49 protein-coding genes (1 of these 49 cut by a window edge) are annotated in these 57,671 nt (G+C 74.1%); 17 read left to right on the top strand and 32 right to left on the bottom strand.

The genetic code is table 11. From position 1 onward, the window contains the following. From BLT39_RS16280 to BLT39_RS16235, 10 genes are all read right to left on the bottom strand, one after another. A protein-coding gene (locus tag BLT39_RS16280) for a bifunctional metallophosphatase/5'-nucleotidase (protein WP_091065827.1) crosses the window boundary here: on the bottom strand, positions 1-308 show its 5' end (the start). Its footprint begins 1,903 nt before the window's first position; 308 of the gene's 2,211 nt are visible here — the first part of the coding sequence; its start codon is at positions 306-308; its stop codon lies beyond the left edge, outside the window. A gap of 293 nt (positions 309-601) precedes the next feature. Then, positions 602-1,693 (bottom strand): tRNA 2-thiouridine(34) synthase MnmA, encoded by a 1,092-nt coding sequence (gene mnmA / locus BLT39_RS16275; protein ID WP_091065824.1) that lies wholly within the window; start codon positions 1,691-1,693, stop codon positions 602-604. Then, entirely contained in the window at positions 1,690-2,886 is a 1,197-nt protein-coding gene (locus tag BLT39_RS16270) for a cysteine desulfurase family protein (RefSeq protein WP_091065820.1), read from the bottom strand. Before BLT39_RS16270 ends, mnmA begins: the two co-directional genes overlap by 4 nt. Beyond that, positions 2,883-4,259, bottom strand: coding sequence for an MFS transporter (locus tag BLT39_RS16265; protein WP_242658481.1), 1,377 nt, complete (start codon positions 4,257-4,259; stop codon positions 2,883-2,885). The genes BLT39_RS16270 and BLT39_RS16265 overlap by 4 nt, the downstream gene beginning before the upstream one ends. Then, positions 4,256-5,779, bottom strand: coding sequence for an ATP-dependent DNA ligase (locus BLT39_RS16260; RefSeq protein ID WP_091065817.1), 1,524 nt, complete (start codon positions 5,777-5,779; stop codon positions 4,256-4,258). Before BLT39_RS16260 ends, BLT39_RS16265 begins: the two co-directional genes overlap by 4 nt. Positions 5,780-5,896: 117 nt before the next feature. Continuing rightward, a complete protein-coding gene (locus tag BLT39_RS16255; protein ID WP_091065813.1) occupies positions 5,897-6,859 on the bottom strand; it encodes an electron transfer flavoprotein subunit alpha/FixB family protein in 963 nt (320 codons plus the stop codon). A 27-nt stretch (positions 6,860-6,886) separates the two neighbouring features. Next, positions 6,887-7,666, bottom strand: a complete 780-nt coding sequence (locus BLT39_RS16250) for an electron transfer flavoprotein subunit beta/FixA family protein (protein ID WP_091065809.1) — start codon at positions 7,664-7,666, stop codon at positions 6,887-6,889. 86 nt (positions 7,667-7,752) lie between these two features. Continuing rightward, on the bottom strand, positions 7,753-8,865 hold the full coding sequence (gene cds1 / locus BLT39_RS16245; protein ID WP_091065805.1) for an L-cysteine desulfhydrase Cds1: 1,113 nt from the start codon (positions 8,863-8,865) through the stop codon (positions 7,753-7,755). Beyond that, a complete protein-coding gene (locus tag BLT39_RS16240; RefSeq protein WP_091065802.1) occupies positions 8,862-9,647 on the bottom strand; it encodes an enoyl-CoA hydratase/isomerase family protein in 786 nt (261 codons plus the stop codon). The genes cds1 and BLT39_RS16240 overlap by 4 nt, the downstream gene beginning before the upstream one ends. A gap of 112 nt (positions 9,648-9,759) precedes the next feature. Next, on the bottom strand, positions 9,760-10,560 hold the full coding sequence (locus BLT39_RS16235; RefSeq protein WP_091065798.1) for an ABC transporter ATP-binding protein: 801 nt from the start codon (positions 10,558-10,560) through the stop codon (positions 9,760-9,762). A 61-nt stretch (positions 10,561-10,621) separates the two neighbouring features. Between BLT39_RS16235 and glgX the strand changes: the two genes are divergently transcribed. Next, a complete protein-coding gene (gene glgX / locus BLT39_RS16230) occupies positions 10,622-12,766 on the top strand; it encodes a glycogen debranching protein GlgX (RefSeq protein ID WP_242658480.1) in 2,145 nt (714 codons plus the stop codon). Here glgX and BLT39_RS16225 read toward each other — a convergent pair. The 4 genes from BLT39_RS16225 to glgP form a co-directional block, all read right to left on the bottom strand. Beyond that, a complete protein-coding gene (locus tag BLT39_RS16225; protein ID WP_091065790.1) occupies positions 12,763-12,942 on the bottom strand; it encodes a YbdD/YjiX family protein in 180 nt (59 codons plus the stop codon). The genes glgX and BLT39_RS16225 overlap by 4 nt on opposite strands. Beyond that, positions 12,939-15,146, bottom strand: a complete 2,208-nt coding sequence (locus BLT39_RS16220; protein WP_091065787.1) for a carbon starvation CstA family protein — start codon at positions 15,144-15,146, stop codon at positions 12,939-12,941. The genes BLT39_RS16225 and BLT39_RS16220 overlap by 4 nt, the downstream gene beginning before the upstream one ends. A gap of 43 nt (positions 15,147-15,189) precedes the next feature. Next, the gene (locus tag BLT39_RS16215; RefSeq protein ID WP_091066302.1) at positions 15,190-16,170 is read right to left on the bottom strand and encodes an FHA domain-containing protein; all 981 of its coding nucleotides are present in this window, start codon (positions 16,168-16,170) and stop codon (positions 15,190-15,192) included. A 209-nt stretch (positions 16,171-16,379) separates the two neighbouring features. Then, positions 16,380-18,929 carry an alpha-glucan family phosphorylase gene (gene glgP / locus BLT39_RS16210; protein ID WP_091065785.1) on the bottom strand — a complete coding sequence of 850 codons (2,550 nt, stop codon included), beginning with the start codon at positions 18,927-18,929 and terminating at the stop codon, positions 16,380-16,382. 108 nt (positions 18,930-19,037) lie between these two features. Here glgP and BLT39_RS16205 point away from each other — a divergent pair, with 108 nt between their 5' ends. The 5 genes from BLT39_RS16205 (at position 19,038) to BLT39_RS16185 (ending at position 28,506) form a co-directional block, all read left to right on the top strand. Continuing rightward, the gene (locus tag BLT39_RS16205) at positions 19,038-21,041 is read left to right on the top strand and encodes an alpha-1,4-glucan--maltose-1-phosphate maltosyltransferase (RefSeq protein ID WP_091065781.1); all 2,004 of its coding nucleotides are present in this window, start codon (positions 19,038-19,040) and stop codon (positions 21,039-21,041) included. Positions 21,042-21,086: 45 nt separating this feature from the next. Further along, positions 21,087-22,919, top strand: a complete 1,833-nt coding sequence (treS, locus tag BLT39_RS16200) for a maltose alpha-D-glucosyltransferase (RefSeq protein WP_091065778.1) — start codon at positions 21,087-21,089, stop codon at positions 22,917-22,919. Beyond that, positions 22,916-24,265, top strand: coding sequence for a maltokinase N-terminal cap-like domain-containing protein (locus BLT39_RS16195; protein ID WP_091065777.1), 1,350 nt, complete (start codon positions 22,916-22,918; stop codon positions 24,263-24,265). Before treS ends, BLT39_RS16195 begins: the two co-directional genes overlap by 4 nt. 26 nt (positions 24,266-24,291) lie before the next feature. Next, positions 24,292-26,964 (top strand): 1,4-alpha-glucan branching protein GlgB, encoded by a 2,673-nt coding sequence (gene glgB, locus BLT39_RS16190; protein WP_091065772.1) that lies wholly within the window; start codon positions 24,292-24,294, stop codon positions 26,962-26,964. Between the two features lie 126 nt (positions 26,965-27,090). Next, positions 27,091-28,506 (top strand): neutral zinc metallopeptidase, encoded by a 1,416-nt coding sequence (locus BLT39_RS16185; RefSeq protein ID WP_091065768.1) that lies wholly within the window; start codon positions 27,091-27,093, stop codon positions 28,504-28,506. Between the two features lie 7 nt (positions 28,507-28,513). Here BLT39_RS16185 and BLT39_RS16180 read toward each other — a convergent pair whose 3' ends face one another. Then, positions 28,514-29,491: a tetratricopeptide repeat protein gene (locus BLT39_RS16180; protein ID WP_091066297.1), complete on the bottom strand. Its 978-nt coding sequence runs from the start codon at positions 29,489-29,491 to the stop codon at positions 28,514-28,516. Positions 29,492-29,819: 328 nt separating this feature from the next. Here BLT39_RS16180 and BLT39_RS23095 point away from each other — a divergent pair, with 328 nt between their 5' ends. After that, positions 29,820-30,371 carry a C40 family peptidase gene (locus tag BLT39_RS23095; RefSeq protein WP_242658479.1) on the top strand — a complete coding sequence of 184 codons (552 nt, stop codon included), beginning with the start codon at positions 29,820-29,822 and terminating at the stop codon, positions 30,369-30,371. Positions 30,372-30,506: 135 nt separating this feature from the next. Here the strand turns inward: BLT39_RS23095 and BLT39_RS16170 are convergent, their stop codons facing one another. The 3 genes from BLT39_RS16170 to BLT39_RS16160 are packed head-to-tail and all read right to left on the bottom strand — an operon-like array spanning position 30,507 to position 34,159. After that, a complete protein-coding gene (locus BLT39_RS16170) occupies positions 30,507-31,979 on the bottom strand; it encodes a phytoene desaturase family protein (protein WP_091065763.1) in 1,473 nt (490 codons plus the stop codon). A gap of 24 nt (positions 31,980-32,003) precedes the next feature. Beyond that, positions 32,004-32,954: a methylmalonyl Co-A mutase-associated GTPase MeaB gene (meaB, locus tag BLT39_RS16165; protein WP_091065759.1), complete on the bottom strand. Its 951-nt coding sequence runs from the start codon at positions 32,952-32,954 to the stop codon at positions 32,004-32,006. Positions 32,955-32,956: 2 nt separating this feature from the next. Beyond that, positions 32,957-34,159: an acetyl-CoA C-acetyltransferase gene (locus BLT39_RS16160; protein ID WP_091065756.1), complete on the bottom strand. Its 1,203-nt coding sequence runs from the start codon at positions 34,157-34,159 to the stop codon at positions 32,957-32,959. Between the two features lie 161 nt (positions 34,160-34,320). Between BLT39_RS16160 and BLT39_RS16155 the strand changes: the two genes are divergently transcribed. From BLT39_RS16155 to BLT39_RS16125, 7 genes are all read left to right on the top strand, one after another. Continuing rightward, positions 34,321-35,157 carry an alpha/beta fold hydrolase gene (locus BLT39_RS16155; protein ID WP_091065753.1) on the top strand — a complete coding sequence of 279 codons (837 nt, stop codon included), beginning with the start codon at positions 34,321-34,323 and terminating at the stop codon, positions 35,155-35,157. Positions 35,158-35,258: 101 nt separating this feature from the next. After that, complete coding sequence (gene mce / locus BLT39_RS16150) at positions 35,259-35,708, top strand: methylmalonyl-CoA epimerase (RefSeq protein WP_091065749.1); 450 nt, start codon at positions 35,259-35,261, stop codon at positions 35,706-35,708. Positions 35,709-35,773: 65 nt separating this feature from the next. Next, positions 35,774-37,105 carry a crotonyl-CoA carboxylase/reductase gene (gene ccrA / locus BLT39_RS16145; RefSeq protein ID WP_091065746.1) on the top strand — a complete coding sequence of 444 codons (1,332 nt, stop codon included), beginning with the start codon at positions 35,774-35,776 and terminating at the stop codon, positions 37,103-37,105. An 87-nt stretch (positions 37,106-37,192) separates the two neighbouring features. Further along, on the top strand, positions 37,193-38,407 hold the full coding sequence (locus BLT39_RS16140) for a coiled-coil domain-containing protein (RefSeq protein WP_091065742.1): 1,215 nt from the start codon (positions 37,193-37,195) through the stop codon (positions 38,405-38,407). Between the two features lie 90 nt (positions 38,408-38,497). Next, entirely contained in the window at positions 38,498-40,219 is a 1,722-nt protein-coding gene (locus BLT39_RS16135; RefSeq protein ID WP_131801499.1) for a hypothetical protein, read from the top strand. Between the two features lie 82 nt (positions 40,220-40,301). Beyond that, positions 40,302-41,153, top strand: coding sequence for a DUF4397 domain-containing protein (locus BLT39_RS16130; protein ID WP_242658478.1), 852 nt, complete (start codon positions 40,302-40,304; stop codon positions 41,151-41,153). Between the two features lie 68 nt (positions 41,154-41,221). Further along, the gene (locus BLT39_RS16125) at positions 41,222-41,815 is read left to right on the top strand and encodes a class F sortase (protein ID WP_242658477.1); all 594 of its coding nucleotides are present in this window, start codon (positions 41,222-41,224) and stop codon (positions 41,813-41,815) included. Here the strand turns inward: BLT39_RS16125 and BLT39_RS16120 are convergent. From BLT39_RS16120 to BLT39_RS16105, 4 genes are all read right to left on the bottom strand, one after another. Further along, positions 41,809-42,108 (bottom strand): hypothetical protein, encoded by a 300-nt coding sequence (locus tag BLT39_RS16120; protein ID WP_091065736.1) that lies wholly within the window; start codon positions 42,106-42,108, stop codon positions 41,809-41,811. The two genes, BLT39_RS16125 and BLT39_RS16120, sit on opposite strands and share 7 nt — an antisense overlap. Positions 42,109-42,121: 13 nt before the next feature. Continuing rightward, the gene (locus tag BLT39_RS16115; protein WP_091065732.1) at positions 42,122-43,903 is read right to left on the bottom strand and encodes a 3-hydroxyacyl-CoA dehydrogenase family protein; all 1,782 of its coding nucleotides are present in this window, start codon (positions 43,901-43,903) and stop codon (positions 42,122-42,124) included. Positions 43,904-44,010: 107 nt separating this feature from the next. Next, complete coding sequence (gene nucS, locus BLT39_RS16110; protein ID WP_091065729.1) at positions 44,011-44,682, bottom strand: endonuclease NucS; 672 nt, start codon at positions 44,680-44,682, stop codon at positions 44,011-44,013. 37 nt (positions 44,683-44,719) lie between these two features. Beyond that, entirely contained in the window at positions 44,720-45,487 is a 768-nt protein-coding gene (locus BLT39_RS16105; RefSeq protein ID WP_091065725.1) for an enoyl-CoA hydratase-related protein, read from the bottom strand. A 64-nt stretch (positions 45,488-45,551) separates the two neighbouring features. Here BLT39_RS16105 and BLT39_RS16100 point away from each other — a divergent pair, with 64 nt between their 5' ends. Continuing rightward, the gene (locus tag BLT39_RS16100) at positions 45,552-46,277 is read left to right on the top strand and encodes a YqjF family protein (protein ID WP_207508057.1); all 726 of its coding nucleotides are present in this window, start codon (positions 45,552-45,554) and stop codon (positions 46,275-46,277) included. A 6-nt stretch (positions 46,278-46,283) separates the two neighbouring features. Here BLT39_RS16100 and BLT39_RS16095 read toward each other — a convergent pair whose 3' ends face one another. Beyond that, positions 46,284-48,293 (bottom strand): protein meaA, encoded by a 2,010-nt coding sequence (locus BLT39_RS16095; RefSeq protein ID WP_091065721.1) that lies wholly within the window; start codon positions 48,291-48,293, stop codon positions 46,284-46,286. Between the two features lie 98 nt (positions 48,294-48,391). Here BLT39_RS16095 and BLT39_RS16090 point away from each other — a divergent pair, with 98 nt between their 5' ends. After that, positions 48,392-48,715, top strand: coding sequence for a hypothetical protein (locus BLT39_RS16090; RefSeq protein WP_091065715.1), 324 nt, complete (start codon positions 48,392-48,394; stop codon positions 48,713-48,715). A 7-nt stretch (positions 48,716-48,722) separates the two neighbouring features. On the opposite strand, the gene murA is transcribed toward BLT39_RS16090, so the two are convergent. After that, on the bottom strand, positions 48,723-50,012 hold the full coding sequence (gene murA / locus BLT39_RS16085) for a UDP-N-acetylglucosamine 1-carboxyvinyltransferase (RefSeq protein ID WP_091065712.1): 1,290 nt from the start codon (positions 50,010-50,012) through the stop codon (positions 48,723-48,725). A gap of 39 nt (positions 50,013-50,051) precedes the next feature. Between murA and BLT39_RS16080 the strand changes: the two genes are divergently transcribed. Beyond that, entirely contained in the window at positions 50,052-50,663 is a 612-nt protein-coding gene (locus BLT39_RS16080) for a cob(I)yrinic acid a,c-diamide adenosyltransferase (protein WP_091065709.1), read from the top strand. On the opposite strand, the gene BLT39_RS16075 is transcribed toward BLT39_RS16080, so the two are convergent. The 8 genes from BLT39_RS16075 to BLT39_RS16040 all read right to left on the bottom strand — a co-directional run bounded on the left by BLT39_RS16075 (position 50,660) and on the right by BLT39_RS16040 (position 57,664). Continuing rightward, the gene (locus BLT39_RS16075; protein WP_091065705.1) at positions 50,660-51,064 is read right to left on the bottom strand and encodes a DUF2550 domain-containing protein; all 405 of its coding nucleotides are present in this window, start codon (positions 51,062-51,064) and stop codon (positions 50,660-50,662) included. The two genes, BLT39_RS16080 and BLT39_RS16075, sit on opposite strands and share 4 nt — an antisense overlap. A 34-nt stretch (positions 51,065-51,098) precedes the next feature. Next, a complete protein-coding gene (locus BLT39_RS16070) occupies positions 51,099-51,491 on the bottom strand; it encodes a F0F1 ATP synthase subunit epsilon (RefSeq protein ID WP_091065703.1) in 393 nt (130 codons plus the stop codon). Between the two features lie 89 nt (positions 51,492-51,580). Beyond that, positions 51,581-51,799, bottom strand: coding sequence for a hypothetical protein (locus tag BLT39_RS16065; RefSeq protein WP_131801498.1), 219 nt, complete (start codon positions 51,797-51,799; stop codon positions 51,581-51,583). 312 nt (positions 51,800-52,111) lie between these two features. Further along, on the bottom strand, positions 52,112-53,554 hold the full coding sequence (gene atpD, locus BLT39_RS16060) for a F0F1 ATP synthase subunit beta (protein WP_091065697.1): 1,443 nt from the start codon (positions 53,552-53,554) through the stop codon (positions 52,112-52,114). A gap of 34 nt (positions 53,555-53,588) precedes the next feature. After that, positions 53,589-54,551, bottom strand: a complete 963-nt coding sequence (locus tag BLT39_RS16055) for a F0F1 ATP synthase subunit gamma (RefSeq protein ID WP_091065695.1) — start codon at positions 54,549-54,551, stop codon at positions 53,589-53,591. Between the two features lies 1 nt (position 54,552). After that, the gene (atpA, locus tag BLT39_RS16050) at positions 54,553-56,190 is read right to left on the bottom strand and encodes a F0F1 ATP synthase subunit alpha (RefSeq protein WP_091065693.1); all 1,638 of its coding nucleotides are present in this window, start codon (positions 56,188-56,190) and stop codon (positions 54,553-54,555) included. A 50-nt stretch (positions 56,191-56,240) separates the two neighbouring features. Next, a complete protein-coding gene (locus tag BLT39_RS16045) occupies positions 56,241-57,074 on the bottom strand; it encodes a F0F1 ATP synthase subunit delta (protein ID WP_091065689.1) in 834 nt (277 codons plus the stop codon). After that, positions 57,074-57,664, bottom strand: a complete 591-nt coding sequence (locus BLT39_RS16040) for a F0F1 ATP synthase subunit B (protein WP_242658476.1) — start codon at positions 57,662-57,664, stop codon at positions 57,074-57,076. The genes BLT39_RS16045 and BLT39_RS16040 overlap by 1 nt, the downstream gene beginning before the upstream one ends. Between the last annotated feature and the right edge of the window lie 7 nt (positions 57,665-57,671).

The raw sequence follows: 57,671 nt of genomic DNA, 5'->3' as shown, positions 1-57,671 counted from the left end.
GTGCCGCCCTGCGCGAGGAACGCGGCCCGGGCCGACTGCACCGTGGTGGCGACGCTGGCGGACCCGCCGACGGTCGTGGTGACGTCGTCGGCCGTGCCGTAGGCACCGTCGGGGCCCGGGTCGGTCAGCAGCTGGCTGTCGGCGCCGGTCGTGTCGGAGATGCGGCCGTGGAAGTCGTTCATGCCCAGCAGCTGGACCGGGATGTCGGCAGGGGCCGCGGTCGGCGCGGCGGAGGCCATCGTCGGGAGCCCGACCAGGGCGGCCGAGGCCACCAGGGTCGCGGCGAGGGTGAGGCGCGTTCGGCGCAAGGGTCCTCCAGGAGCTGGCTCCGGCCGAACCGTGCGTGACGGAACGATCACAGAGCATGACTAAGTAGCGCGGCGAACCTTCTCGCCCCGGCGAACCTAGCCCGCACCCCTGGCGAAACCAAGACTCCGCTGAGAACCGACGCCGATCGTTCACCGCCCGGAAACGCGACCCGGGACCGCGGCCCGGGAACGCTCACCCGGGCAGGCAGGGGAAGCCCGGCACCCGGTGGACGGGCGCGGCGGTGGGCGCAGGGCCTCCCCTGCCCGGCACCCCGGGTGGGTGCCGCGACGGGTCAGGCGACGGGTGCGCGGCGGGCGGCACGGGCGACCGCGGCCTGGCCCAGCACCCGGTCCCCGCGCTCGGCGTCCGGCTCGTACAGCACCGCGGACTGCCCCGGGGCCACCCCGCGCTGCACCTCGTGCAGCGTGAGCACCAGGCCGCCGTCGCCGTCCCCGGTCACGCTGCACGGCACGGCCGCGCCGTGCGCGCGCAGCTGGACCGCGGCGTCGAACGGCAGCGCGGGCACCGCGCCCGTCCAGGTCGGCGCACCGGTGCCGACCTCGTCCACCCCGGCGAGGTCCGCCGTCCCCACCGTGACGGTGCGGCTGACCGGCTCGATGCCCAGCACGTAGCGCGGGCGCTGGTCACCGGTGGTGATGCCCAGTCCCTTGCGCTGGCCGACCGTGAAGCCGTGGGTGCCGCTGTGCTCCCCCACCACCGAGCCGGTCGCGGCGTCCACCACCGGCCCGGGCGCGGCGCCCAGCCGGCGGTCGAGGAACCCGCGGGTGTCCCCGTCGGGGATGAAGCAGATGTCGTGGCTGTCGGGCTTGGTGGCCACCGCGTAGCTGCGCTCGGCGGCGATGGCCCGGACCCGCTCCTTGGTCATCGACCCCAGCGGGAACACCGCGCCGGCCAGCTGCCGGGCGGTGAGCACACCCAGCACGTAGCTCTGGTCCTTGGCCACGTCGACCGACCGGCGCAGCTCGCCGTCGGCCAGCCGCGCGTGGTGGCCGGTGACGACGGCGTCGAAGCCGAGCGCCTGCGCGCGGTCCAGCACCGCGGCGAACTTGATCTTCTCGTTGCAGCGCAGGCAGGGGTTCGGCGTCCGGCCCGCGGCGTACTCGGCGACGAAGTCGTCGACGACGTCCTCGGCGAACCGGTCGGCCATGTCCCACACGTAGAACGGGATGCCCAGCTCGGCGGCGACCCGGCGGGCGTCGTCGGCGTCCTCGACGCTGCAGCACCCCCGCGACCCGCTGCGCAGCTGCTGCCGGTGCTGGGACAGCGCCAGGTGCACCCCGGTGACCTGGTGACCGGCCTCGACGGCGAGCGCGGCGGCGACGGCGGAGTCGACGCCACCGCTCATCGCGGCGACGACCCTCATGCCGACCGCCGGCCCAGGCCCGCCCGCCGGGCGCGCTCGACGACCGGGCCGATGACGTCGAGCACCGCGTCGACGTCGGCACCCGTGGAGGTGTGGCCCAGGCTGAACCGCAGCGAGCTGCGGGCCCGCTCGGGGTCGGCACCGGCGGCCAGCAGCACGTGGCTGGGCCGCGCGACCCCCGCGCTGCACGCCGACCCGGTGGAGCACTCGATGCCGTTGGCGTCCAGCAGCATGAGCAGCGCGTCGCCCTCGGCACCCGGGAAGGACAGGTGCGCGTTGCCGGGCAGCCGGCCGGGGCCGCCGGCGACGACGGCGTCCAGCGGCGGACCGTTGAGCTGCACGTCGGGCACGCGCTCGACCACGCCGGCGACCAGCCGGTCGCGCAGCGCGGCGACCCGGGCGGCCCGCTCGGTGCGGGAGGCGACGCTGGCGGTGGTGGCCACCGCCAGCCCGACGATGGCGGCGACGTCGAGGGTGCCGGAGCGGACGTCGCGCTCCTGGCCGCCGCCGTGCAGCAGCGGGGTGCACTCGGCGTCCCGGCGCAGCACGAGCACCCCGGCGCCCATCGGCCCGCCGAGCTTGTGGCCGGTCATCGTCAGCGCGTCGACCCCGCTGGCGGCGACGTCCACCGGCACCTGGCCGACGGCCTGCACCGCGTCGGTGTGCAGCGGCACGCCCACCGCGTGGGCGACCGCCGCCAGCGCCGCCAGGTCGCTGACCGCGCCGATCTCGTTGTTGGCCCACATGACGCTGGCGACGGCGACGTCGCTGCCGTCGCCCAGCGCCTCGGCCAGCGCGTCGGCGGTGACCGCGCCGGTGGGGTCGACGTCGAGCCAGGTGACCTCGGCGCCGTCGTGCTCGACCAGCCACTCGACGCTGTCGAGCACGGCGTGGTGCTCGGCCGGGCTGACCACGACGCGGGTGCGCCGCGGGTCGGCGTCCCGGCGGGCCCAGAACATGCCCTTGACGGCGAGGTTGTCGCTCTCGGTGCCGCCGCCGGTGAACAGCACCTCCGACGGCCGGGCGCCGAGCGCGGCGGCCAGCCGCTCGCGGGACTGCTCGGCGGTGCGCCGGGCCTCGCGGCCGCTGGCGTGCAGCGACGAGGCGTTGCCCACCCGGGCCAGCTGCTCGGTCATCGCCGCGACGGCCTCGGGGAGCATCGGCGTGGTGGCCGCGTGGTCGAGGTACGTCATGACTGAGCCAGCGTAGGCGCGTCCTGGGCCACCGAGGTGGCCGGGACCCGGGCGCGGCCGGCGACCGCGCAGCCGACCGCGGCGACGGCGGTGCAGCCGGCCACCCCGGCGAGGACCGCGGCCGGCAGCGGGAGCAGGCCCGCGGTGGCGGCGCCGAGCAGCACCCCGACCGCGCCGATGCACAGCGCGGCGGCGGTGACGTCGGCGATCTGCAGGGAGGCCGAGTCCGCGCCGCGCCGGTGCTCGGGCGACTGCTCCAGCAGCAGCACGCCCACGCTGGACATGCCCAGCCCCATCCCCAGGCCGGCGACCGCCCAGGTGGCGTAGACCGGCCAGCCGTGCAGCCCGGCGACGGCGACCAGTGCGGTCCCGCCGACGCCGGTCACCACGAAGCCGAACCCGAGCTGCAGCAGCCGGACCCGGCTGAGGTCGGGACGGCGACCCTGCAGCGCGCTGGCGACCGACCACCCGACGGCACCCGCGGAGAGCGGGATACCGGCCGCCGTGGGGGTGAACCCGTGCAGCTGCGCCAGGGACAGCGGGATGAGCGCCTCGACGCCGAAGAACGCCCCGGCCAGCAGCCCGCGCGAGGCGATGACCGTGGGCAGGCCCCGCGCGGCGCGGGCGGTGCCGCGCGGCAGCAGGTAGCCCAGGCCCAGCACGAGCGCGACGAGGCCGGCGACCGCGACCGGGACGGCGAGGAGGTCCAGCCGCTGGCCGGCGTACTGCAGCCCCGCCACGCCGACGCCGGACAGCAGCGCCCACCAGCGCCGGTGCGGGTCGGGGCGGGCGCCGGGTGCGGGGACGGCGAGCCGGCGCAGCGCGGGCAGCACCAGGGCGAGCCCGGCCGCGACCAGCGGCAGGATCCCCAGGAACACCAGCCGCCAGGTGGCCACCGAGGTCAGCAGGCCGGCCAGCAGCGGGCCGACCAGCGCGGGCACGACCCAGGCAGCCGAGAGCGCGCCGAACAGCGCCGGGCGCAGCCGGGGGTCGAAGGCCGCCCCGGCCACCACGTAGATCGACACCGAGATGAACCCGCCGCCCAGGCCCTGCACGGCACGGCCGAGGACGAACAGCGGCATGTCGACGGCCAGGCCGGAGGCGACCAGCCCGGCCGCGAAGACCCCGACGCCCCACAGCAGCGCCACCCGCGGTCCGCGCCGGTCGCCGAGGTCGCCGCCGAGCACCATGCCCACGACCTGGGCGACCAGGAACGCGGTGAACGGCCAGCCGTACCAGGCCAGGCCGTCGAGCTCGGCCACCGCGGTGGGCAGCACGGTCGCCACGGCCATCGACTCGAACGCGACGAAGGTGACCAGGGTGACCAGCCCGGCGGTCGTCAGCCGGTGCCGGCCGTCGAGGATGCCGCTCACTGGCCGGCCGCCCCGGAGCTTCCCGGCAGCAGCGCGCGGACGGCGTCGATCGTGTCCGCCTCGGCGGGGCCCTTGTCGGGGCGGTACCGCAGCACCCGGGCGAAGCGCAGCGCGACGCCGCCGGGGTAGCGGGGGCTGCGCTGCACGCCGTCCAGCTCGATCTCCACGACCAGCTCGGGCCGCATCGTCACCGCACCGCGCCCGGTGGCGGTGACCAGGTCCGGGAAGGTGGCCGTCTGCCAGGCCAGCAGCTCGTCGGTCATGCCCTTGAACGTCTTGCCGACCATCACCGGCGCGCCGCCGTCGGGGTCGCGGGCGCCCAGGTGGATGTTGGACAGCGACCCGGTGCGCCGGCCGTAGCCCCACTCGGCGCCGATGACGACCAGGTCCAGGGTGTGCACCGGCTTGACCTTGCGCCAGGCGCTGCCCCGCCGTCCGGCGGCGTACGGGCTGCCCAGCACCTTGACGACGACGCCCTCGTGGCCCGCGGCCAGCGCCGCGTCCTGGAAGGCGGCGGCCTGCGCCGGGGTCGGCCGGACGACGCCGGGCATCCGGTGCTCCCCCGCCACCCGCTCCAGCACGTCGCGGCGGGCGGCCAGCGGCTCGTCGACCAGGTCGGTGCCGTCGGCGTGCAGGCAGTCGAAGAAGAACGGCCGCAGCAGCAGCTCGCCGGTGTCGGCGCCGAACCGGGCCGCGGTCTCCTGGAACGGCCGGGGCCGGCCGTCGTCGGTGAGCGCGAGGGTCTCCCCGTCGAGCACCAGCCGCTGCGCGGGCAGCCCGCGGACCACCTCGACCAGCTCGGGCACCCGCGCGGTGACCTCCTTGAGCGAGCGGGTCCAGACGCGGACGTCGGCGCCGTCCTTGTGCACCTGGATCCGGGCGCCGTCCATCTTGTGCTCGACCACGACGTCACCGTCCCCCAGCGCACCGGCGAGGTCCTCGGCGGGCGAGGCGAGCATGGGCCGCAGCGGGCGGCCGACCTCCAGCCGCACCGCCTCCAGGGCCACCGCTCCCCCGTCCAGCGCCAGCTCGGCGACGACCGGCAGCTCCCCGGACAGGAAGAACGCCCGGCGGACGACGGTCGCGGGCGCGTCGGCGGCCGCGGCGACGGCGTCGAGCACCACGCCCTCCAGCGCCCCGTGCCGCAGCTCCCCGCCGAGCAGCCGCAGCAGGAAGGACTGCTCGTCGGCGGTGGCGGCGCCGAACAGGTCGGCCAGCAGCTGCGCGCGGCGGGCGGCGGACCCGGCGCCGGACACCGCGGCGAGCTCGTCGAGGGCGGCCTCGACGGCGGCCACGGTGAGGGTGGGTCCGGCGGCGGGGACGGCGTCGACGCCGGCGAGGGTGCGCCACCCGGCCCCGAGCTTGCCCTGCCGCGGTGCGCCGGACAGCCATGCGGTGACCGGGCCAACCTCGTCGGGGCCGGCGGCGCGCAGCAGGTCGGCGACGGCGTCGCGCTTGGCCGTCCGGGCCCGGGTGGCGCCGACCGCGGCGGAGGTGGTCACGACGTCGGCGAGCAGCACCGCCCCATCGTCACCCGGCGCGTCCTCCTGCGCGAAAGTCCGTCCTCCCTCAGCAGCGCTGGCGAGGGAGGACGGACTTCGATCAGGGCCCCTGATCAACGCTGGGCCCGGGGACTGCTACTTGCGGGCGGTGATCTGCTCCGTCGCGGCGGGCACGACGGTGTTCAGGTCGCCCACGACGCCGAAGTCGGCGAGCTCGAAGATCGGCGCCTCGGGGTCCTTGTTGACCGCGACAATGCTCTTCGAGGTCTGCATGCCGGCCCGGTGCTGGATGGCCCCGGAGATGCCGACGGCGATGTAGAGCTGCGGCGAGACGGTCTTGCCGGTCTGCCCGACCTGGAAGCTGTGCGGGTAGAAGCCGGAGTCGACCGCGGCGCGGGAGGCACCCACGGCCGCGCCGAGGGAGTCGGCCAGGCCCTCGATGATCGAGAAGTTCTCGGCCGAGGCGACCCCGCGGCCACCGGAGACCACGATCGAGGCCTCGGTGAGGTCGGGGCGGTCGGACTTCTGCTCGACCACCCGGTCGACCACGCGGGTCTGCTTGGCGGCGTCGGAGACCGACACGGTGACGGTCTCCTCCTCGGCCGCGGCCGGGGCGGCCTCGGGGGCGACCGAGTTGCCGCGCAGGGTGTAGATCGGGGTCCCGGTGGTGACCTTGGCGTGCACGATGGTCGCGCCGGCGAAGGCCACCTGGGTGGCGGTGCCGTCGGCGGCGATCTCGGTGACGTCGGTCAGGAACCCCGAGCCGGTCTTGATCGCCAGGCGGCCGGCGATCTCCTTGCCCTCCGGCGTGGAGGGGATGACCACCGCGGCCGGCGAGCGGTCGGCGACCAGCTGCGCCAGCACCTCGGCCTTGGGGGCCACCAGGTAGGCGTCGATGTCGTCGGACTCCCCGACCAGCACCTTCGCGGCGCCGTACTCGGCGAGGGCGTCCTTGACGCCGGCCGCGGTGCCGGGGGCACCGAGCACGACGGCCGAGGGCTCGCCGAGCACGCGGGCGGCGGTGAGCGCCTCGAGGGTGGTCTTGCGGACGCCGGAGCCGTCGGGGGCGGTCTCGACGAGGACCAGAACTTCAGCCATGGTTGTCTTCTCCTCCAGTGGTTCCGGTCAGACGAGCTTCTGGCTGGCCAGGAAGCCCACGAGCTTCTCGGCGCCGTCGCCCTCGTCGGTCACCTTGACGCCCTCGCCCTTGGGCGGGCGGCCGGCGAAGTCCAGCACCTGGCTGGTCGCGGTGGCCAGGCCGACGGTGCCGGCGTCGACGCCGAGGTCGGCCAGCGACTTGGTCTCCACCGGCTTCTTCTTGGCGGCCATGATCCCCTTGAAGGAGGGGTAGCGCGGCTCGTTGATGGTGTCCCAGGTGCTCACGATGGCCGGGGTCTGCGCCTCGAGGGCCCAGAAGCCGCCGTCGGTCTGCCGCTCCACCTTCAGCGTCGAGCCGTCGACGGTGAGCTTGCGGGCACCGGACAGGTGCGGGATGCCCAGCCGCTCGGACAGCAGCGCCGGCATGACCGAGACGCGGCCGTCGGTGGACTCGGCACCGCAGATGACCAGGTCGTACTCCAGCTGGGAGAGCGCCGCGGCGATGACCGCCGACGTCTGCACCGCGCAGGAGCCGTGGATGGCCTCGTCGGAGACGTGCACGGCCTTGTCCGCGCCCATCGACAGGGCCTTGCGGATGGCGTCGGTGGCGCCGTCGGGGCCGACGGTCAGCACGGTGACCTCGCCGCCCTGCGACTCCTTGACCGTCAGCGCCTCCTCGATGGCGTACTCGTCCATCTCGTTGATGACGTTGTCGGCACTGGCGCGCGCGACGGTGTTGTCCGAGCTGTCCAGCTGGCGCTCGGTGCCCGAGTCGGGCACCTGCTTGACCAGGACGACGATGTTCATCGCACCTCCGCGAGTGGGTTCAGGGTGCGGACGTGAGCCCGCACACGCACTGATGATTCACGTTACTCGTGGGTAACGTCGGGGCGTCAGACGGTCGGCGCGTGAGACCAGTCACCGCTGACCGCGAACCGTTCGAGCGTGCGACGGTGCGGTGCGAGGTCCAGGCCCTGCTCGGCCAGCCAGGCGTCGGAGTAGTAGGTGCGGGCGTAGCGCTCGCCGCCGTCGCACAGCAGCGTCACCACGCTGCCCCGCCGTCCGGCGGCGACCAGCTCGGCGACCAGCTGGAAGGCACCCCACAGGTTGGTCCCCGTGGAGCCGCCGGCCCGGCGGCCGGTGGCGGTCTCCAGGTGCCGCATCGCCGCGATGGACGCCGCGTCGGGCACGCAGAACATCCGGTCCACGATCGTCGGCACGAAGGAGGGCTCCACCCGGGGCCGGCCGATGCCCTCGATGCGGGAGGGCCGGCCCACCGCGGTGGGGTCGCCGTCCCGCCAGCCGGGGAAGAACGCCGAGCCCTCGGGGTCGACGACGGCCAGCCGCGTGGGCAGCCGCCGGTAGCGCAGGTACCGCCCGATGGTGGCGCTGGTGCCCCCGGTGCCGGCGCCCACCACGACCCACTCGGGCACCGGGTGCTCCTCGGCGGCCAGCTGCTCGAACACCGACTCGGCGATGTTGTTGTTGCCCCGCCAGTCGGTGGCCCGCTCGGCGTGGGTGAACTGGTCCAGGTAGTGCCCGCCGGTCTCGGTGGCGATCCGGCGGGCCTCGTCGTAGACCGTGCCCGCGTCGGCGACCAGGTGGCAGCGGCCGCCGTGGAACTCGATGAGCGCGATCTTCTCCGGGCTGGTGGACGCGGGCATGACCGCGACGAAGGGCAGGCCCAGCATCCGGGCGAAGTAGGCCTCGCTGACCGCGGTCGAGCCGCTGGAGGCCTCGACCACCGTCGACCCCTCGCCGATCCACCCCGAGCACAGCGCGTGCAGGAACAGCGAGCGGGCCAGCCGGTGCTTGAGGCTGCCGGTCGGGTGGGTGGACTCGTCCTTGAGGTAGAGCTGCACCCCCCACTCCGGCGGCAGCGGGTAGACCAGCAGGTGGGTGTCGGCGCTGCGCCGGGCGTCGGCCTCGACCAGCGCGACCGCCCGCTCCACCCAGGCCCGCCCGGCCTCGTCGCAGCGGTCCAGCTGGGCGGGCCGGTCGCTCATCGACCGCTGAAGGTGGCCTTGCCCGGCCCGTCGCTGAGGAAGGAGGCCATGCCGGTCTTCTGGTCCTCGGTGTCGAACAGCCCGGCGAACAGCTCGCTCTCCAGCGCCAGCCCGTGGTCGATCGCGCCGTCCAGGCCCTCGTCGATGGCGCGCTTGGCCGCGGCCAGCGCCAGCGGCGGGCCGGCGGCGAACTTGCGGGCCATCGCGACGCTGGCGGCGTAGACCTGGTCGTCGGGGACGACGGCGTCCACCAGCCCCAGCTCCAGGGCCTCCTCGGCGCCCACGTGCCGGCCGGTGAAGACCAGGTCCTTGGCCTTGGCCGGCCCGACCAGGCGGGCCAGCCGCTGCGTGCCGCCGGCACCGGGGATGACGCCGAGCAGGATCTCGGGCTGGCCGACCTTGGCCGACTCCCCCATGACCCGGAAGTCCGCGCACAGCGCCAGCTCGTAGCCCCCGCCCAGGGCGTAGCCGGTGATGGCGGCGATGACCGGCTTGGGCACCCGGGCGACCTCGCGGAAGGAGCTGGTCAGCTCCCGGCCCCACGCCACCATCGACGAGCCGGTCAGCTGGGACATGGCCTTGATGTCGGCGCCGGCGGCGAACACCCGCTCGCCGCCGTAGATGACCACCGACCGGACGTCGGCCCGGCTGCCCGCCTCCTGCGCGGCGGTGCGGACCTCCCAGTGCAGCTGCTCGTCGATCGCGTTCATCTTCGGGCGGTCCAGGCGGATGGTGCCCACGCCGTCCTCGACCTGCAGCGTCACGAACTCCGGCTCGGCCATGCGGGTGCTCCTCGGTGTCGACGTCGACTCCCCCGCACCCTAGGCAGGGGAGGCCCTGCACCCACCTCCGGGCCCCGTCACCGGGTGCCGGGCTTCCCCCGCCCGGAGGGGGTCAGCCGGCGCGGCGGGCGGTGAAGCGGCCGCGCACCCGGCCCAGCGCCAGCGGCAGGCCGAAGGTCTCGCCGAGCAGGTCGGCGGTGAGGACGTCGTCCACCGGGCCGGCCGCCACCACCGAGCCCGAGCGCAGCAGCAGCGCGTGGGTGTAGCCGGGCGGGATCTCCTCGACGTGGTGGGTGACCAGCACCTGCGCGGGGGCCTGCGGGTCGCGGGCCAGGTCGGTCAACCGCGACACCAGGTCCTCGCGGCCGCCGAGGTCCAGGCCCGCGCCGGGCTCGTCGAGCAGCAGCAGCTCGGGGTCGGTCATCAGCGCCCGCGCGATCTGGGCGCGCTTGCGCTCGCCCTCGCTCAGCGTGCCGAACTCCCGGTGGGCGTAGGGGCCCACGCCCCACTGGTCCATCAGCAGCGCCGCGCGGGTCAGGTCGTGCACGTCGTAGCGCTCGCGCCAGCGGCCCATGACGGCGTAGCCGGCGGAGACGACGACGTCGCCGACCCGCTCGGCCGGGCCGATGCGCTGGGCCAGCGCCGCGCTGGTCAGCCCGATGCGCGGGCGCAGCTCGAACACGTCGACCGCGCCGAGGGTCTCCCCCAGCAGCGTCACGGTGCCCCGGGTGGGGTGCAGCTGCGCCGAGGCCAGCTGCATGAGCGTGGTCTTGCCCGCGCCGTTGGGGCCCAGCAGCACCCACCGCTCGTCCTCGCGGACGGTCCAGTCGACCGAGCGCAGCAGGGTGGCGCTCCCCCGCACGACGTCGACACCGGAGAGCTGGACCACCACGGAGCTCGGCACGGACCCCATCCAACCAACCCGACCACGCAACTCCCTCGGGAAGGCCCCGGTGTCGGGCACGATGAGCCACGTGGTGAATCGAGCATCGGGCCCACCGGTCGAGGTGTGGCCGGGCAGCCCGGCCCCGCTGGGCGCGCACTGGGACGGCACCGGCACCAACGTGGCGCTGTGGTCCGCGGGCGCCTCCGCGGTGGACCTGTGCCTGTTCGACCCCGACGGCACCGAGCACCGGCAGCGGCTGCAGGAGACCACCCACCAGGTCTGGCACGGCCGGCTCCCGGGCGTCGGCCCCGGCCAGCGCTACGGCTACCGCGTGCACGGCGGCTACGACCCCGCCTCGGGCACCCGGTACAACCCGGCCAAGCTGCTGCTGGACCCCTACGCCCGCGCCGTCGACGGCGACCTGACCCTGGACCCGGCGCTGTTCGGCTTCCCCGAGGGCCACCCCGACGCGGGCACCCCCGACGACCGCGACTCCGCCCCGCACGTGCCGCGCGGGGTGGTCATCCACGACTCCTTCCCGTGGGACGGCGACGCCGCACCGCGCACCCCGTGGTCGGACACCGTCATCTACGAGGTGCACGTCAAGGGCGCGACCATGCGCCACCCGGACGTCCCGCCGGCGCTGCGCGGCACCTACGCGGGCCTGGCCCACCCGGCCTTCGTCGAGCACCTGGTGTCGCTGGGGGTCACCGCGGTCGAGCTGCTGCCGGTGCACCACTTCGTCTCCGAGCCGCACCTGCTGCGCCGCGGGCTGACCAACTACTGGGGCTACAACACGCTGGGCTACTTCGCCCCGCACGCCGCCTACTCCTCCGCCGGCACCGGCGGCGGCCAGGTCACCGAGTTCAAGGCCATGGTCAAGGCGATGCACGCCGCCGGCATCGAGGTGATCCTCGACGTGGTCTACAACCACACCGCCGAGGGCGACCACACCGGCCCGACGCTGTCGTTCAAGGGCATCGACAACGGCGGTTACTACCGGCTCGGCGCGGGCGCACCGGCCCGCTACACCGACTACACCGGCTGCGGGAACACCCTCGACGTCCGCCGTCCCCAGGTGCTGGCCCTGCTCATGGACTCCCTGCGGTACTGGGTCACCGAGATGCACGTCGACGGGTTCCGCTTCGACCTGGCCTCGGCGCTGGCCCGGTCGATGCACGACGTCGACCGGCTCTCGGCCTTCTTCGACGTGGTGCACCAGGACCCGGTGGTCAGCCAGGTCAAGCTCATCGCCGAGCCCTGGGACATCGGCGAGGGCGGCTACCAGGTGGGCAACTTCCCGCCGCTGTGGACCGAGTGGAACGGCAAGTACCGCGACACGGTGCGCGACGTGTGGTCCGGCCAGCACGTCGGCGTCCGCGACCTGGCCTACCGGCTGACCGGGTCCAGCGACCTGTACCGCTCCGACGGCCGCCGTCCGTTCGCGTCGGTGAACTTCGTGACCGCGCACGACGGGTTCACCCTGCGCGACCTCTACAGCTACGAGCGCAAGCGCAACGAGGCCAACGGCGAGGACAACCGGGACGGCGAGAGCCACAACCGCGGCTGGAACTGCGGGGTCGAGGGCCCCACCGACGACCCGGCGGTGACCGGGCTGCGGGCGCGGCAGGTGCGCAACGTGCTGGCCACGCTGCTGCTGTCCACCGGCGTCCCGATGCTGACCGCCGGCGACGAGCTGGGCCGCACCCAGCTGGGCAACAACAACGCCTACTGCCAGGACTCGGAGATCTCCTGGCTGGACTGGGGCGACATCGACGCCGACCTGTGGACCTTCACCTCCCGGCTGGTCGCGCTGCGGCGGTCCTCCCCCGCGCTGCGCCAGGAGGCGTTCTTCGACGGGCACGAGGTGCCCGGCTCCGGCGGCACCCGCGACCTGGCCTGGTTCGCCCCCGGCGGGGGGCTGATCACCAACGAGGAGTGGTTCGACACCGGGCTGCAGACCATCGGCATGTACCTCGACGGCCGCGGGATCCGGCACCGGGACGAGCGCGGGCGCCCGGTGGTCGACGACTCCTGGCTGGTCTGGCTGCACGCCGGCCCCGAGGACGTCGAGGTGACCCTGCCGGGTGCGCCCTGGGCCGACGGCTACCAGTTCGCGGTCTCCACGGAGTGGCCCACCGGTGCCCCGGACCGCCCGGCCGTCGTCGCCCCCGGGCCCCTGGTGATGCCCGCGCGCACCGTCTGGGCGCTGCGGGTGCTCCGGCGGCCCTAGCAGCACCTCTCGTGGGCGTGCGCGGCGGCGACGTCGGTGCGGTGCCGCTCGAAGGCGCGGCGGGTCATCGGCACCCGGCCGTCGGCGGCGCAGGCGGCCACGTGCCGGTCGTAGCGGTCCTCCCCCGTGAGCGCCCGCAGGTACCAGCGGACGGCGGCCCCCCAGCGGCGGATCACTGCTGACCCGAGGGTGCGCGCTCGGCGGCCAGCCGGGCGCGCTCGGCGTCGAGCAGCTCCCGCTCGTGCGCGGTCGGGAAGAAGCCGGAGGGCTCCACGATGCGGGAGGGCTCGGCCGGCACCTCGGTGGTCGGCAGCCCGCCGGCGCGGACCGCGCGCACGCAGACCACCGCGGCGTTGGCCACCACGACCAGCGCCAGCACCGCGAACACCGACTGCAGCACGCCGTTGACGGTGGAGTTGGTGACCACCTGCGCCATCGCGGCCTGGTCGGTGGCCGGGGCGAGCACCTCGCCCCGGGCCAGGGCGTCGGCGTACTGGCTGCGCTGGGCGAAGTAGCCGACCTTGGGGTCGCCGGAGAACACCTTCTGGAACGACGCGGTCATCGTGATGACCAGCACCCACGCCAGCGGGACGCCGGTGACCCAGACCCAGCGCAGCCGGCCGTGCTTGACCAGCAGCGTGGTGCACAGCGTGAGCGCGATGGCGGCCAGCAGCTGGTTGGCGATGCCGAACAGCGGGAAGAGCTGGTTGATCCCGCCCAGGGGGTCGGTCACCCCGATGTAGAGGATGTAGCCCCACGCGCCGACGACCACGGCCGAGGCGGCCCAGCTGGCCGGCCACCAGGTCAGGTCGCCGAAGCGCTTCCACACGTTGCCGACGGTGTCCTGCAGCATGAACCGGCCCACCCGGGTGCCGGCGTCGACGGCGGTGAGGATGAACAGCGCCTCGAACATGATCGCGAAGTGGTACCAGAAGGCCTGCAGCCCGCCGCCGAAGGCGGTCTGGAAGATCTCGGAGATGCCGTAGGCCAGCGTCGGTGCGCCACCGGTGCGGGAGACCAGGGTGGCCTCCTCGATGGTGTCGGCCGCGGCCTGCAGCTCGGCCGGGGTGATCGAGAAGCCCAGGTTGGCCACGAACGCCGACGCCCCCTCGACGGTGCCGCCGGTGGCCCCGGCCGGCGCGTTCATCGAGAAGTACAGCGCCGGGTCGAGGATGCAGGCCGCGATGAGCGCGCTGATGGCCACGAAGGACTCCATCAGCATGCCGCCGTAGCCGATCACCCGGACCTGGCTCTCCTTGGCGACCATCTTCGGCGTCGTCCCGGACGAGATCAGCGCGTGGAAGCCCGAGAGCGCGCCGCAGGCGATGGTGATGAACACGAACGGGAACAGCGAGCCGGCGAACACCGGCCCGGTGCCGGCCAGGGCGAAGCTGCTCACCGCGTCGTTCTGCAGCACCGGCATGGCGATGACCAGCCCGACGGCCAGCAGCGCGATGACGCCGATCTTCATGAACGTCGACAGGTAGTCCCGCGGGGTGAGCAGCAGCCAGACCGGCAGCACCGAGGCGACGAACCCGTAGACCACCAGCGCGATGACCAGCGTGGTCTTGTCCAGGGTGAGCGCCTCGCCCAGCGCGGTGCCGTCGACCATGCCGCCGCCGATGATCGCGGCCAGCAGCGCGACGACGCCGATGGCGCTGGCCTCGAGCACCCGCCCGGGCCGGATGACCCGCAGGTACACGCCCATGAACAGCGCGATCGGGATGGTCAGCGCGATGGAGAACACGCCCCACGGCGACTCGGCGAGGGCGTTGACCACGATGAGCGCCAGCACGGCCAGGATGATGATCATGATGGCGAAGACGGCGACCAGCGCGGCGACGCCGCCGACCACGCCGATCTCGGCGCGGATCATCTGGCCCAGGCTCTGCCCGTTGCGCCGCATCGAGAAGAACAGCACGACCATGTCCTGCACGGCGCCGGCCGCGATGACGCCGACGATGATCCAGACGGTGCCGGGCAGGTAGCCCATCTGCGCGGCGAGGACCGGGCCGACCAGCGGGCCGGCGCCGGCGATCGCGGCGAAGTGGTGGCCGAAGAGCACCCGGCGGTCGGTGACCTCGAAGTCGCGGCCGTTCTCCAGCCGCTCGGCGGGGGTCGCCCGGCGGTCGTCGACGCGGAGCACCCGGTCGGCGATGAACGTCGAGTAGAAGCGGTAGGCGATCGCGTAGCTGCTCAGCGCGGCGAACAAGATCCACAGCGCGCTGACGGTCTCCCCGCGGGACAGCGCGAGCACCGTCCAGCAGGTCGCCCCGACCAGCGCGACCAGCGTCCAGACGACGACGCCCTTCGCGGTCGGGCGGCGCCGCCGGCTCGCCGGGTCGGACGGTGGGACGGCGCGCGCTGTGTCCGTGGTCACGCGGGCGACCCTAGGCCCCCCTCACAGGGGGCGCACAGCCCGGTTACTCGGCGGACTGCTCGAAGGTGATGACCGTCCAGCCCAGCAGCAGCCGGTCGCCGTCGGAGAGCGCGTGAGCCACGCCCGGCTCCAGCTGCGTCCACTCGGTGGCCTCGGGGCCGGCGACGTGGGTGCCGTTGAGCGACCCCAGGTCGACCAGGGAGACCTCGCGGCCGGCGCGCTGGATGGCGGCGTGCGCGGACGACAGCACGTTCTGGGTGTCGGCGATCGGCACCGGCTTGGCCGTGCCGGAGGTGACCAGCTCGTGCCCGTCGGGGCGGCGGCCCAGCACCAGGTCGCTGTCGACGTCGACGACCATGCCGTCGTCGAAGCGCAGCACCGGGGCGGCCGGCGGGTCGGGCTGCCAGAAGGCGGTGGCCGCACCGGCCTGGGCGACCGGCTGCGGCTCGGAGGCCGGCGCGGCGGCGGGGGCGCTGAAGCCGGAGTCCGAGCCGGCGGAGAACCGCTCGGCGCCCGGGGAGCTCTGCGGGGCGGGGACGGCGACCGAGGCGGGGGTCGCGGCGGCCAGCTGCAGGGTGGCGCCGCTGCCGGGCACGGTGCCCTCGACCAGGTCGTAGGCCACGCCCGGCGGGACCGGGGAGGGCGAGGAGCCCGGGCCCACGTAAAGGCTGGAGCCGAGGCCGAAACCGCTGGCCAGGGTGCAGCCGCCGCCGGTGGGCCGGCCCGAGACCGGGACGCCGTCCACGGCCGGCTGGCCCTTGCCCGACCAGAGGGCGACGCCGGAGCCCGAGCCGTCGGCGGCGTCGGTGAGCACGAGGGCGAAGGAGGCCCCGCCCGAGGCCAGCGAACCGACCTGGTCGGCGACGGCGGTGAGCACCCGGTCGGCGCCCGGACCGGCCAGCCCCAGGCAGGCGTGCAGCGTCGCGACGAGGGCGGGCGAGCCGGGGGCGTCCACCCACAGCAGGCCGCCGGCACGGCGGGCGACGACGTTGTCTCCGGGGAGGACCTCACAGCGGTCGGGCATGTCGGTCACCCTAATGATCGAGGCCCGGTGATCGCCGCCGAGCGAGGCAGCCACGCCGGAGCGTGACGGTCGACATGCTCCCTCGGTCACCATGGGTCACACCGGCCTCACCGACTGGTCACCCGTGGGGCGGATCGTCTCGTCCGGCGTCCGCAGCCGTCCCCGGCGCGGCGCTCCGGTGGACGATCCGCCCCCCAGGTGTCCAGCCGTCAGGCGTTGGTGACCACGCCCAGCTCGGCCGGGGTGGCCAGCGCCGGGGAGGACGGCAGCACCCGCACCGTGTAGCCGAAGGCACCCGTGCGCTCCAGCGGCACGGTGGCCGTGAACCAGTGCCGCGACCCCTCGGTGGCCTCGTGGGACATGGCCACCGCGGTCACGTCGTGCAGCCCGTCGGCGTCGTCGACCCGGCCGTAGGCGGCCTGCACCTGCACGTCGCCGGTGACCAGCCCCGGCAGCTCCACCTCGGCCCGCAGGTCGATCGTCGAGCCGATCTCGGGGGTGTCGCCCACCCCGGTCGCCTCGACGTGGGCCACCCGCACCCCGCCCCAGGCGCCGAGCAGGTGGGCGCGCCAGGCGGCCTGCTCGCGGGCCACCTGGTAGCCGCCCTCGGCCAGCGCCCGGGCCGAGCGCGCGGCGGGCACGTAGAGCTGCTGCACGTAGTCCGACACCATCCGGCTGGCCAGCACCTTCGGGCCGAGGTCCTTGAGGGTGTGCTTGACCATCTCCACCCACCGGGTCGGCACGCCGTCGCGGTCGGTCTCGTAGAAGCGCGGCAGCACCTGCTTGTCCAGCAGCTCGTAGATCGCCGCGGCCTCGACGTCGTCGCGCCGCTCGGGGTCCTCGACGCCGTCGGCGGTCGGGATCGCCCAGCCGTTCTGGCCGTCGAACCACTCGTCCCACCACCCGTCCTTGATGGACAGGTTCAGCCCGCCGTTGAGCGCGGACTTCATGCCCGAGGTCCCGCAGGCCTCCAGCGGCCGCAGCGGGTTGTTCAGCCAGACGTCGCAGCCCCAGTACAGGTAGCGGGCCATGCCGATGTCGTAGCCGGGCAGGAAGGCGATGCGGTGCCGGATGTCGGGGTCGTCGGCGAACTTCACCATCTGCTGGATCAGCTGCTTGCCGCCGTCGTCGGCCGGGTGGCTCTTGCCGGCGATGACCAGCTGCAGGGGCCGGTCGGGGTCGGTGAGCAGGGCCTTGAGCCGGGCCGGGTCGCGCAGCATGAGGGTCAGCCGCTTGTAGGAGGGCACCCGGCGGGCGAACCCGATGGTGAGCACGTCGGGGTCGAACACCGAGTCCGTCCAGCCCAGCTCGGCCTCGGACGCCCCGCGGGACAGCGCGCTCTCGCGCACCCGGCGGCGCACCTCCTCGACCAGCCGGCCGCGCAGCAGCCGGCGGGTGCTCCACAGCTCACCGGCGTCGATGCGGTCGACCTGGTCGAACCAGACCGGGCCCTCGGCGTCGGCCGGGTCGCCCTGGCTGGAGGTCTGGGTGCCCAGCTCGACCAGCTCGCGGGCGGTCCAGGTGGCGGCGTGCACCCCGTTGGTGATGGCGGAGATCGGCACGTCGGCCTCGTCGAAGCCCGGCCACAGCCCGCCGAACATGTCGCGGCTGACGTGGCCGTGCAACTGGCTGACGCCGTTGGCGCGCTGACCCAGCCGCAGGCCCATGTGGGCCATGTTGAACTTGGTCGGGTCCTCCTCGGCGCCCAGCGGCAGCAGGTCGTGCACCGGGACGCCGAAGCCGGCGAAGTACCGCTCGATGAGCGCGCGGGGGAACCTGTCGATGCCGGCCGGGACCGGGGTGTGCGTGGTGAACACGGTGCCGCCGCGGACGGCCTGCAGCGCCTCGGCGAAGGACAGCCCGTGGGACTCGGTCAGCTCGCGGATGCGCTCGACGCCCTGGAAGCCGGCGTGGCCCTCGTTGGCGTGGAAGACCTCGGGCTGCGGGGTGCCGGTGAGCGAGCAGTAGGCGCGCACCGCCCGGACGCCGCCGATGCCCAGCAGCATCTCCTGGCGCAGCCGGTGGTCCTCGCCCCCGCCGTAGAGCCGGTCGGTGACCCCGCGCTCGGCCGGGGCGTTCTCCTCGATGTCGCTGTCGAGCAGCAGCAGGGCCACCCGGCCGACCTGGGCGCGCCAGACGTGGGCGTGCAGCGTGCGGCCCTCGGGCAGCGGCACGGTGATGACCACCGCGTTGCCCTCGGCGTCGCGCAGCAGCTTCAGCGGCAGGCCGTGCGGGTCCAGCGCGGGGTAGTGCTCGAGCTGCCAGCCGTCGGCGGACAGGCCCTGGGAGAAGTAGCCGGCCCGGTAGAGCAGGCCGATGCCGATCAGCGGGACGCCGAGGTCGGAGGCCGCCTTGAGGTGGTCGCCGGCCAGGATGCCCAGGCCGCCGGAGTAGTTGGGCAGCACCTCGGTGATGCCGAACTCGGCGGAGAAGTACGCGATGGACGCCGGGGCGTCGCCACCCAGCGACTGGTACCAGTGCGGTGCGTCCAGGTAGTCCTGCAGGTCGTCGGTGACGTCGGAGAGCCGGCGCAGGAAGCGGCGGTCCTTGGCCAGCGCCGCCAACCGCTCCGCGGAGACCTCCCCGAGCACCCGGACCGGGTCGTTGCCGCAGGTCACCCACAGGTCGGGGTCGACGGCCTCGAACAGGTCGCGCGTCTCGGGGTGCCAGGACCAGCGCAGGTTCATCACCAGCGGGGCCAGCGGGAGCAGCGCCTCGGGGAGCGCTGCGCGGACGGTGAGTCGTCGGAGAGCTCGCACGCGACGAGCCTATCGACCAGGGACGACGTCGCAGGTCGGTGCGGACGGGCCCCCGGCGGCACCCCGGCCGATGTGCCCGCCGCCCCCGGCGCCGATAGCGTGACGGGGGTGACCGGCCGCGCTGACCTCCGCCTGGGCATCACCGACATCGACCCCGTGGTCGCCTGCGGGTCCTTCTCCGCACGCGCCGTCGTCGGCGAGCACCTCCCCATCACCGCCACCGTCTTCCGCGAGGGCCACGACGCCGTCGCGGCCAACGTCGTCTGGAGCCCGCCGGCCACCCCCGGCAAGCGGGCCACCCGGCCGCCGCTGCGCCGGATGCACCGGTACTCCGACCAGCCCGACCGGTGGACGACCACCGTCGTCCCCGACCGCGAGGGCCTGTGGACCTTCCAGGTCGAGGCCTGGGACGACCCGGTGGGCACCTGGCACCACGCCGTGGAGGTCAAGGTCGAGGCCGGCCAGGGTGCCGCCGACCTCGCCAACGACCTGGAGGAGGGCGCCCGGCTGCTCGACGAGGTCGGCCGGTCCGTCCCGCGCGAGCACCGCACCGCCGTCGCCGCGGCCGCCGCCGCGCTGCGCGACGGGTCGCTGGAGCTCAGCGCCCGGCTCGCCCCGGCGCTGGCCCCGGCGATGACCGACCTGCTGCACGCCCACCCGGTGCGCCGGCTGGTGACCCGGTCCCCCCGCTACGAGGTGTGGGTGGACCGCGAGCGCGCGCTGTACGGCTCCTGGTACGAGTTCTTCCCGCGCTCGGAGGGGCCGGTCGTCGACGGCGTGCCCACCCACGGCACCTTCGCCGACGCCGCCCGGCGGCTGCCGGCGATCGCGGCGATGGAGTTCGACGTCGTCTACCTGCCGCCGATCCACCCGATCGGCACGGTCAACCGCAAGGGCAAGAACAACACCCTGACCACGGTCGAGGGCGACGTCGGCTCGCCCTGGGCCATCGGCAGCGCCGACGGCGGGCACGACGCCGTGCACCCCGAGCTGGGCACGATGGCCGACTTCGAGGCCTTCGTCGCGCGCACCCGCGAGCTGGGCATGGAGGTGGCGCTGGACTTCGCGCTGCAGGCCGCGCCGGACCACCCGTGGGTGGCCGAGCACCCGGAGTTCTTCACCACCAAGCCCGACGGCACCATCGCCTACGCGGAGAACCCGCCGAAGAAGTACCAGGACATCTACCCGATCAACTTCGACAACGACCCGGCCGGCATCTACGCCGAGGCCCGCCGGGTGCTGCAGGTGTGGATCGACGCCGGGGTCAAGGTGTTCCGGGTCGACAACCCGCACACCAAGGCCATCAACTTCTGGCACTGGATCATCTGGGACGTCAAGAAGAGCCACCCCGACGTGCTCTTCCTCGCCGAGGCGTTCACCAAGCCGGCGATGATGCACCAGCTGGCCCGGGTCGGGTTCACCCAGAGCTACACATACTTCACCTGGCGCACCGAGAAGTGGGAGATCGAGCAGTACGGCCGCGAGCTGGCCGGGACCGCGCACTACATGCGGCCCAACTTCTTCGTCAACACCCCGGACATCCTGCACGCGTCGCTGCAGTTCGGCGGCCCGCCGATGTTCAAGATCCGCGCGGTGCTGGCCTCGATGATGAGCCCGACCTGGGGCGTGTACTCCGGCTACGAGCTCTTCGAGCACGTCGCGCTCAAGCCGGGCAGCGAGGAGTACCTGGACACCGAGAAGTTCCAGCTGCGCCCGCGCGACTACGACGGCGCACTGGCCCAGGGCCGCTCCCTGGCGCCCTACCTGACCCGGCTCAACCAGGTCCGGCGCGAGCACCCGGCGCTGCAGCAGCTGCGCACCCTGCGCTTCCACGACATCGACAACGACAACCTGATCTGCTTCTCCAAGACCGACCCGGCCGGCGACGACGCCGTCCTGGTCGTGGTGTCCCTGTCCAGCCAGCACACCCAGATCGGCACCACCGCCCTGGACATGTCGGCGCTGGGCCTGGAGTGGTCCGACCGGTTCACCGTGACCGACCAGATCACCGGCGCGCAGTACGAGTGGGGCCAGTTCAACTACGTCGAGCTGGACCCCTACCGCGAACCCGCCCACGTCTTCACCGTCACCCGGCACGCCCCGCTGGGCTGACCGGCTCCCGTCCCTCCTCCCCAGAACCGAGGACCGAGCTCCCCCATGACCGTCCCCGCCCAGCACGCCGACCGGCCGGGTCTGCCGGCACCCGGTAGCGACCCGGAGTGGTACAAGCGCGCCGTCTTCTACGAGGTCCTCGTCCGGGGCTTCGCCGACTCCAACGCCGACGGCATCGGCGACCTGCGCGGCATGATCGGCAAGCTGGACTATCTGCAGTGGCTCGGCGTCGACTGCCTGTGGTTGCCGCCGTTCTTCGCCTCGCCCCTGCGCGACGGCGGCTACGACGTCGCCGACTACACCGCGGTGCTGCCCGAGTTCGGCGACATCGAGGACTTCAAGGAGCTCGTGGCCAAGGCCCACGAGCGCGGCATGCGGATCATCATCGACTTCGTCATGAACCACACCTCGGACCAGCACCCCTGGTTCCAGGCCAGCCGCAACGACCCCGAGGGGCCCTACGGCGACTTCTACGTCTGGTCCGACGACGACACGAAGTACTCCGACGCGCGGATCATCTTCGTCGACACCGAGGTGTCGAACTGGACCTTCGACCCGGTGCGCAAGCAGTACTTCTGGCACCGGTTCTTCAGCCACCAGCCCGACCTGAACTTCGAGAACCCGAAGGTGGTCGAGGCGATCCTCGACGCGCTGCGGTTCTGGCTGGACCTGGGCATCGACGGGTTCCGGCTGGACGCCGTGCCCTACCTGTTCGAGGAGGAGGGGACCAACTGCGAGAACCTCCCCAAGACCCACGAGCTGCTCAAGACCGTCCGCAAGGTCGTCGACGCCGAGTACCCCGACCGGGTGCTGCTGTGCGAGGCCAACCAGTGGCCGGCCGACGTCGTCGAGTACTTCGGCGAGGACGGCGACGAGTGCCAGATGGCCTTCCACTTCCCGGTCATGCCGCGGTTGTTCATGGCCGTCCGCCGGGAGCAGCGGTTCCCGATCTCGGAGATCATGGCCCAGACGCCGGCGATCCCCGAGAACTGCCAGTGGGGCGTCTTCCTCCGCAACCACGACGAGCTGACCCTCGAGATGGTCACCGACGAGGAACGCGACTACATGTGGGGCGAGTACGCCAAGGACCCCCGGATGAAGGCCAACATCGGCATCCGCCGGCGGCTGGCCCCGCTGCTGGACAACGACACCAACACCCTCGAGCTGTTCACCGCGCTGCTGCTGTCCCTGCCCGGGTCGCCGGTCCTGTACTACGGCGACGAGATCGGCATGGGCGACAACATCTGGCTCGGTGACCGCGACGGCGTGCGCACCCCGATGCAGTGGACCCCCGACCGCAACGGCGGGTTCTCCACCGCCGACCCGCAGCGGATGCACCTGCCCCTGGTCGCCGACCCGGTCTACGGCTACCAGGTGACCAACGTCGAGCAGCAGATGCGCAACACCACCTCGATGCTGCACTGGATCCGCCGGATGATCTCCGTCCGCAAGGAGCACCCGACCTTCGGCGTCGGCACCTTCACCGAGGTGGGGTCCCGCAACCCCACGGTGCTGTCCTTCGTCCGCGAGTTCGGCGACGACGTGGTGCTGTGCGTGAACAACCTGTCGCGCTTCCCGCAGCCGGTCGAGCTGGACCTGCGCCGGTTCGAGGGCTGCATCCCGGTCGAGCTGACCGGCCGGGTGGAGTTCCCGACCATCGGGGTGCTGCCCTACATGCTCACCCTGGCCGGGCACGGCTTCTACTGGTTCGAGCTGTCCAAGCCGGCCGTGCCGGCCACCGACGAGGACGACGAGGCCTGGGAGACCGCCACCAGCTCCAGCGTCGCGCAGTCGCTGCTGGAGGCCGGCATCGTCGGGTCGCCCGACGACCCGCCCGGCGGCAGCGGCGGGCTCGGCGTCGAGGGGAGCGACCGGTGAGCGCGCTGACCGACCTGCTGGCCGAGTGGATGCCGCACCAGCGCTGGTTCGGCGGCAAGGGCCGCGAGTGGGCGTCGGTGGCCGAGGACGGCTTCTTCCTCGACGAGGCCTCCCCCGTGCTGTCGGTGCACCGCGTGCGGATCGGCTACGCCGACGGCGCCGAGGAGACCTACCTGGTCCCGCTGTCCTGGCGCAGCGAGCCCGACGAGGAGGTCGCGCACGCCTACGTGGGCTCCGTCGGGGACAACCACGCCTACGACGCGATGCGCGACCGCGACGCCACGGTGCCGTGGCTGACCCACCTGGTGGCGGCCTCCACCGTGGGGCCGATGCACTTCCACCCGGCGGGCGTGGCCTACATCCCCGAGGGCCTGCCCGGTGACGTCATCTCCGGCGAGCAGTCCAACACCTCGCTGATCTACGGCGAGACCGCGATCCTCAAGCTGTTCCGCCGCCTCGAGCCGGGGCTCAACCCCGACGTCGAGGTGCACGAGGCGCTGCGGGCGACCCAGAACCCGCACATCGCCCCGCTGCTGGGCCACGTCGAGATCGACGGCGAGCCGGGCACCGAGCCGGCCACCGTCGCCTTCCTGCAGGCCTTCGTGCCCAACGCCAGCGACGGCTGGCGGCTGGCCACCTCCAGCGTGCGCGACCTCTACGCCGAGGCCGACCTGCACGCCGACGAGGTGGGCGGCGACTTCGCCGGCGAGGCCGAGCGGCTGGGCGAGGCGACCGCCGCGGTGCACCGCGACCTGGCCGCGGTGCTGCCCACCGCCGAGGTCGGCGCCGACTGGTACGCCGAGCTCGCCACCCAGCTCACCGCGCGGCTGGACGCCGCCGTCGGCATCGTGCCCGAGCTGGCCGAGCACGCCGACGGCCTGCGGGCGCTCTACGCCGGGGTGGCCGACCTCGACGCGCCCACCACCGCGCAGCGGGTGCACGGCGACCTGCACCTGGGCCAGGTGCTGCGGACCACCACCGGCTGGATCGTGCTGGACTTCGAGGGCGAGCCCGCCCGGTCGCTGGCCGCCCGCCGGGAGCTGGACAGCCCGCTGCGCGACGTCGCGGGGATGCTGCGCTCCTTCGACTACGCCGCCCGGCACCTGCTCGTCGAGCAGCCCGGCGAGACCCAGCTGGCCTACCGGGCGCAGGAGTGGGCCGAGCGCAACCGCGCCGCGTTCTGCGCCGGCTACGCCGGGGCCAGCGGCACCGACCCCGCCACCTCCCCGCTGCTGCGGGCGCTCGAGGCGGACAAGGCCGTCTACGAGTGCGTCTACGAGGCGCGCAACCGCCCGCACTGGCTGATGATCCCGTTGACCTCCCTGGCCCGCCTGGCCGCGAGCTGACCGACCCACCACAGGACGGAGCCACGATGACCTCGCAGGACCACCCGCAGGACCACCCGCAGGACCCGCTCGACCCCGACGACCTGCAGCGCACCGTGCAGGAGAAGACCGAGGCCTTCCAGGCCGAGCTCGAGCAGGCCGAGCGCGACAGCCCGAGCAACCCCGGCCAGGGCGTGACGGCCACCCCGGTCGTGGCCCCGGCGCCGGTCGCCGAGCCCGGCAACCCGTCGGCGCCCTCGGCCCCGCAGCCCGAGCCCCCGGACGGCGACCCCGCCGAGCCCGGTCACCCGGAGCCCCGCGAGGACGGCCAGCAGGCCGGCACCGGCGGCGACACCCCCGCCGGGACCGCGGACCTCTCCCCCGCCTCGACGAGCCCCGAGTCGGGTGGCACACCGGGGGGTGACCAGGGGCCCGCCGCGGACCGCGCGCCGGAGCACCCCAGCAGCGCGGTCGCCTCCCCCCGTCGCACCCGGGCCGCCTCGCCGTCCAGCGCGCCGGTCGAGCCGGCCGTCGTGGCCGGCGCACCGGTCGACCCCGACGCCGTCCGCGCCGTGGTCGAGGGCTGGTCGCACGACCCGCACGCCGTCCTCGGCGCCCACCCGGTGGGCGAGGGCTGGGCCGTGCGCACCCTGCGCCCGGACGCCGTCGCGGTGACCGTGGTGGACCAGGACGGCACCCGGTACGAGGCCCCGCAGCTGCACGGGGGCGGCGTCTACGAGGCGCTGCTCCCTTCCCAGCCCGGCGACTACCGCGTCGAGGTGGTCTACGGCGACGGGCAGGGCGGCACGAACACGGTGCTGGCCGACGACCCCTACCGCTGGCTGCCCACCCTGGGCGAGATGGACCAGCACCTGATCCGCGAGGGCCGGCACGAGCGGCTGTGGGAGGTGCTCGGCGCGCACGTGCGCAGCTACGACACCCCCGGCGGCACCGTCACCGGCGTCTCCTTCGCCGTCTGGGCGCCCAACGCCCGCGGGGTCAAGGTCACCGGCGACTTCGACTGGTGGCAGGCCCGCGCGCTGCCGATGCGCTCGCTGGGCTCCTCGGGGGTCTGGGAGCTGTTCGTGCCCGCCGCCGAGGTCGGCCAGCGGTACCGCTTCCACGTGCTCGGCGCCGACGGCGAGTGGCGGGAGAAGAGCGACCCGCTGGCCTTCGCCACCGAGGTGCCCCCGCTCAACGCCAGCGTCATCACCGACTCCACCTACGAGTGGGGCGACGACGCGTGGCTGGCCGACCGGGCCGCGGGCAACTGGCACGAGCGCCCGGTCAGCGCCTACGAGGTGCACCTGGGCTCGTGGAAGCAGGGCCTGTCCTACCGGCAGCTGGCCGACGAGCTGGTCGAGTACGCCACCTACGCCGGGTTCACCCACCTGGAGTTCATGCCGGTCGCCGAGCACCCCTTCGGCGGGTCCTGGGGCTACCAGGTCACCGGTTACTTCGCCCCGTCGGCCCGCTTCGGCGTCCCCGACGACTTCCGCTACCTGGTGGACAAGGCCCACCAGGCCGGTCTCGGCGTGATCATCGACTGGGTGCCGGCGCACTTCCCGAAGGACGCCTGGTCGCTGGGCCGCTTCGACGGCACCGCCCTCTACGAGCACGGCGACCCCCGCCGCGGCGAGCAGATGGACTGGGGCACCTTCGTCTTCGACTTCGGCCGCTCCGAGGTGCGCAACTTCCTGGTCGCCAACGCCCTGTACTGGTGCAAGGAGTTCCACGTCGACGGCCTGCGCGTCGACGCCGTCGCGTCGATGCTCTACCTGGACTACTCGCGCAAGGAGGGCGAGTGGTCCCCGAACATCCACGGCGGGCGGGAGAACCTGGAGGCCGTGGCGTTCCTGCAGGAGATGAACGCGACCGTCTACCGCGAGGTCCCCGGCGTGATGACCATCGCCGAGGAGTCCACCGCGTGGCCCGGCGTCACCCGGCCGACCTACCTCGGGGGCCTGGGCTTCGGGTTCAAGTGGAACATGGGCTGGATGCACGACTCGCTCGGCTACGTCGAGAAGCAGCCGGTGCACCGGGTCTACCACCACAACCAGCTCACGTTCTCCCTCGTCTACGCCTACAGCGAGAACTACGTGCTGCCGATCAGCCACGACGAGGTCGTCTACGGCAAGGGCTCGCTGCTGCGGAAGATGCCCGGTGACCGGTGGCAGCAGCTGGCCAACGTGCGGGCCTACCTGGCCTACATGTGGGCCCACCCCGGCAAGCAGCTGCTGTTCATGGGCCAGGAGTTCGCCCAGGACGGCGAGTGGGCCGACTCCCGGTCCCTGGACTGGTGGCACCTCGACGACCCGGCGCACCGGGCCGTGCTGTCGCTGGTCGCCGACCTGAACGCCCGGTACAAGGAGATCGAGGCGCTCTGGAGCCTGGACGTCGACCCCGGCGGGTTCCAGTGGATCGACGCCAACGACGCCGCGGGCAACGTGCTCAGCTTCCTGCGCTACGGCTCCGGCGGCTCGGCGCTGGCCTGCGTGGCCAACTTCGCCGGCACGCCGCACGAGGGGTACCGGATCGGCCTGCCGCGCGGCGGCCGCTGGCGCGAGGTGCTCAACACCGACGCCGAGGGCTACGGCGGCTCGGGCGTGGGCAACCTGGGCGGCGTGGACGCCGTCCCCGAGCCCTGGCACGGGCAGCCGTTCTCCGCGGTGGTCAGCGCGCCGCCGCTGGGCACCTGCTGGTTCCTGCACGAGGGGTGACGCCCACCGGCCCCGGACGACCCCGCGCGGGTGGTCCGGGGCCGGTCTCGTCGCGGGAGGCCGCGTGGTCGGCCATGATGGTCCCGCCGTCCGGGCCTGGTCCGGACCGACGCAGAACGGGAGCCCATGACCGCGACGTCCCGCCCGGTGGCCCTGGCCGCCGGCCTCGTGTCCCTGGCCCTGGTGCTGTCGGGCTGCGGCGGCACCCTGGTGGCCGGGCAGGCCAGCTCGGCCGAGCCGCCGATCACCGACGTCGCCCCGGACGCGTTCCCGATCACCGGCGCGGCCGAGACGCCCGCCGACGTCACCGCGCGCAACGCGCTGGCCGACCTGAACGACTTCTGGGCCCAGCAGTTCCCCGACGTCTACGGCGAGGACTTCCCGCAGCTGTCCGGCGGCTACTTCTCCGTCGACCCCGGGGACGTCGACGCGTCGCTGTACCCGGGCGGGGAGATCGGCTGCAGCTCCGCGCCGGAGGAGGTGGAGCAGAACGCCTTCTACTGCCCGCCCGACGTCGGTGCGTCCAACGAGGACTCGATCAGCTACGACCGGGCGTTCCTGCAGGAGCTCGCCGACCAGTACGGCCGGTTCCTGCCGGCGCTGATCATGGCCCACGAGTTCGGCCACGCGGTGCAGGGCCGGGTCGGCTACCCGGCGAACGACACCTCGATCAACACCGAGACGCAGGCCGACTGCTTCGCCGGTGCCTGGACCCGCTGGGTCGCCGACGGCAACGCCGCGCACGAGACCATCCGCGCGCCCGAGCTCGACGGCCTGCTGGCCGGGTACTTCATCGTGCGCGACCCCCCGGGCACCGGCGCGGACGACAGCCAGGCGCACGGCTCCTACTTCGACCGGGTCTCGGCGATCCAGGACGGCTACGACGGCGGCGCGGCCGCGTGCCGGGACAACTACGAGTCCGACCGGGTCTTCACCCAGACCGAGTTCACCACCGACTCCGACCTCGCAAACGACGGCAACCTGCCCCTGGACCAGGTGCCCGACCTGATCGACCAGTCGCTGCCGATCTACTACGAGGACTCCTTCGGCAGCGACCTCGGCGCCGACTTCACCGCGCCCACCATCGAGCCCTTCGACGGCGACGCCCCCGACTGCCTGTCCCCCGACGCCAAGGCCGGGTTCTGCGCCGACGACGACACCGTCTACTACGACTCGTCCGAGCTGGCCGGGCCGGCCTACGACGAGATCGGCGACTACGCGGTGCTCACCGCGGTGGCCATCCCCTACGGCCTGGCCGCGCGGGAGCAGCTGGGGCTGTCCACCGACGACGAGGACGCCATCCGGTCGGCCACCTGCCAGGCCGGGGCCTTCTCCGGCGCGGCGCTGTACGGCGAGGTCGTGCGCGGGGACGAGGGCATCACGCTGTCCCCGGGCGACTTCGACGAGGCCGTCACCTTCCTGCTGACCTACGGCAAGGACCCGACGGTGTTCCCCGACGTCGGCCTGTCGGGCTTCCAGCTGGTCGACGTGTTCCGGCAGGGCTTCCTGTTCGGGCTGACGTCGTGCGGCCTGGAGGCCTGAGCGCGCCCTAGAAGAGCGCGGCCGACAGCTGGCGCCGGGCGGCCCCCACCCGGGGGTCGTCGTTGCCCACGACGCCGAACAGCTCGACCAGGTGCAGCCGGGCCGCGTCCCGGTCCTCGCCCGCGGTGCGCCGGACGACGTCCAGCAGCCGGGCGAAGGCGCCGTCGACGTCGCCGGTGCCGAGCAGGAAGTCCGCGGCGCGGGTCTGCGCGGCGACGTCGTCGGGGGCGGCGTCGGCGGCGGTCAGCGCGTCGGGGCCGGCCTCCTCGGCGCGGCGGAACAGCGCGACCTGCTTGATGGCCACCGAGGCGACCGGGTGGTCGGGCTCGACGTCGAGGATCTGCTGGTAGGCGGCCTCGGCACCGGCCAGGTCCCCGGCGTCCAGGGCGGCCTCGGCGGCGTCCAGCCGCGGGTCCTCGGGCTCCTCGGGCTCGGCGGCGGCCCCGGGGACCGCGCCCCCGGTGGTCGCCGCGACCAGCTCGGTGACGAACTGCCGCGCCTGCTCCTCGGGGATCGCCCCGGTGAACTCGGCGACCAGCTGGCCCTGCCAGACGGCCTTCACCGCCGGGATGCCCTGCACGCGCAGGCCCTGGGCCAGGTTCGGGTTGGCGTCGACGTCGACCTTGGCCAGCACCCAGCTGCCCCCGCCCTCGGTGGCCAGCTTCTCCAGCACCGGCGAGAGCTGCTTGCACGGGCCGCACCACTCGGCCCACAGGTCCAGCACGACCGGGACCTGGAACGAGCGGTCGATGACCTCGGTCTGGAAGGTGGCCTCGTCGACGTCGACCACGGCGCCCCCGGGCGCACCGGCGGGTGTTGTCGCGCTCGGCGGCGGGGCGGCGGCCGCGCGGGCGGCGGCGTCCGAGCGGGCCTTGACCGCGGCCAGGTCGACCGCCCCGGCCAGCGAGGCGGCCAGCTGGGCCTGCTGCGCGGCGGCGCGGGGGTCGGTGGGCTGGCCGGGTCGGGCGGGGCGGGACGGCTGCATGGCCGCCATGCTCCCACCGCCGGGACGACGCCGCCGTGGCCGGGCCGGGCCGGTGTGGGGGTCCTCACGCCGGGTTGCGGCCGGGCCCCGGGGTCTGGCTACGGTGGGCCGAGCCGGTCGGCGGGGCTTCCCCCGCGTCCGACCGGCACCGCCAGGGCACCCGCGTCGGCGACGACCGGCGTGCGGGTCCGGCCGGGCAGTTCGGCGACCGCCGTGGGCGGGCCGATCCAGGATGCGCCGGAGCGCAGCTGCCCCCGACGTCCGTCCGCCCGCTGCCCGAGCAGCGGCGGTCCGGTGTCCCGGCGGACGACCAGGAGAGGACCGATCCGTGGCCCCCACCTCCATGACCTCCCCCAGCACCTCCACCCCCGACGGCGGCCTGCGCCGCCGCCTCGGCCGGCTCGTGTTCACCGGTGCCGCCGCGGCCGCGCTGGCCGTCGGCGTCCTGCCCGGCGCCACCGGGACCGCGCAGGCCGCGCCCGTCGCGGTGACCGACGCCCCCGCGCCGTCCTCGGGCATCGCGGCGCCCACCCCGGCCACGCAGGCCGCGGTGGACCACGCCATGGCCCAGGTCGGCGATGCCTACGCCTACGGCGGCAACGGCCCGTCGGCCTACGACTGCTCGGGGCTGACCCAGCAGTCCTTCGCCGCCGCCGGCGTCGAGCTCCCCCGCCGCAGCGCCGACCAGGCCGCCGTCGGCACCCCGGTCGACCGCGCGTCGCTGCTGCCCGGCGACCTGGTCTTCTACTACTCCCCGGTCAGCCACGTGGCGGTCTACATCGGTGACGGCCAGGTGGTGCACGCGCTGAACTCCGACACCGGCGTCGTCACCGGCAGCGTCGACATGCCCGGCTACCAGTTCGCCCGCCGCGTCGCCTGACCCCGGGACCCCCGCCCCCGACCCCGCCAGCATTGATCAGGTCCCCTGATCGAAGTCCGTCCTCCTGCACGAGATCTGGTGCGGGAGGACGGACTTGGATCAACCCACCTGATCGAAGTCCGGGAACCGGGGCCGTCAGGTGGGCGGGGCGGGGCGCAGGGGCGGGACGTCGCGGACGCCGAACACCTTCCGCAGCGCCACCCGCGCCGCGTTGTCGCCGCACATGCCGTGCACCGCGGGCCCGGGCGGGGTGGCCGCCGACGCCATGAACACGTGCTCCAGGGGCGTGCTGTAGGTGTTCCAGCGCGGCACCGGGCGGGCGAGCATCTGCAGCAGCGAGGCCTCGCCGTTGGAGATGTCGCCGCCGACGTTGTTCGGGTTCCACTCCTGCATCTGCGGGGCGGTCTTCGTCGCCCGCGCCAGGATCGTGTCCCGGAAGCCGGGGGCGAACCGCTCGATCTGCGCCTCGATCTGCGTGGTCATGTCGACGTCCGAGCCGTGCGGGACGTGCACGTAGGCCCAGAACACGTGCTTGCCCTCCGGCGCGCGGGTCGGGTCCAGCACGGTGGGCTGCACGGCCAGCACGTAGGGCTCGTCGGTCAGCCGCCCGGCCGCCGGCGCGGCCTCGCCGGCGATCGTCTCGGCGAGGGTGCCGGCCACGTGCACGGTGCCGGCGCGGCGGACGTCGGGGTGGGTCCACGGCACCGGGTCCGACAGCGCCCAGTCGACCTTGAACACCCCGGGCCCGTGCTTGTACCGGCGCACCCAGCGCCGGTAGCCCGGGGTCAGCCGGTCGCCGGCCATCTCGACGAAGGCGTCGGGCGAGGTGTCCAGCAGCACGGCCGGCACGCCGTCGAACTCGCGCAGGTCGGTGACCTCGTGCCCGTACTCCACCGAGCCGCCCTGCTGCTCCAGCGCGGTGACCATCGCGTCGGCCATCCGCTGGGTGCCGCCCTCGGGCAGCGGCCAGCCGCGGTGGTGGGCCAGCATCGTCAGCACCATGCCCAGGCCCGCCGTCAGCGGCCGGGTCAGGTCCAGCATGCCGTGCGCCGCAGCCCCGCCGACCAGCGCCCGGGCCGGCTCCCCGTCGAAGGCCCGGTGCGCCAGCCAGCGGATGTTGGGCAGGGCGTTGAGCGCGAACCGGGTGACCGCGCCGAGGCTGCGGGTGGGCAGCCGGCGGAAGGCCGAGGACAGGAAGTAGTCGATGACGTCGTCGCCGTGCTCCACCAGCGGGCCGAGCAGCTTCCGGTAGGCGTCCCCGTCGGCGCCCAGCCCGGCCGCGGTGCGGTCCAGGTCGTGGTGGGCGACCGCGGCCCGGCCGCCGTCCAGCGGGTGGGCGAAGGCCACCTCGGGGTGGATCATCGTGACGCCGCGGGAGGCCCAGTCGAACTCCCGGAAGAACGGCGAGGCCACGCCCATCGGGTGCACCGCCGAGCAGATGTCGTGCGCGAACCCCGGGAGGGTGACCTCCTCGGTGCGCATGCCGCCACCGGGCCGGGACGCCCGTTCCACGACCTGGACCCGCAGCCCGGCCGCGGACAGCCGCAGTGCGGCGGCCAGCCCGTTCGGCCCGGCCCCGACGACGACGGCATCCGGTCGCGAGCTCATGGCCCCAGTCTCCCCCCGGGGCCCTCAGAGCCGCCCGACGAGCTCGTCGGCGGCGGTGTAGGGGTCGCACTCCCCGGCCACCACCCGGTCGGCGAGCGCGTCGACCGCGCCGGCCCCGCCGACGTCGCCCATCCGGCGGCGCAGCTCGCCGACCGCGATGGCCTCGATCTCCCGCGCGGCCCGCACCCGGCGGCGCCGGTCGCCCTCGCCGGAGGACGCCAGCCAGGCCCGGTGCTCCTCGACCCGGGCGAGCACGTCGTCGATGCCGGTGCCCTCCGAGGCCACCGTGCGCACCACCGGCGGCCGCCAGCCCGACGGCGGGGCCATGGTGAGCATCGACCGCAGCTCGCGGGTGGTGCGGTCGGCACCCTCCCGGTCGGCCTTGTTCACCACGAGGACGTCGGCCACCTCGAGGATCCCGGCCTTGGCGGCCTGGATGCCGTCGCCCATGCCCGGCGCCACCAGCACCAGGGTGGTGTCGGCCAGCGAGGCGACCTCGAGCTCGGACTGGCCCACGCCGACCGTCTCCACCACGACGACGTCGCAGCCGGCGCCGTCGAGCACCCGCAGCGCCTGCGGGGTGGCCCAGGACAGCCCGCCCAGGTGCCCGCGCGATGCCATCGACCGGATGAAGACACCCGGGTCGTCGGCGTGGTCGCCCATCCGCACCCGGTCACCGAGCAGCGCGCCGCCGGAGAACGGGGAGGACGGGTCGACCGCCAGCACGCCCACCCGCAGGTCCCGCCGACGCAGCCCGCGCACCAGGGCGGTGGTGGTGGTCGACTTGCCGACCCCGGGCGGGCCGGTGATGCCCAGCACCTGCGCCCGGCCGGTGTGCGGGGCCAGTGCCGCGGCGACCTCGCGCAGCGCCTTGCTCTCCTGCTCGACGAGGGAGATCAGCCGGGCGACCGAGCGCGGGTCGCCGTCCCGGGCGCCGGCGACCAGTGCGCCGACGTCCGGGGTCCGGCGTCCCACCGTCAGGCGGGGACGTGCACGACCAGGGCGTCGCCCTGGCCGCCGCCACCGCACAGCGCGGCCGCGCCGGTGCCGCCGCCGCGCCGCTTGAGCTCCAGCGCCAGGTGCAGCACGATCCGCGCACCGCTCATCCCGACCGGGTGGCCCAGTGCGATGGCGCCGCCGTTGACGTTGACCTTCTCCGGGTCCAGGCCCAGCTCGCGGGTGGACACGATGCCCACTGCGGCGAACGCCTCGTTGATCTCGACCAGGTCCAGGTCGGCCGGGCTGATGCCCTCGCGCTCGCAGGCCGCGGCGATCGCCCGGGAGGGCTGCTGCTGCAGGGTGGCGTCGGGGCCGGCGACCACGCCGTGCGCGCCGATCTCCGCGAGCACCGTGCAGCCGAGCTCGGCGGCCTTGGCCGCGCTCATGACGACGACCGCGCAGGCGCCGTCGGAGATCTGCGAGGCGGTGCCGGCGGTGATCGTGCCGTCCTTCGTGAAGGCCGGCTTGAGCTTGCCGAGGGACTCGGCGGTGGTGTCGGCGCGGATGCCCTCGTCCTCGCGGAACTCGATCGGGTCGCCCTTGCGCTGCGGGATCGCCACGGTGACGACCTCGTCGTCGAACAGGCCGTTCTTGTGCGCGGCGGCCGCGCGCTGGTGGCTGGCCGCGGCGAAGGCGTCCTGCTCCTCGCGGGTCAGGTCGTAGCGGCTGTTGGCCTGCTCGGTGAGCAGGCCCATCGCGACCTGGTCGAAGGTGTCGGAGAGGCCGTCGTGGGCCATCGAGTCGACCAGCGTGGTGTTGCCGTACTTGGTGCCGGTGCGGGACCCCGCGAGCAGGTGCGGCGCCTGGGTCATCGACTCCATGCCGCCGGCCACGACGACGTCGAACTCCCCGGCGCGGATGAGCTGGTCGGCCAGCGCGATCGCGTCGATCCCGGACAGGCAGACCTTGTTCAGCGTGAAGGAGGGCACGGTCATCGGGATGCCGCCGGCGACGGCGGCGGGGCGGGCCGGGTTCTGGCCGGCGCCGGCCTGGATGACCTGGCCCATGATCACGTACTCGACCTGGTCGCCGCTGATCCCGGCCTTCTCCAGGGCGCCCTTGATCGCCACACCGCCCAGGTCGGCGGCGGAGAAGTCCTTGAGGGAGCCGAGCAGCCGGCCCATCGGGGTGCGGGCGCCGCCGACGATCACGGAGCGGTTCGGGGCTGCGGGCTTGACCATCGGTCCTCCAGGGGTGTGCACCGCCCTCGTTGGCGGCCCACCGAGCCTAGGGCGCCCGGAGCGGGCGTGCCGACGGCTGGTGACCGAGTTCACCATGGTTCCGGTCGCGCACAACCGGGTATGCGCGCCCCGCAACCGACGACGACCGAGGAGATCAGAGCATGCCCCGCGTGACCGTAGGCACCGAGAACTCAGCACCGATCGAGCTGTACTACGAGGACCACGGCACCGGCCGCCCCGTCGTGCTGATCCACGGCTGGCCCCTGTCGGGGAAGTCGTGGGAGGCCCAGGTGCCCGCCCTGGTCGAGGCCGGCCACCGCGTCGTCACCTACGACCGGCGCGGCTTCGGCGAGTCGGACAAGCCCTTCGACGGCTACGACTACGACACCTTCGCCGCGGACCTCGACGCCCTGCTCACCCACCTGGACCTCACCGACGTCACCCTCGTCGGCTTCTCCATGGGCGGTGGCGAGGTCGTGCGCTACATCGCCGGCCACGGCACCGACCGGGTCCGCTCCGCGGTGCTCGCCGCCGCCGTGCCGCCCTACCTGTACCAGAGCGAGGACAACCCCGACGGCGGGCTGGACGACGCCACCATCGAGACCTTCCAGGACGGCGTGCGCACCGACCGCCCCGCGTTCCTGGAGGACTTCGTGGAGAACTTCTTCGCCGCGGGCGAGAAGAAGGACCTGGTCAGCGGCGCGCAGAAGGCCTTCGCCCGGCAGATCGCGAACACCGCGTCGCCGAAGGGCACGCTGGACTGCATCACCGCCTTCGGCCGCACCGACTTCCGGGACGACGTCGCCAAGGTGAGCGTGCCGACGCTGGTCATCCACGGCGACAGCGACGCCGTCGTCCCGTTCGAGGTGTCGGGCAAGCGCTCGGCCGAGGCGATCGACGGCGCCGAGCTCGTGGTCATCGAGGGCGGGCCGCACGGCATCAACGCCAGCCACGCGCAGGAGTTCAACACGGCCCTGCTGCAGTTCCTCGCCGAGTAGCCGCACCGACCGCGCGAGCCCGTCGTCCCCACCGGGGGCGGCGGGCTCTGCTGTGTCCAGGGTCACCAGCGGCAGGACGCCGTGGGCGGCACCATGCCCGCATGAGCGTCGACGGAGCCGCACTGCCCACCGAGCTGTTCACCACCATCGACCACGTCGGGATCGCCGTCCCGGACCTGGACGAGGCGATCGCCTTCTACGACCGCGCCTTCGGCGTGCGGTCGGTGCACGAGGAGACCAACGAGGAGCAGGGCGTCCGCGAGGCGATGCTCGCCGTCGGGTCCGGCGACACCCGCATCCAGCTCCTCGCGCCGCTGACCCCGGAGTCCACCATCGCGACGTTCATCGGGCGCTCGGGACCCGGCCTGCAGCAGCTGGCCTTCCGGGTCACCGACGTCGAGGCGGTCAGCGCCACCCTGCGCGAGCGCGGTCTGCGGCTGCTCTACGACGAGCCCCGCCGCGGCACCGCGGGCAGCCGGGTCAACTTCGTGCACCCCAAGGACGCCGGGGGCGTGCTCGTCGAGATCGTGGAACCGGCCACATCCCGCTGACATCCGGGCTACTCGTCAGTAACGTCCGCCAGCACACCGAGCCAACGACGACCCGGGAGCAGCACGTGAACGAGATCAGGGACGCCATCCTGTCCGACCAGCTGGCCGACATCGGGGGGCTGGGCGTGCCCGCCTCCTACCGCGGCGTGCTGGTGCGCAAGGACGAGCAGGACATGTTCGAGGGCCTGGCCACCAAGGACAAGGACCCCCGCAAGAGCCTGCACGTCGAGGAGGTGCCGACCCCCGAGCTGGGCCCGGGCGAGGCGATCGTGGCCGTGATGGCCTCCTCGGTGAACTACAACACCGTCTGGACGTCGATCTTCGAGCCGGCGTCGACCTTCGGGTTCCTGGAGCGCTACGGGCGGGTCTCCGAGCTCACCAAGCGGCACGACCTGCCCTACCACGTGGTGGGCTCCGACCTCGCCGGCGTCGTGCTGGCCGTGGGCCCGGGCGTGAACAAGTGGAAGGCCGGCGACGAGGTCGTCGCGCACTGCCTGTCGGTGGAGCTGGAGGACCCGGCCGGCCACGACGACACGATGATGGACCCCCAGCAGCGCATCTGGGGGTTCGAGACCAACTTCGGCGGCCTGGCCGAGCTGGCCCTGGTCAAGAGCAACCAGCTGCTGCCCAAGCCGGCCCACCTCACCTGGGAGGAGGCCGCCGCACCCGGCCTGGTCAACGCCACGGCCTACCGCCAGCTGGTCAGCAAGAACGGCGCCAACATGAAGCAGGGCGACACCGTGCTGATCTGGGGTGCCTCGGGCGGTCTGGGCTCCTACGCCACCCAGATGGCCCTCAACGGCGGTGCCATCCCCGTCTGCGTGGTCTCCAGCCCCGAGAAGGCCGAGATCGTGCGGAAGATGGGCGCCGAGCTGGTCATCGACCGCTCCGCCGAGGGCTACCGGTTCTGGAAGGACGAGAGCACCCAGGACCCCAAGGAGTGGCAGCGGTTCGGCAAGAAGATCCGCGAGCTGACCGGGGGCGAGGACATCGACATCGTCTTCGAGCACCCCGGCCGGGAGACCTTCGGCGCCAGCGTCTACGTCGCCAAGAAGGGCGGCACGATCATCACCTGCGCCTCGACCTCGGGCTACCTGCACGAGTACGACAACCGCTACCTGTGGATGAACCTCAAGAAGATCCTGAGCTCGCACTTCGCGAACTACAAGGAGGCCTACGAGGCCAACCGGCTCATCGACCGCGGCCTCATCCACCCCACGGTGTCCAAGGTCTACCCGATGGCCGAGGTCGGCCAGGCCGCCCGCGACGTCCAGACCAACACCCACCAGGGGAAGGTCGGCGTGCTCACCCTCGCCCCCGAGGAGGGCCTGGGCGTGCGCGACCACGACAAGCGCGCCCGGCACCTCGACGCCATCAACCGCTTCCGCGGCCTCTAGGCGACCGGCCGGCCCGCAGCCTGTGCAACGGCTGCGGGCCGGTCCGTCACGGGCCGCCCGGCCCGTCGTCTCTGGAAGGATGGGGCCATGAGCGACCCCCACGCCGAACTGCTCCCGCTCCGTGAGGCCACCTACTCCTTCGAGGTGGTGCGCAAGGGCTACCACCGCGACCAGGTGGCCGAGGCGATCGAGCGGCTCGACGCGGACCTGCGGGTCACCATGGCCGACCGGGACGCCGCCGCCTCCCGGGCCTCGGACCTGGCCGCCCAGCTCTCCGCGCTGCACCAGGAGATGGAGGCGCTGCGCCGCAAGGCAGCCTCCGCCGGTGCGCCCACCTTCGAGAACATGGGCGAGCGCATCTCGCACATGCTCCGGCTGGCCGAGGAGGAGGCCGCCGAGGTGCGCCGCCGGGCCGCCGAGGAGGCCGACGCGATCCGCGAGCGGATCACCGCCGAGGAGAACGCCTCGGTGCAGCGGCAGGCCCAGGCCGGCGCCGACGCCGACCGCGTGCTGGCCGAGGCCCGGCACGAGGCCGAGCAGATCGCCGCCAAGGCGCAGGCCCGGGCCGACGAGCTGGTCACCAAGGCCCAGGAGCGGGTGGCCCAGCTCGACACCGACTCCCAGGCCCGCCGCACCAAGATCGAGGAGGACTTCGAGATCGCGCAGCGGGCCCGGCGCACCGAGGCCGCCCGGCTCGAGGACGAGCGGGAGAAGGCCTCCACCGCGGCCGCCGAGCGGCGGGTCGCCGACGCCACCGCCCGCGCCGCCGCGCTGGTCACCGCCGCGCAGGAGGAGGCCGCCGCCGTCCGCCGGGTCCGCGACGAGCTGGCCGCCCGGCTGCACGAGGTCCGCAGCCTGCTCGGCCGGCTGCCCTCCCTCGCCGACTCCCCGCAGGCCGAGGGCACCTCCGCGCCGTCCGGGGAGGACGCGCCCGCGACGCCGGGGACCGACCAGGCCGGGGCCCGGGACGCGCAGCCCGCTCCCGGCGGGGCCGGCCCGGACGCGGCCGCGCCGCAGGCACCGGCCGGTCAGGCACCCGAGGGCGACACCCCGGCCGAGGAGGCACCCGACGGTGCCGCACCGGTCGAGCAGGCGCAGCCCACCCAGGCCGCCCCCGCTGCCCCGGCCCGGCCGGGGCAGGGCAGCACCGCCGCGTCGGCGGCGCCCTCGCGCCCGCCGCTGCAGCGCCCCGCGCCCCGGCCCGCACCCGCCACCGGGCCGGCCACCGCGGTGCAGCCCGCCGTGCGGTCGGTGCCGACCGGCAGCCAGCCCGCCCAGCGCGGGGACGCCGACCGCCGCTGATCCGGGACACCGCTGCTCGGAAGTGGCCGGCGGTGACCGTGCGTGTCAAGGTCATCACGTCGAGATGGACGGCCGCGGGAGCGTGATGACGTGTCGGTGGACGGCGCCGAGCACCGGCCGCGGCACCGTTCCCCCGGTCGCCCCGGCGTGCGGTGGACCGTGCTCGCCCCGCTGCTCGCGGTGGTGCTGGCCGCCCTCGTCTCGGCCCGGGTGCTGCGCAGCTCGCCGCTGGCCGACGACGGCGCGCTGACCGCCCCCGCCTGGGACTGGCTCGCCGGCGGACCGGCCCCCGACCCGTTCACCCCCGACGGCCTGGCCGTCGTGCACACCGCCGCCTGGGGCTGGCTCACCCGGGGCCCCGAGCGCGACACCGGGCTCGCCAGCGCCGGCCGCGAACTGCTGTGGGTCGCGCTGGTCGTCTCGTGCCTGATGCTGTGGCGGGTCGCCCGCCGGGCCCGGCTGGGCGACGCCGGGGCCGCGACCGCCGTCCTGCTCTTCGGTGCCGTCCCCGGGCTGGCCCTCGTGCACGCGGTCAGCTCCCCGGCGGCCTGGGCCGTGCCCTGGCTGCTGCTGGCCGCGTGGCTGGGCACCGGACGGCGGCGGCCCGCGGTCCGCGCCCTGGCCGGTCTCGCCGTCCTGCCGGCGGTCGTGCTGGCCCCCGACGTGCTGCTCCTCCTGGTGGCCGGCGCCGCGGCCGCGCTGGCCTCGGGCCGCCTCGGGCTGCGCTGGCCGGCGACGACCCGCACCGTCGTGGCCGGCCTGCTCGCGCCGGTCTTCGTCGGCCTGGTCCTGCTGCTGCCGGTCTGGGACCCCCAGCCCGACGTCGTCGCGCCGTGGGCCGCCGGCGGCGTCGTCCCCGTGCTGCTGACCGCCGGTCTGCTGGCGGCCGGGGCGCTGGGTGCGTGGCTGCTGCCCCGCTGGCGCCCGCCGGCGGCCGCGCTCGCCGCCACGACGCTGGCCGCGGTGGTCCCGCCGGGCCGGTTCGCCGCGTTGGTGGTCTGCCTGCCGGTCGGGGCGCTGGTCGCCGGCGCCCTGGTCCAGCGGCTGCTCGCGGTGGACGCCGTGCGGCGCGCCCGGCCGGTGCTCGCCGGGGTCGCGGCCGCCGGCCTGGTCGCCGCGCTGGTCGCGGCCGCGGTGCTGGTGCGCACCGGGCCGGCCGACGACTTCGGCGCCGGGGACCGGGCGGACCTCGTCGCGTGGCTGGCCGCCGAGGTGCCCCCGGGCACGCCGGTGGCCGCGGACGGGCTGCTCGCCGAGGACCTGCGCCGGGCCGGGGTGCCGCTCGGCGACGGCGGGCTCGCGGTCGGCCGCGGGGGCGCACGACCGGGCACGGCCGGCCTGGTCGTCGCCCGGTTCGGCGACGCGGAGAGCGGGCTGGTCGTCGCCGACCCGCGACGCCGGGGCCCGGACGCCGACCAGCGCCTGCTGCGCCGCGAGCTGTCGGCCGCCCTGCTGACCAACCCCACCACCGCCGACGCCGGGCAGGCCACCGGCGCGCTGCTGTCGGGGGACGTCGACCCGCGGCTGCTCACCCTGCTGGCCGGGGTCGCCGCCCAGTACGGCGTGGGCATCTCGGCGCTGCCGGCCGTGCCCGGGGAGGTGTCCACCCCGGTCCGGTACGCCGTCGTGGACTCCGTCGGCGGCGTCCGGCTGGCCGACGACCCCGCGCTGGCCGACCAGGTGGAGGACTGGCTGGCGGCCCAGCTGCCGCCCTACGCCCCCGACGTCGTCGAGGCCGACGCCGGGGGGCTGCGGGTCGGCTTCCGCTACGACCCCGACCCCGACGCCCTGGTCTCCGCGGCCAGCGGCTGAGGACCGGCCGCCCGACTGGCGGGGGCGTGACGGATCGGTACGGTGGCCCGCAGTACTCCGGTCATCACCCTGGGAGAGACCCGTGGCCCTCCGGCGCAGCCTGTCGCTCGTCCTGCTCACCACGGTGGCGCTGCTGGTCGGGGGCACCTCCGCCGCGGGCGCCGCCGACGACGGCATGCTCCGGCTGGCGCACCTGAGCCCGGACACCCCCTCCGTGGACGTCTACGTCGACTCCGTGTCCAGCCCCGACACCGGCATCGTGCTGACCGGCGTCGGCTACGGCACCGTGTCGGGCTACCAGTCGGTCCCCGCGGGCACCTACACCGTCTCGATGCGCTCGGCCGGTGCGCCCGCGACCTCGGCCCCGGTGCTGTCCACCACGGTGACCGTCGACCCCGGCACCGCCTTCACCGTCGCCGGCGTGGGCACCTTCGCCCAGCTGGGCCTGACCGTGCTGGACGACGACCTCACCCCGCCGGCCGCGGGCCAGGCCCGCGCCCGCGTGGTCAACGCCTCCCAGACCCTCACGCCGGCCTCGGTGAAGCTCGCCGACGGGCCCACCCTCTCCCCCGACCTCGCCTTCCCCGACCTCACCGACTACGTCTCGGTCCCCGGCGGGCAGACGTCGCTGCAGGTCGCCGGCGGCTCCGGCGCGCCGACCGACCTCCCGGTGGACCTGGCCGGCGGCTCGTCCTACACGGTGCTGCTGCTCGACGGCGACTCCGGGGTGCAGGTGCAGACCGTGCTCGACGCGGCCAGCCCGGGCGTCGTCCCCACCGGCGGCGTGGAGGCCGGTGGCGGCGGCGCGGCCGGGTCGGGCCCCGTGCCGCTGGCCCTGGGTGCGGTCGCCGTGCTGGCCATGCTCGGCTCGGTGCTCGCCGCCGGCCGGCGCCTCCCCGGTCGGCGCACCGCGCCCCGGCACGCCGCGCACTGAGCGCCCAGCCGGCGGTCCCCGACCGCGACGCGTCCCCGCGGCGGCACCGGCACCGGCGTCGCCGGCCGGTGCTCACCGCCCTGCGGTGGACGCTCGCGGTGGTGGCCGTCGTCGCCGGCACGGTGGCGCTGCTGCAGCCCGCCGCGCCCGACGCCGAGCCCGTCGGCGCGGTCGGCCCGCCGGCCCCGGTGGTCACCGCGGTGGGCACGGGCAGCCCGACGGCCCCGGCCCCGATCTCGGTGGCCGTGCCCAGCGTCGACCTGTCCAGCAGCCTGGTGCCGATCGGCGTGGACACGACCGGCGCGCTGGTCCCGCCCGCTGACTACGCGCAGGCCGGGTGGTTCGCGCAGGGCGTGGCACCCGGCGAGGTGGGCCCGGCGGTGCTCGCCGGGCACGTGGACTCCCGGTCGGGGCCGGCGGTGTTCTGGGGCCTGGAGGACATCCAGGTCGGTGCGCAGGTGCTGGTGGGGCGGGCCGACGGCAGCACGCTGACCTTCACCGTGACCCGGGTCGCCGAGTACCCCAAGACGGCGTTCGCGACCCAGGAGGTCTACGGGCCCACCGTCGACGCGCAGCTGCGGCTGATCACCTGCGGCGGGGAGTTCGACCGGTCCCGGCGCAGCTACACCGACAACGTGGTGGTCTACGCGACCCTTCAGTGACGGCGGTCGCGGGCCCGCCAGCAGGCGGTGTGCCAGTGCCGGCGCTGGTCCACCGAGGACTCGGTGTCCCAGGGATCGAGGTCGGAGTCGCGGGCGTAGACCGGCCAGGCCACCACGTGCGGGGTGCCCGGCCGGATCTCCTGGTCGCAGCCCGGGCAGCGGTAGGCCCGGGTGCTGGCCGCACCGGTGACCGGGCGCACCACCCAGTCGCCGTCCTCGGCGCTCTCCACCGGCTGGGGCCGGGACAGCGGCGGCCGGGCACCTGCGTGCGGCCGCCGCCGTCCTCTGCCCATCTCGGGTGCGAGATTACCGGCGGGCGTGCTCCCGGAACCCGCGACCGGTCTTGCGGCCCAGGTAGCCGGCGGTGACCAGGTGCTCCAGCAGCGGGGCCGGGGCGAAGCCGGGCTCGCGGAACTCGGTGTAGAGCTCCCGCTCGATGGCCAGCGAGACGTCCAGGCCGACGGTGTCCAGCAGCTCGAAGGGGCCCATCGGGTAGCCGCAGCCGACCTTCATCGCGGCGTCGATGTCGTCGGCGGTGGCGTAGTGGGCCTGCAGCATCCGCACCGCGTCGTTGAGGTAGGGGAACAGCAGCGCGTTGACGATGAACCCCGACCGGTCGGTGCAGGACACCGCGTGCTTGCCCAGCTGCTGGCAGACCGCGTGCGCGGTGGCCGCGACGTCGTCGGCGGTGGCCACGGTGGAGACCACCTCGACCAGCTTCATGACCGTGGCCGGGTTGAAGAAGTGCAGGCCCACGACGTCGGCGGGGCGGCCGCTGGCCTGCGCGCACTCGATGACCGGCAGGGAGGACGTCGTGGTGGCGAGCACGGCACCGGGCTTGCAGATCCGGCCGAGCTCGGCGAACAGCTCCTGCTTGACCGCGAGGGACTCCACGACGGCCTCGACCACCAGGTCGACGTCGGCCAGGTCCGCGCGGTCGGTGGTGCCGGTCAGCCGGGCCAGCACGGCGGCCTTGCCGTCCTCGTCGAGCTTGCCGCGGGTGACCTGCTTGTCCAGGCTCTTCCCGATCGCGGCGAGCACGCCCTCGACCTTGTCCGGGGTGCGGGCGACGAACAGGGTGTCGTAGCCGGCCTTGGCGAAGACCTCGATCATCCCGGTGGCCATCGTCCCCGAGCCGGCCAGCCCGACGGTGCGCACCGGTCGCGCACCCTCGGCCGCGCCGCCGGGGGTGGGGGTCTGCGCGTCGGGGACGACCTCGGCGGAGTCCCGTCCGGCGTAGGTGTAGAAGCCGCGGCCGGTCTTGCGGCCCAGCAGCCCGGCCGTCATCAGCTGCTTGATGATCGGGCTGGGGGCGTGCAGCCGGTCGCGCGACTGCTTGTACATCGTGTCGAGGATCTCGTAGGCGGTGTCGATGCCGATGAGGTCCATCAGCGCCAGCGGGCCCATGGGCAGCCCGCAGCCCAACCGCATGGCCGCGTCGATGTCCTCGCGGCTGGCGTACCGGGCCTCGTACATCGACACGGCGTGGTTGAGGTAGCCGAACAGCAGCGCGTTGGCGATGAAGCCGGCCTTGTCGCCCACCGTCACGTCGGTCTTGCCCAGCCGCTCGGCCAGCGCCTCGACGTCGGCGATGACCGACGGCTCGGTGACCACGGTGCTGATGACCTCGACCAGCTTCATGACCGGCGCCGGGTTGAAGAAGTGCATCCCGATGACCTTGCTGGGCCGGCCGGTGGCGACACTGAGCTCGGTGACCGACAGGCTCGAGGTGTTGGTCGCCAGGATCGTGTCCGGCGGGCAGATCTTGTCCAGCCGGGCGAGGACCTCGGTCTTGAGCTCCATCCGCTCGGGGACCGCCTCGATGACCAGCTCGACCTCGGCCAGGTCGTCCAGCGAGGTGGACCAGCGCACCCGGGACAGCACCACGTCGCGCTCGGCGGCGTCGAGCTTGCCGCGCTGGACGGCCTTGTCGGTGGACTGCTCCAGGTGGCCCCGACCGCGCTCGAGGGCCTCGTCGGAGACCTCCACGGCGGTCACGTCCAGGCCGGCCCGCGCGAGCACCTCGGTGATGCCCGCACCCATCGTGCCCAGGCCCACGACCCCGACCTGACTGAGTTCTCTGGCCACGCTGCCGCTCCCTCGTCCCCGGCGCGACCTCGTCGTCGCACCCCGGTCCGGCGAGTCTGCCAGAGCTGGTTACCGGCCGGTAACCACCGCGGGCCGTGAAGCGGGTCTCAGAACAGCCGCTGCGTCGGGTCGTCGGTGCCCTTGAGGACGGCGTAGTCCACGGTCAGGCACTCGATGCCGCGGTCGCGGGCGAGCACCCGGGCCTGCGGCTTGATCTCCTGCGCGGCGAACACGCCCTTGACCGGGGCCAGCAGGGGGTCGCGGTTGAGCAGCTCGAGGTAGCGGGTCAGCTGCTCGACGCCGTCGATCTCCCCGCGCCGCTTCACCTCCACCGCGACCGTCGTCCCCCGGTCGTCGCGGCAGAGCAGGTCCACCGGGCCGATCGCCGTGGGGTACTCGCGGCGCACCAGCTGCCAGCCCGGGCCGAAGGTCTCCACGTGCAGCGCCAGCAGCCGCTGCAGCTCGGCCTCGACGCCGTCCTTCTGCAGGCCGGGGTCGACCCCGAGCTCGTGCCGGACGTCGTGCAGCACCTCGTCGATGGTGATGATCAGCTGCTCGCCGGCCTTGTTGGTGACCGTCCAGGTGCCGGCGCCGTCGACCAGCTCGTCCTTGAGCGTGCAGGGCGGGCTCATCCAGTTCAGCGGCTTGTAGGCCCGGTCGTCGGCGTGCACCGACACCGAGCCGTCGGCCTTGACCAGCAGCAGCCGGGTCGCGGTGGGCAGGTGGGCGGTGAGGCGGCCGACGTAGTCGACCGAGCACGTCGCGATGACCAGGCGCACGGGCGCCGACGCTACCGCGCCCGCCCGGGCGGGCCCGTCAGTCGGTCCAGTGCGGCTGCCGCTTGCCCAGGAAGGCCGCCATGCCCTCGCGCGCGCCGTCCAGCTGCGAGGAGGCGGCCATCGTCTCGACCGCCTGCAGGTAGGCGTCGGCCTCGGGCCGGTCCAGCTGGGCGTACAGCGCCTGCTTGCCCCACGCCTTGGACGCCCGCGAGCCCCGGGTCGCCCGGTGCACCAGGTCGGCGACGGCGGCGTCCAGCTCGTCGTCGGGGACCACCCGGTTGACCAGGCCCCAGTCCAGCGCCGTCCGGGCGTCGACGACGTCCCCGGTCAGCGCCAGCTCCATCGCCCGCTTGCGGCCGACGCTCCGCGCGATCGGCACCATCGGGGTGTGGCAGAACCAGCCGCCCTTGCCGCCGGGCGCGGCGAAGCCGGCCGACTCGGCGGCCACCGCCAGGTCGCAGGAGGCCACGAGCTGGGCGCCGGCCGCGGTGGCCAGCGCGTGCACCCGGGCGACGACGACCTGCGGCACCTCGTGCAGGGTCTGCATCAGCTCGGTGCACAGCGCCAGCAGCGACCGGACGTCGGCCAGCGGCGCCCCCGCCACGTCGGCGAAGTCGTGCCCGGCGCTGAACACCGGGCCCTCGGCGGCAATGACCAGCGCGGTCGCGTCGGTGGCGGCCACGGCGCGGACGGCGGCCAGCAGCTGGGTCAGGTGGTCCCGGGACAGCGCGTTGCGCCTCTCGGGCCGGCACAGGGTGACCGTGACGACGTCGTCGACGCGCTCCGTGCGCGGGGGCCGGCTCATGGGTGCGACCCCACCACGCGCAGGTCACGGTGTCGAGTGCCGCGGGGCCGGGCATGCAGCGCCCGTGGACCCAGAACCGGTCACCCCCCTCGCGCCGCGCCCGGTCACCCGGACCGTCTTCACCCAGGGCTGGGCCGACCTCGCCTTCCTGCACTGGGCGGTGGACCCCGCCCTGGTCGCCCCGCACCTGCCGCCCGGCACCCGGCCCGACACCCTGGACGGCGCCACCTACGTCGGCCTCATCCCGTTCCGGATGCGCCGGATCGGCTTCTTCGGCCTGCCGGGGCTGCCCTACCTGGGGTCCTTCGCCGAGACCAACGTGCGGCTGTACTCCGTCGACGAGCGGGGACGGAGGGGCGTGGTGTTCTCCTCGCTGGAGGCCGACCGGTTGCTGCCGGTGCTGGCCGCCCGCTGGGTGGCCCGGCTGCCCTACACGTTCGCGGCGATGTCGGTCGCCCGCGACGGCGACGTGGTGACCTACACGTCGCGGCGCCGCTGGCCCGGCCCGCGCGGGGCGCACAGCCGGATCGCGGTCCGGGTCGGCGACCGGGTCGCCGAGCCCGGACCGCTGGAGCGCTTCCTGACCTCCCGGTGGGGGCTGCACCGCGGGTTCCTCGGCCGCACCGCCTACTGGCCCAACGAGCACCCGGAGTGGCCGCTGCACCGGGCGGAGCTCGTCGACCTGTCCGAGGACCTCACCGCCGCCGCCGGGGTGCCCGTGCAGGGCGCCCCGGACAGCGTGCTGTGGACGCCCGGCGTCCCGGTGCGGTTCGGTCCCTGGACCCGCTGACCGCGGCTAGGCCGGGACGGGCGCGTCCAGCCCGTTCGCCTCGCGGACGACGTCGACGATCTGGCCCATGATGTCGGTCATCCCGAAGTCCTTCGGGGTGAAGACGCGGGCCACGCCCTGCTCCCGCAGCCGCCGCGCGTCGCCGTCGGGCACGATGCCGCCGACCACCACGGGGACGTCGTCCAGCCCGGCCTCCTTCAGGCCGGCCAGCACGGCGGGCACCACCTGCAGGTGCGAGCCCGACAGCACCGACAGGCCGACCACGTGCACGTCCTCCTCGACCGCGGCCGACACGATCTGCGCCGGGGTCAGCCGGATGCCCTGGTAGACGACCTCGAAGCCGGCGTCGCGCGCCCGCACGGCGATCTGCTCGGCGCCGTTGGAGTGCCCGTCCAGACCCGGCTTGCCGACCAGCAGCCTCAGCCGCCCGCCGAGCTCCTCCCCGGTCGCCCGGACCCGCTCCCGGACGTCGGTGAGCGAGCCGTCGGCCTCGCCGGTGGCCGCCGCCGAGACCCCGGTGGGGGCGCGGTACTCGCCGAACACCTCGCGCAGCGCGCCGGCCCACTCCCCCGTGGTGACGCCCACCCGCACGCAGGCCAGCGTCGCGGCCACCAGGTTCTCGTCGGTGCCGGCGACCCGCCGGAGCTCGTCGAGGGCCTGGGCCACCGCGGCGTCGTCGCGGTCGGCCCGCCAGGCGCGCAGGGCCTCCTGGGCCGCGGCCTCGACGGCGGGGTCGACGGTCTGGATGGCGGTGTCGAGGTCGGCGGTGAGCGGGTTGGGCTCGGTGGACTCGAACCTGTTGACCCCGACGACGACGTCCTCGCCGCTCTCCATCCGGCGGCGCCGCTCGGCCAGCGAGGCGACCAGCTGGCCCTTCATGTAACCGGACTCGACGGCCGCGACCGCGCCGCCCATCTCCTCGACCCGGGCCATCTCGGCCCGGGCACCCTCGACCAGCTCGGCGACCTTGGCCTCGACCACGACCGAGCCGGTGAACAGGTCGTCGTGCTCGAGGAGGTCGGTCTCGTAGGCCAGCACCTGCTGCAGCCGCAGCGACCACTGCTGGTCCCACGGCCGGGGCAGGCCCAGCGCCTCGTTCCACGCCGGCAGCTGCACGGCGCGGGCGCGGGCGTCCTTGGACAGGGTCACCGCCAGCATCTCCAGCACGATGCGCTGCACGTTGTTCTCCGGCTGCGCCTCGGTCAGGCCCAGGGAGTTGACCTGCACGCCGTAGCGGAAGCGGCGGTGCTTGGGGTCGGCCACGCCGTAGCGCTCACGGGTCAGCTCGTCCCACAGCTGGGTGAAGGCGCGCATCTTGCACATCTCCTCCACGAACCGGACGCCGGCGTTGACGAAGAACGACATCCGGGCGACCACGTCGCCGAAGCGCTCCTGGGGCACCTGCCCGGAGTCGCGGACGGAGTCCAGGACGGCGATCGCGGTGCTCATGGCGTAGGCGATCTCCTGCACCGGCGTGGCCCCGGCCTCCTGCAGGTGGTAGCTGCAGATGTTGATCGGGTTCCACTTGGGCATCGCCGTCACGGTGTGGGCCACCATGTCGGTGATCAGCCGCATGCTGGGCGCCGGCGGGAACACGTAGGTGCCTCGCGACAGGTACTCCTTGACGATGTCGTTCTGCGTGGTGCCGGCCAGCGCCGCGACGTCGGCGCCCTGCTCCTCGGCGACCACCTGGTACAGCGCCAGCAGCCACATGGCCGTGGCGTTGATGGTCATCGAGGTGTTCATCTCGCCCAGCGGGATGCCGTCGAAGAGGGCGCGCATGTCGCCCAGGTGGCTGACCGGCACACCGACCTTGCCCACCTCACCGGCGGCCAGCTCGTCGTCGGGGTCGTACCCGGTCTGGGTCGGCAGGTCGAAGGCCACCGAGAGGCCGGTCTGGCCCTTGGCCAGGTTGCGGCGGTACAGGGCGTTGGACTCGGCCGGGGAGGAGTGGCCCGCGTACGTGCGCATCACCCACGGGCGGTCCCGGTCCTTCGGCGCTGAAGGGGTCGGCATGTCCGCGGAGTGTAGGGCTACTGGCCGGTAACCACAGTGTCGTGCTGCTCACGCGGTGGCACACTCGGTTGCATCCCGCACACCCAGGAGGAGCACCCGTGCCCATCGACGCCGGCAGCCTGCACTACGCCGTGGGTCCGGTGATCGCGTTCATCGTGCTGGCGATCATCGCGGTCTTCCTGCGCTGGGCGTTCGCCTCCTCCACCCCGGGGAAGGCGCGGCGCTCCCCCGCCGAGGACGGCCTGCTGACCCGGGTGGCGACGCTGACCCGCAAGGAGTCCGCGCTGGCGCTGCGGGCGGTGCTGTCCGACGCCGGCATCCGCTCGACGGTGCGCTTCCCCGCGCCGCACCGGGCCGACGTCCTGGTGTTCCCCGAGGACGCCGACCGCGCCCGCGCCCTGGCGGGGACGTTCCAGAGCTGACCGCGGCTCAGTCGCGGTCGCGGTGGGTGCGCTCGATGGTCGCGCCCAGCCCGCGCAGCTGCTCCACGAAGTCGGGGTAGCCGCGGTCGACGTGGTGCACGTCGGCGACCTCGGTGACGCCGTCGCTGCACAGCCCGGCCAGCACCAGCCCGGCCCCGGCCCGGATGTCGGTGGCCAGCACCGGGGCGCTGGAGAGCCGCTCGCGCCCGCGGACCACGGCGTGGTGGCCGTCGATGCGCACGTCGCCGCCGAGCCGGACCAGCTCGTTGACGAACATGAACCGGCCCTCGAACACGTTCTCGGTGATCAGCGCGGTGCCGCTGGAGACCGCGGCCAGCGCGACGGCCATCGGCTGCAGGTCGGTCGGGAAGCCCGGGAAGGGCAGGGTGACGACGTCGACCGCGGCGGGCCGCTCGGCCATCGCCACCCGCACGCCGCCCTCGACCTCCTCGACGGTGGCGCCGGCGATCCGCAGCTTGTCCAGCGCGACCGACAGGTGCTCGGGCACCGCGCGCTCGACCACCACGTCGCCCCGGGTCATCACCGCACCGATCGCCCAGGTCCCGGCCACGATCCGGTCGGGCACCGTGGTGTGGGTGACCGGGTGCAGCTCGGTCACGCCCTCCACGGTGATGGTCGAGGAGCCGGCGCCGGAGATCCGGGCGCCCATCTCGGTGAGCATCGTGCAGATGTCGACGATCTCGGGCTCCCGCGCGGCGTTGTCCACCACCGTGGTGCCCTCGGCCAGCACGGCGGCCATCACCAGGTTCTCGGTCGCCCCGACCGACGGGAAGTCCAGCCAGATGGAGGTGCCCACCAGCCGCGGTGCGGTGGCGATGAGGAAGCCGTGCTCGCTGTGCACGGTGGCGCCCAGCCGCTCCAGGCCAGCCACGTGCATGTCCAGGCCGCGGGAGCCGATCGCGTCACCGCCGGGCAGCGCGACCTTGGCCTGCCCGCACCGGGCGACCAGCGGGCCCAGCACGCTGATGGAGGCGCGCATCCGGCGGACGAGGTCGTAGTCGGTCTCGCTGGAGGGGTTCTCGGGGACGTCGACGACCACCCGGCCGCCCCCGCCGCCGCGGCCGTCGGTGTAGCGCTGGAACTCCACCCCGCAGCCCAGCCGGCGCAGCACCTCGCTCATGATGGCCACGTCGAGGATGTCGGGGACCTCCTCGATGGTGGTCCGGCCGCTGGCCAGCAGGGCGGCCGCCATGAGCTTGAGCGCGCTGTTCTTCGCGCCGGTCACCCGCACGCGCCCGCGCAGCGACGTCCCACCGGTCACCTCGAAGCAGTCCACCGCACAACCCTAGACGCGCGGTCTGCATAGGCTGCGGGCATGACCGTCCGGCTCACCCGCATCTACACCAGGACCGGTGACGCCGGTGAGACCCACCTCGGCGACATGAGCCGGGTGACCAAGACCGACCCGCGGCTGGTCGCCTACGCCGACGTCGACGAGACCAACTCGGTGATCGGTGTCGCGCTGGCGCTCGGTGCGCCGCCCGCCGAGCTCACCGACCTGCTCCGCAGCGTGCAGAACGACCTGTTCGACGTCGGGGCCGACCTGTGCACCCCGATCACGCCGGACCCGGAGTTCCCGCCGCTGCGGGTCACCCCGGCCTACACCGAGCGGCTCGAGGCCGCCTGCGACCGGCACAACGAGGCCCTCCCGAAGCTGGCCTCGTTCATCCTGCCCGGGGGCACCCCGCTGGCCGCGCTGCTGCACCAGGCCCGCACCGTCGCGCGGCGCGCCGAGCGCAGCGTCTGGGCGCTGCTGCAGGCCGACGGCGAGCGCACCAACGCGGAGACGGCGAAGTACCTCAACCGGCTCTCGGACCTGCTGTTCATCCTGTCCCGCGAGGCCAACCCCGGCGGCGACGTGCTGTGGGAGCCCGGTGCGCACAGCGGCGCGCACGCCCAGCGCGCGGCGATGCAGCAGGGCGACTAGCGCCCCAGCGGCGGGGCCGACTCGATCCAGGACAGGAAGCCGGTCACCGTCGAGGGGTCCATCGCCAGCTCCTGCGGCCCGGCCCCGGTGCGGCAGATGAGCACCTGGCTGTCGTCGGGCACCGCGCCGTCCTCGACCGTCGGGCGGCGCCGGCCCTCGACGTGGAACTCGCTGCGGCACAGCCGCTGGGTCGGGCGGACCGACAGCGACAGCGCGCGGTACCAGAGCAGCTGCTCGCCGGAGTACCAGGCGACGCCCACCGACCACCGCGGGGCACCGACCGGGCGCAGCCACATGGTGACCGCCCCCAGGCCGGAGAGCAGGAAGCGGCGGCGCAGCAGGAAGGTCGCCGCCACCGCGACCACGGCCACCGCCAGCAGGACGAGCAGGGCGGTGGTCATCGTCGTCGTCCCGGCCGCCGGCCCGCCCGCTGCCTCAGGCCGCCTGGCCCGCCGCGCGCAGGCGGGACTGGGCCCGGCGGGCGGCGGCGAGGGTGTCCTCGTCGTCGTCGGAGGCGGACTCGGCGCGACGCAGGGCCTCGCGGGCCCGCTCGACGTCGATCTCGGTCGAGATCTCGGCGGTCTCGGCCAGGATCGACACACCCTGCTCGGTGACCGAGAGGAAGCCGCCGTGCGCGGCGACCACGAGGTCCTCGCCGCCCTCGACGCGGATGGTCACGACGCCGCCGGGGGCCAGCTCGCCCAGCAGCGGGGCGTGCCCGGGCAGGACGCCGAGCTCGCCCTCGGTGGTGCGGGCGATCACCATCGTCGCCTCGCCGGACCAGATCCGGCGCTCGACGGCCACGAGCTCGACCTGCAGGGTCGCCACGACACTCCTCGGGGTCCACCGGTCTGGCCGGTGCGCTGGTCGCCTACCGGCGACGGGTCGGCCCCATCCTACCGGGGGCTGTGCGGCGGCTAGACGCCGCGGCGGTAGAGCAGGGTCCAGCGGCCCAGCCGGACCAGCGGCCGGCGCACGACGGAGCTGGGCGCCCACTCGTCGATGTCGAAGCGGGGGGTGTCCGCCGGCGGCGGCGGGGCGTAGGGCGGCCAGCACCAGTCGGCGTCGACGGCCGGCAGCGGGGCCGACGGGTGCTCCCCGGCGTCGAGGGCCACAGCCGGCTCGGGCACGGCCACGGGCGCACCGAGGGCCGGGGACGCTCCGGGGTGCGGGCTGTCGTCCACGCTGGTTCTCCTGCCGTGCACCGGGGTCGTCCCGGCGCTCTCTCCCTGATCATCGGACCCACCACGGCCCCGCGCGAGGGCAGACGGCGACCACCACCCGGACGGGTGGTGGACGGAGTCGGTGGGTGGGGGTCGAGGACGCCGCGCCGCGACCTCGGCGTCGATGCTAGTGGGGCCCGTGGGGCGGCGCCGGACGGGCCCGGGACGACGACGGCCGGGCACCCCCGTGGGGGTACCCGGCCGTCGTGGGACCGCGCGGTGCGACTACCTGGTCAGCTTGGCCGCGTTCGCCTCGAGGTCCTCGAGGCCACCGCACATGAAGAACGCCTGCTCGGGGACGTGGTCGTACTCGCCCTCGGTGAGCGCCTTGAACGCCTGCAGCGTCTCCGACAGCGGGACGAAGGAGCCCGGCTGCCCGGTGAAGGCCTCGGCCACGAACATGTTCTGGGAGAGGAACCGCTCGATGCGGCGGGCCCGGTTCACGGTGACCTTGTCCTCCTCACCGAGCTCGTCGATGCCGAGGATCGCGATGATGTCCTGCAGCTCCTGGTAGCGCTGCAGGATCCGCTTGACCTCCGACGCGATGTCGTAGTGCTCCTGGCCCACGTACTGCGCGTCGAGGATCCGGCTGGTGGAGTCCAGCGGGTCGACGGCGGGGTAGATGCCCTTCTCCGAGATCGGCCGCGACAGGTTCGTCGTGGCGTCCAGGTGGGCGAACGTGGTGTGCGGCGCCGGGTCGGTGATGTCGTCGGCGGGCACGTAGATCGCCTGCAGCGAGGTGATGGACCGACCCCGGGTCGAGGTGATCCGCTCCTGCAGCTCGCCCATCTCGTCGGCCAGGGTCGGCTGGTAGCCCACCGCGGAGGGCATGCGGCCCAGCAGGGTGGACACCTCGGACCCGGCCTGGGTGAACCGGAAGATGTTGTCGATGAAGAGGAGGACGTCCTGGTCCTTCTCGTCGCGGAAGTACTCCGCCATCGTCAGCGCCGACAGGGCCACGCGCAGCCGGGTGCCCGGGGGCTCGTCCATCTGGCCGAAGACCAGCGCGGTCGAGTTGATGACGCCGGACTCGGTCATCTCGGTGATGAGGTCGTTGCCCTCGCGGGTGCGCTCGCCGACACCGGCGAACACCGACACGCCACCGAACTCCTGGGCGACGCGGCGGATCATCTCCTGGATGAGGACGGTCTTGCCCACGCCGGCCCCGCCGAACAGGCCGATCTTGCCGCCCTTGATGTAGGGGGTCAGCAGGTCGATGACCTTGATGCCGGTCTCCAGCATCTCGGTGCGGCCCTCGAGCTGGTCGAACTTCGGCGCGTGCCGGTGGATCGTCCAGCGCTCGCCGTCGGCGCCGTGGCCGGGCTCGTCCAGGCACACGCCGAGGGCGTTGAACACGTGCCCGGTGACCTGGTCGCCGACCGGGACCGAGATGGCCGAGCCGGTGTCGCGGACCTCGGCCCCGCGGACCAGGCCGTCGGTGGGCTCCATCGAGATGGTGCGCACGACGTTGTCGCCGAGGTGCTGGGCGACCTCGAGGGTCAGGGTCTTGCCCAGGTCGGCGAGGGTGACGTCGACGTGCAGGGCGTTGAACAGCTCGGGCATCGAGTCCCGGGGGAACTCGACGTCGACGACCGGGCCGGTGACCCGGACGACGCGGCCGGAGCCGGTGGTCTCGCTCGTGCTCGGACGGTCCTCGGTGAGGGTCATCGCTGGTTCTCCTGGCTGGTGGTGGACATGGGGGTCAGATGTCCGACCCGCTGGACACGAGGGCGTCGGCGCCGCCGACGATCTCGCTGATCTCCTGGGTGATGCCGGCCTGGCGGGCGGCGTTGGCCTGCCGGGAGAGGTTCTTGGCCAGCTCCTCGGCGTTGTCGGAGGCGGACTTCATCGCCCGGCGCCGGGACGCCGACTCCGAGGCCGCCGACTCGAGCATCGCCGCGTAGATGCGCGTGCTGATGTACTTCGGCAGCAGCGCGTCCAGCAGCGCCTCGGCGGAGGGCTCGAACTCGTACGAGGTGGGGACGTCGCTGGACCGGTTGCCGGCCTGGGCGTCCTCGCGCTCGTGCTCGAACTCCTCCACCTCCTCGACCTCCAGGGGCGCCATGCGCTTGGCGACGGGCACCTGCGAGAGCAGGGAGCGGAACTCGGTGTAGACGATGTGCAGCTCGTCGACCCCGTCGATGCCGTCGGCGTTGCCCGTGTCGTCGTCCTCACCGGCGGTGAAGGCCTCGATCAGGGTGCTGCCGACGGCCTGGGCGTCGGAGTAGGCCGGCTGCTCGGAGAACCCGGTCCAGGTGTCGACCATCGGCCGGTCGCGGAACCGGTAGTAGGTCTCGCCCTTGCGGCCGACCACGTAGAGCACCGGCTCCTTGCCCTCGCTGCGCAGCAGCGCGAGCAGCTCCTCGGTCCGGCGCAGCACGTTGACGTTGTAGGACCCGGCGAACCCGCGGTCGGAGGTGATGACCAGCACCGCCACCCGGCCGGGCTTGTCCCGCTCGGTGAGCAGCGGGTGGTCCAGGCTCGCCGACGACGCCAGGGCCGAGAGCACCTTGGTGATCTCGCGGGCGTAGGGCTTGGAGGCCTCGACCCGGTTCTGGGCGCGCACGATGCGGGCACCGGCGATCAGCTCCTGGGCCGAGAAGATCTTCTTCGTCGACCGGGTGGAGCGGATGCGGCGCCGCAGCTGGCGGAGCGATGCGGCCATGTCAGCCCTTCTTCTTGACCTGGACGCGCTCCTGGCCGCGCTCGGACGCGTCCATCGCCTCGACCTCGGGCTCGTTCACCTTCAACGACTCGCCGTCGCTGGTGGTGAACTGGCCGTAGAAGGACTCGACGGCGGACTCGAGCGAGGCCGCGGTGTCGTCCTCGAGCTTCAGCGAGGTCCGGATGGCGTCCAGCGCGCTGGAGTCACCGCGGGACAGGTAGTCCAGGAACTCGGACTCGAAGCGGCGGACGTCGCCGACCGGCACGACGTCGAGCTTGCCGCGGGTGCCCAGCCACAGGGAGACGACCTCGCGCTCGAGGGAGAACGGCGCGTACTGACCCTGCTTGAGCAGCTCGACCAGGCGCTGGCCGCGGTCCAGGGTGGCCCGCGAGGAGGCGTCCAGGTCCGAGGAGAAGGAGGAGAAGGCCTCCAGCTCGCGGTACTGGGCCAGGTCCAGGCGCAGCCGGCCGGCGACGGCCTTCATCGCCTTCGTCTGCGCCGAGCCGCCGACGCGGGACACCGAGATGCCGACGTTGATGGCCGGGCGGACACCGGAGTTGAACAGACCCGTCTCGAGGAAGATCTGGCCGTCGGTGATCGAGATGACGTTGGTCGGGATGTAGGCCGACACGTCGTTGCCCTTGGTCTCGATGATCGGCAGACCCGTCTGGGAGCCGGCACCGAGCTCGTCGGACAGCTTCGCGCAGCGCTCCAGCAGGCGGGAGTGCAAGTAGAAGACGTCGCCGGGGTAGGCCTCACGGCCCGGCGGGCGGCGCAGCAGCAGCGACACCGCGCGGTAGGCCTCGGCCTGCTTGGACAGGTCGTCGAACACGATGAGGACGTGCTTGCCCTCGTACATCCAGTGCTGGCCGATGGCCGAGCCGGTGTAGGGGGCGATGTACTTGAAGCCCGCGGAGTCCGAGGCGGGGGCGGCGACGATGGTGGTGTACTCCATCGCCCCGGCGTCCTCCAGCGCGGCCTTGACGCCGGCGATGGTGGAGCCCTTCTGGCCGACCGCGACGTAGATGCAGCGGACCTGCTGCTGCGGGTCGCCGGTGGCCCAGGCCGCCTTCTGGTTGATGATCGTGTCGATCGCGATGGCGGTCTTGCCGGTCTGCCGGTCGCCGATGATCAGCTGGCGCTGGCCGCGGCCGATCGGGGTCATCGCGTCGATGGCCTTGATCCCGGTGGCCAGCGGCTCGCCGACCGACTGGCGCTGGACCACCGAGGGGGCCTGCAGCTCCAGGGCGCGGCGCTCGCTGGTCTCGATCTCGCCGCCGCCGTCGATCGAGACGCCGAGCGGGTCGACCACGCGGCCGAGGAAGCCCTCGCCCACGGGCACCGAGAGGACCTGCCCGGTGCGGCGCACCGTCTGGCCCTCCTCGATGGAGGCGAAGTCGCCCAGGATGACGACGCCGACCTCGCGCACGTCGAGGTTCAGGGCCAGCCCGCGCACGCCGCCCTCGAACTCCAGGAGCTCGTTGGTCATGACCGAGGGCAGGCCCTCGACCCGGGCGATGCCGTCGCCGGCCTCGGTGACGGTGCCGACCTCCTCGCGGGAGACGTCGGTGCTGTAGTCACTGACGTAGTTCTGGATGGCACTGCGGATCTCGTCCGCGGAGATCGTGAGCTCGGCCATGGCCCTGGGTGTCCTCTTCCCTGCTCAGGTTCTGTCTGTGGTGGTGGGGGTCAGCCGGCGAAGCGCCGGCCGGCCGCTGCCAGCCGGTTGGCGATGCTGCCGTCGACGATCTCGTCGCCGACCCGGATGACCAGGCCCCCGACGATCGAGGGGTCGACCTGGACCTGCAGGCCGATGGTGCGCCCGTAGGTCCGCTCGAGGATCCCCGTCAGCCGCTGCCGCTGCGCGTCGCTCAGCTCGACGGCGCTGACCACGTGCGCGACCGACTGGCCGCGCCGGGCCGAGGCCGCCTCGGAGAGGCGCTCGACGGCGTTCGCTGCGTTGTGCACGTGCCGGCTGGTCAGGGAGTTCCGGACCAGCCGCTCGGTGACCGGCGAGACCTTGCCCGACAGCAGCCGGTCCAGCAGCGCCGTCTTGCCCGTGCGGTCGGCGGTGGGGTCGCCGAGCAGGCGGCCCAGCTCCTGGTCGCCGTCGACGATCCGGCCGAACCGGAACAGCTCGTCCTCGACGGTGTCCAGCTCGCCGCGGGCCTCCGCGGCGTCCAGCGCCGCGTCGGTGGCGAGGGTCTCGACGGCCTCGACCAGGTCCAGCGGGCGCGACCAGCGCTGCCGGGCCACGGTCTCGACCACGTCGGCCGCGCCGTCGCCGACCTTGCCGCGCAGCAGCCGTCCGGCCACCCCGGCCCGGTCGTCGGGGCGCACCGACGCGTCGGCCAGGGCCCGCCGCAGCGAGACCTGCCCGTCGAGCAGGTGGGCCACGGCGAACAGGTCGTCGGCCAGGCCGATGAGGCCCTGGCCGTCGGACCGGGCACCGGAGGGGCCCCCGGTGTGGGAGGCCAGGCGCTCGCGCGAGTGCGCGAGCGCCTCGCGGCTGGCGGCCTGCATCAGCGGTCGCCCTCGGGGACGTAGGCCGTGCTGCCGCCGGACGACGACGGGGTGGACGACGACATGGCGTCCAGCTCGTCCAGGAAGCGGTCGACCGTGCCCCGGCGGCGGGCCTCGTCCTCGAGGGACTCCCCCACCACGCGGCCGGCGAGCGTCACGGCCATGGAGCCGATCTGCCCGCGCAGCTCGTTGACCACCTGCTGGCGGGAGGCAGCGAGCTGCTCCTCGCCGCGGGCGACGATCCGGGCGGACTCCTCCTGGGCCTGGGTGCGCAGCTCCTCGAGGATCTGCTGGCCCTCGGCGCGGGCGGCGTCGCGGATCTGCGCGGCCTCGGTGCGGGCCTCGGCCAGCTGCGCGCGGTACTGCTCCAGCGCGGCCTTGGCCTCGGCCTGGGCGGCCTCCGCCCGCTCGATGCCGCCCTCGATCGCGTTGCGCCGCTCCTGGAACGTCTTCTCGATCATCGGGAAGACGAACTTGATGACGACGAACGCCAGGATGGCGAACGTGATCAGGCCGACGATGATTTCGCCGACGGGGGGCAGAAGCGGGTTCTGCTCACCTTCTGCAGCGAAGATGTGCACGGAGGTCACCTCCTGA

The organism is Klenkia brasiliensis (assembly GCF_900100695.1).
GTDB classification, from domain to species: domain Bacteria; phylum Actinomycetota; class Actinomycetes; order Mycobacteriales; family Geodermatophilaceae; genus Klenkia; species Klenkia brasiliensis.
Note: the sequence above shows the minus strand (reverse complement) of the source record. Positions and strands in the feature narration are given on the sequence as shown.

Excerpts from the sequence above, each read along its gene's own strand:
- mnmA (WP_091065824.1), bottom strand. The coding sequence starts at position 1,693 with ATGAGGGTCGTCGCCGCGATGAGCGGTGGCGTCGACTCCGCCGTCGCC.
- BLT39_RS16270 (WP_091065820.1), bottom strand. The coding sequence starts at position 2,886 with ATGACGTACCTCGACCACGCGGCCACCACGCCGATGCTCCCCGAGGCC.
- BLT39_RS16255 (WP_091065813.1), bottom strand. The coding sequence starts at position 6,859 with ATGGCTGAAGTTCTGGTCCTCGTCGAGACCGCCCCCGACGGCTCCGGC.
- BLT39_RS16250 (WP_091065809.1), bottom strand. The coding sequence starts at position 7,666 with ATGAACATCGTCGTCCTGGTCAAGCAGGTGCCCGACTCGGGCACCGAG.
- cds1 (WP_091065805.1), bottom strand. The coding sequence starts at position 8,865 with ATGAGCGACCGGCCCGCCCAGCTGGACCGCTGCGACGAGGCCGGGCGG.
- BLT39_RS16240 (WP_091065802.1), bottom strand. The coding sequence starts at position 9,647 with ATGGCCGAGCCGGAGTTCGTGACGCTGCAGGTCGAGGACGGCGTGGGC.
- BLT39_RS16235 (WP_091065798.1), bottom strand. The coding sequence starts at position 10,560 with ATGGGGTCCGTGCCGAGCTCCGTGGTGGTCCAGCTCTCCGGTGTCGAC.
- BLT39_RS16215 (WP_091066302.1), bottom strand. The coding sequence starts at position 16,170 with ATGCCCGACCGCTGTGAGGTCCTCCCCGGAGACAACGTCGTCGCCCGC.
- treS (WP_091065778.1), top strand. The coding sequence starts at position 21,087 with ATGACCGTCCCCGCCCAGCACGCCGACCGGCCGGGTCTGCCGGCACCC.
- glgB (WP_091065772.1), top strand. The coding sequence starts at position 24,292 with ATGACCTCGCAGGACCACCCGCAGGACCACCCGCAGGACCCGCTCGAC.
- BLT39_RS16185 (WP_091065768.1), top strand. The coding sequence starts at position 27,091 with ATGACCGCGACGTCCCGCCCGGTGGCCCTGGCCGCCGGCCTCGTGTCC.
- BLT39_RS16180 (WP_091066297.1), bottom strand. The coding sequence starts at position 29,491 with ATGCAGCCGTCCCGCCCCGCCCGACCCGGCCAGCCCACCGACCCCCGC.
- BLT39_RS16170 (WP_091065763.1), bottom strand. The coding sequence starts at position 31,979 with ATGAGCTCGCGACCGGATGCCGTCGTCGTCGGGGCCGGGCCGAACGGG.
- BLT39_RS16160 (WP_091065756.1), bottom strand. The coding sequence starts at position 34,159 with ATGGTCAAGCCCGCAGCCCCGAACCGCTCCGTGATCGTCGGCGGCGCC.
- BLT39_RS16155 (WP_091065753.1), top strand. The coding sequence starts at position 34,321 with ATGCCCCGCGTGACCGTAGGCACCGAGAACTCAGCACCGATCGAGCTG.
- mce (WP_091065749.1), top strand. The coding sequence starts at position 35,259 with ATGAGCGTCGACGGAGCCGCACTGCCCACCGAGCTGTTCACCACCATC.
- BLT39_RS16140 (WP_091065742.1), top strand. The coding sequence starts at position 37,193 with ATGAGCGACCCCCACGCCGAACTGCTCCCGCTCCGTGAGGCCACCTAC.
- BLT39_RS16120 (WP_091065736.1), bottom strand. The coding sequence starts at position 42,108 with ATGGGCAGAGGACGGCGGCGGCCGCACGCAGGTGCCCGGCCGCCGCTG.
- BLT39_RS16105 (WP_091065725.1), bottom strand. The coding sequence starts at position 45,487 with ATGAGCCGGCCCCCGCGCACGGAGCGCGTCGACGACGTCGTCACGGTC.
- BLT39_RS16095 (WP_091065721.1), bottom strand. The coding sequence starts at position 48,293 with ATGCCGACCCCTTCAGCGCCGAAGGACCGGGACCGCCCGTGGGTGATG.
- BLT39_RS16080 (WP_091065709.1), top strand. The coding sequence starts at position 50,052 with ATGACCGTCCGGCTCACCCGCATCTACACCAGGACCGGTGACGCCGGT.
- BLT39_RS16075 (WP_091065705.1), bottom strand. The coding sequence starts at position 51,064 with ATGACCACCGCCCTGCTCGTCCTGCTGGCGGTGGCCGTGGTCGCGGTG.
- atpD (WP_091065697.1), bottom strand. The coding sequence starts at position 53,554 with ATGACCCTCACCGAGGACCGTCCGAGCACGAGCGAGACCACCGGCTCC.
- BLT39_RS16055 (WP_091065695.1), bottom strand. The coding sequence starts at position 54,551 with ATGGCCGCATCGCTCCGCCAGCTGCGGCGCCGCATCCGCTCCACCCGG.
- atpA (WP_091065693.1), bottom strand. The coding sequence starts at position 56,190 with ATGGCCGAGCTCACGATCTCCGCGGACGAGATCCGCAGTGCCATCCAG.
- BLT39_RS16045 (WP_091065689.1), bottom strand. The coding sequence starts at position 57,074 with ATGCAGGCCGCCAGCCGCGAGGCGCTCGCGCACTCGCGCGAGCGCCTG.